Origin of the sequence: Lactiplantibacillus sp. DA1, assembly GCF_032681335.1 — a bacterium.
Classification (GTDB): domain Bacteria; phylum Bacillota; class Bacilli; order Lactobacillales; family Lactobacillaceae; genus Lactiplantibacillus.
On sequence record NZ_JAWHTQ010000008.1, the window covers coordinates 115,343 to 173,013 of the forward strand.

The window sequence follows — 57,671 nt, forward strand, 5'->3', positions numbered from 1 at the left end:
ACCTTCAATTTTGGAATCAACTCTCAAAAGATAACGATATCGATTTAATCTTAATGGGAATTGAAAATGAAGCTGACGAACAGCTAGCCGAGCAACTCCAGATTAGTATTCGTCAAGGCTATTTATTCGGCCATCCCATCAATCCCGACCAACCAACAACCAAGGAGGATCAGCATGACCAAACAACCTAATGAAGATTCCAACCGGCAGCAACTTTATTCTGATGCCTATTTTGATTCTGACCACTGGGGGCTTAAAATTTGGCAAACCATTGTCGGACTAGTAGGCTGGTTAGCTGTCATTATCCCAATCACAGTTACGATCCTTTCCATCTGGTCAAGCTATAATCCTCACATTCCTCGTTTCTGGCATTATCATGAGGGCATCTTTGAATTTAAGTTTATCGGTATCCTGCTGGTCTTTTGCTTTGCACTTGCTTCACTCTTTGCTGTAACCATGACTATTATTCAGAACCGTAAGCGCGAACGGGTCGTTGAGCAGTGGCCGACCTTTAATCCCATCAATCAGAAAAAACGGCAACAACTGTTAGCAAAATTCATGGATGACCGTTTTGGTAACGCTGAATTTCGAGAAAACACTCGTTATTACCGTGTCAAACCGGAACAGAATCTTGATACGGATCAAATTCAACAACTCTACCAAAAAAATGATTTGAATGATTTAAACGATTAGGAAGGAAGTCACCATGACCAATATTTTTATTGACCACTTATTTGAAGCAACGTTCTTAAAAACGATTGTCAATCTGGCCCTCCTAATTCTCTGTCTGTATCCCGTCATTGGCTCATTCTTTTGGTTTGCTGGCTCATTATCCTATCGCTTTATTAAGACCAACAAACGCGATGACAATTGGCAAGCCATTCCGGCTGACCAACAACCTATGATTACTATCATGATCCCCGCTCACAATGAAGAGGTCATGATTGAAGAGACCATCACTTATTTGTTCGACGAACTCAATTATACGAACTATGAAGTCTTGGTCATGAACGATGGCTCGACTGACAAGACCGCCGCTATCATTCAGCGCTTGCAGTCAAGTTATCCACGTCTGCGGACCGTTGAGATCGAGAAAAACAAGGGTAAAGCCCATGCTTTCAACATTGGAATGTATTTTGCTAAGGGTGACTATATTCTGAGCAATGATGCCGATACGATTCCTGAAAAGGACGCCTTGATGAAGTACATGAACTTCTTCATCCATGACCGTGATATGAATACTTCCGCCGTTACGGCCAACATGGATGTTCAAAATCGCACGTCCCTTCTAGGTAAATCACAAACTGTCGAGTTTTCAAGCATCGTGGGCGTTATCAAACGTAGCCAAACATCCATCAATGATTCAATGTATGCTTACAGTGGCGCTAATACGTTATATCGCAAACAATTTCTCGTTGATGTTGGCGGCTTCCGTCAAAATCGGGCTACCGAAGATATTAGTATTGCGTGGGACCATCAAATGGTTGGGGCCGTCCCCCGGTTTGCGCCCAACATCGTCTTTCACATGAATGTTCCCACTACGATTCGCGATCTTTACCATCAACGTAAACGCTGGGCTCAAGGTGGCACCGAGGTCTGGTTAACAAACATTAAAAAGTTTCTTTTACACCCGATTGCCCATCGTTATCAACTGTCGATGTTCGTTGATTCAACCTTGTCGATCATCTGGTCGTTTTTCTTCATCATTACTTCCCTAATGTTTTTAATCCTCATGGGCTGGTTCTTAATAACCGGTAACTTCGAACGCCTCTATCATGGCTTAATGTTGTCATTTGTCTTCGTCAGCTTTGAACTATTGGCAGGTTTCATGCAATTACTGGCCGCATTACTACTAGATCATCACGGTGCAAAATTAAAATATTGGTTTTTTGCACCGCTCTACATGTTGTTTTATTGGATGATTAACCCGCTTACTGTAGTAGCAACGTTCGTTCCGGCACTAAAAACCATCTTAGGCTTTGGCTCCGGGACATGGGTCAGCCCAAAACGCCAATCCTTACAGAACAAAAAGTAACGTTCGAGTAACCGAACGCGACAACAAACTAACCAAGAGCACCCAATGACGCGCCATCATGTTTGCACACACCAATTTGACCCTACTAACAAAATCGTGCGATTAGCCGAGACACACTCAGTTAACCGCACGATTTGATTTATTTTTAACTACTAACACCGCAATAATCTGTTATGAATCAATATTTTCTAAATCTTCGATATCCCAAATCCGCCAGCTTAGGCCTGCCGCAAGCAGTACCAGTTAATGAAACTTACTACGGTCAGTGCGCTTACACTGAACAACAATTGCCATGCGTCACGTGCCACTGCACACAAAGATCAGTCGGCAAATTACGGACAGCCTCTTGGCTAACTTGTGTACTAAGTTCAGCAATCGTCATGACCTGACGCCCACCAAGTGCACAACTATTCAGCTGAATCTGGCGCGCACCAACTTGGTACAAATCACTCATAATTTGATGATACGCCGCTGCCAAATCGTGCACCATTTCTGAATCTGACTGGTAGACTTGGCTGAGTGCAGTTGCATTAGCTGGCCGCTTAAGTTCCGCCAAACAAAGTGTAGGAGCTGGCAGTATTTGCTTATCGACTACCCCACCACTAATCTGGTCACGCATAAATTCAAAATGAGCGACAGCCGGATGATTGAAACCACTAATTTTACCAGTAAGTGCAAATGCTGGTGTTTGGGGCGTTGATGCTCGACCAATGCCCTGTAACCCCCAAAAGAAATTGAGATGCCACCAGTTTTGATTACGCGACTCACCACTATTAACCGGTTTTTGGATATGGTGAATAAACGCAGCATCCTCGACATTTTTAAGTCCGGCTGCGCTGACACTTAAAGTTGTTAACTTTCGTTGCAGATAACCATGTCGACTACCAGCCACATGCCAATGATGTATGCGCCGCTTAACTACCATCATCAAAGCGCCCATTTCCATACTAACTTAGCCTCCAAATTGCTTTCAACATATCAAAATAAAAATCGTCCCTTTATTTTCGCTTAAAAAGGACGATTTTAACGTTGGTGCTGGTCATTTCCAACACGCAACCTCAAATTTTATAACGAATTTAAGTAATGCACTTAGCATAGAATGGGATAATCTGATTGTCAAGCATTAATCAGCGCAACTGCTCAATTCCTTTGGCCCCAATATCGGTTCGATAAATCAGACTGCCAATCTCCAGTTGGTCAATTCGCTGATAAACTGCCTGTTGTGCTGCTATCAAGTTGGAGGCACTAGCCGTTACCATCATCACTCGACCGCCCGCACTGACTAATTGATCCGGTGTACCGGCTACGCTCGCATAATCAACTCCTGCCACGGTTGGGATGGGCACCCCCGCTTCGGCTGCCCCCGGATAACCGGGGGCGGCTAGCACAACTCCGAGGTAGCTAGCAGTCGTCTGCCACTGAACGTGCGGTTGCCGGTGCCGAAGCAAATCGACAACAACTTGATAGAAATCACTCTGTAGTTGCGGTAATAAGATTTGAGTTTCAGGATCACCTAATCGCAAATTATATTCAATAACTTGAACGCCAGCTGCAGTGAGCATGCCACCAACATAGATGACACCTTCAAAACTCAACCCATCCGCTTTCATTCCAGCAATTGTGGGTTCAATAATCGTGGTAACCGTCTGCTCAATGACTGCCGGCGTAATTTGTGGCACTGGTGAATAAGCCCCCATCCCGCCCGTGTTTGGTCCCAGATCATGATCTTGTAACCGTTTGTGATCCTGCGCCGTTGGTAACAATACATAGTGCTCGCCACCAACTAAGACCATTTGTGAGAACTCAAAACCGGTCACATAATCTTCAATCAACACAGTCGCACTGGCCGCAAACGCCGTTATAATTGCCGTTGCCGCCTGTTCATAACTCATTGCGACCGTTACACCTTTGCCAGCCGCCAGTCCATCAACCTTGATAACTTGTGGCAATGACTGTTCACGACTATAAGTCAGCGCAGGCGCTAACTCGTGAAATTGGCGATAATCGGCGGTCGGAATGTGGTGGCGACGCATAAAGGCTTTGGCGAATACTTTGGAGCTCTCCAACTGTGCAGCCGCCTGATGCGGGCCAAAAATAGCAAGACCTGCTGCCTGGAAGTAATCAACGATGCCGGCTGCTAACGGTACTTCTGGACCAACGAAGGTCAATGTGACCGTATTGGCCCGCACAAAGTTAACTAAACCCGCAAAGTCCATTTCTTTAATCGCCAACGTCTGAATCCCATCCGGTACCATTCCCGGATTACCAGGCGCACAATAAACAGTACTGACCTGCGGACTTGCCATCATCGCCTTGGCAATAGCATGTTCACGACCACCACCACCAACTACTAATACTTTTGCCATGTTCGCACCATCCCTTCACTAATTAATGCCGGAAATGCCGGACACCAGTTGTGACCATCGTAATACCATACCGATCAGCCATCGCAATGGAATCCTTATCGCGAATACTCCCACCTGGTTGCACGATGGCACGAATACCATGTTGAGCCGCGTATTCGACACAATCATCCATCGGAAAGAAAGCGTCAGAAGCTAAAATAGCCTGCTCATAACCAGCCTGTTGCATGGCCTTGCCAATTGCAATCTTGGTGGCGTCGATCCGATTCATCTGTCCAGAACCAATTCCCAACGTCCGGTCCGCCGTCGTAACGACCACCGCATTACTCTTAACGTGTTTAACAACCTGCTGGCCAAAAGCTAAAGCTTTTAACTGCTCCGGTGTTGGCTGCGTCTGAGTAACAACTGCAAAATCAGCTGGCGTTTCAAAGGTTGCATCAACCTCTTGACATAATAAGCCACCACCAACTGAAATGGTTTCAAATTTATCAGCCGTATGGGCCTGATCAAAATCAACCGTCATTAAACGCAAGTTTTTCTTCTTGGATAAGACGGTTAAGGCACCGTCATCGAAACTTGGTGCAATAATAATTTCCAAGAATAACGCGTGCATTTTTTCCGCCGTTGCTAAGTCGACAGGTCGATTGAGTGCAATAATGCCACCGAAAATGGAAATCGAATCAGCTTCATAAGCCTTATCCCAAGCATCCTCAATCGTCGTCCCCAACCCAACACCACAAGGATTCATGTGTTTCATCGCCACTACGGCCGGTTGTTGATATTCACTGACCATCCGCAACGCCGCGTCAGCATCCTTGATGTTATTGTAAGAAAGCTCTTTACCATGAATTTGGTGCGCACCCGTAATTGAAAAGTCAGTTGGTAGTGCATTTTCGTAGAAAGCCGCTTGCTGATGACTGTTCTCACCATAACGAAGGGCTTGCTGCTTGTCGTAAGTGAGCGTTAACTTATCTGGAAATTCCTCAGTCGTTAAATATTGGGCAATCAGTGCATCATAAGCCGCGGTATGTTGAAAGACCTTGGCAGCAAGGTGTTGCCGTACTATTGGTGTAATGGCGTCCGCTTGTAGGTCCGCCAAAATTTGATCATAATCAGCCGGATCTACAATTGGTAGTACGGCAGCAAAGTTTTTGGCGGCGGAACGCAACATCGATGGGCCACCAATATCGATCTGTTCAATGGCTTCGGCCTGTGTCACATCGGGTCGCTGAATCGTCGCCTTGAATGGATAAAGATTAACAACGACCATGTCGATTGGCTGAATCCCGGCTGCTTCTAATTGGGCCATATGTGCTGGTAGATCACGCCGAGCCAACAAGCCCGCATGGACCTTGGGATGCAAAGTTTTGACCCGTCCATCAAGCATTTCAGGAAAACCGGTCACTTCTTCAATCCCAATCACTGGAATGCCCGCTGCTTCGAGTGCCTTTTTCGTCCCACCAGTTGAGATCAACTCGTAATCTAGCGCAACGAGTCCCTTTGCAAAATCAGTTAATCCTTGCTTATCAGAAACACTTAACAACGCACGTTTTGTCATCTTAAATTGCTCCTTCATTAATGAGTGTCTGTAACACATCTGGATAAAATTGGTGTTCACAAATATGAATACGCGTCGCCAGCGTTGACAACGTATCATCGGGTGCAACTGGAACAACGCGTTGGGCAATTATTTGCCCAGTATCGATACCAGCATCGATATAGTGAATCGTCACCCCCGTCTCAGTAACACCAGCCGCAAAAGCATCTTCAATGCCGTGACGACCTGGAAAATCCGGTAACAGAGCCGGGTGGATATTAATAATTTTATGAGCATAAGCATTCAACAGGGTGGGACCAATAATCCGCATATATCCTGCTAATAACACGACATCAATTTGTCGCGCCTGCAGTGCCGTTAAAATAATGGCCTCCGCAGCCGCCCTGTTGGCATAATCATGAAAATCAACAATTAGTATGGGTACATTGACAGCTCGGGCCTTCGCAATCACGGGTGCATCTGGCTGGTCACACACAAGCAAGCCAAGCACTACGGGTAGTTGGCGTACCTTAATAGCCTGCTGTAAAGCGTCAAAGTTCGTCCCGTTGCCCGAAGCAAATACCGCGATTTTTTTAACCATGCTGGGCCTCCTCAAAAACAACCGGAGTCGAACCAGCTTGAACTGTTCCAACTTGATAATAAGGCTGCTGATTAGCTGTTAACTTCGCTATCACCGTCGCCACTTGATCTGGATGAACCATCAGGACCATCCCTAATCCTAGGTTAAAGGTCGACCGTAAGTCTGTTGCCGTTAAGTCCCCAAGTTCAGCCAATAACGGCATAATCGGTGGTACCGGCCATTGTCCCAACTCCAGATGGGCACTTAAACCGGCCGGTAATGCCCGCGCAACATTTTCAATTAAGCCACCACCAGTAATGTGGGCAACGCTCGCCACTAATTTTTGTTGTAATAATGGTTGAACGGCATCAACATAGATGGTCGTTGGTCGTAAAAGTTCGGTCTGTAGGTCATGACCAAGTTCTTTGAAAACCGTTGTTAATTGGTAATCATGCTGTTTGAATAAAATATCGCGCACCAGACTAAAACCATTAGCATGTAGCCCATTAGATGGTAAACCAATCAGAACATCCCCAGCAATCACATTAGCTGGCGATAATAAGTCGGCACGATTCGCAATCCCCACTGCAAAACCAGCAAGATCATAATGATCTTGACCATACATATCAGGCATCTCAGCCGTCTCGCCGCCAATTAAAGTCGTATGTGCCTGCTGACAACCGGCAATGACTCCGGTCAAAATGGCCTTGACCCGATCCTGATCTGTATGCCCTAAACCTAAGTAATCTAAGAAAAATTGTGGCATGGCCCCCTGTGCTAAAATATCGTTTACGCACATCGCCACTAAGTCGATACCAATCGTTGTATGCTGATCAGCCGCAATCGCTACCAACAATTTAGTACCAACACCATCCGTACCAGCTACTAGTACGGGATCATTGGTCGTCATGTCAGAACTCAGTGGAAAAGCACCACCAAATGCACCCAGTTGTTGATTGCCACTCATCTGCTTGACCGTCTTTAAGACATCGTAGCCGGCATTAATATCAACACCAGCCCGCTTATACGCATCACTCACTTGATCACCCCTTCATGATTGGCGTGTATTTGCGCAATTTCTGCATCGTACTCTGCTTGGTAGTCATATAGTGCCGTCGGATAGTCGCCATTAAAATAAGCCATACACAATCCGCCATACGGTTCACTAGTCTGCAAGCCAACCGCATCAATGACCCCTCGTTCACTCAAAAAGCCTAGTGAATCAGCCCCAAATGTCTGACACATCTCAGGAATCGTTTGTTGAGCTGCAATTAACTCGTTAGTCGATTGAATATCGATTCCGTAAAAACATGGATAGCGTAACGGTGGCGATGCAATCCGCAAATGAACTGATTTTGCGCCCGCATCCTTCAATAACTTAACAATACGGCGACTAGTCGTTCCACGTACGATTGAGTCATCAATTAACACGATGCGTTTTCCGGCAACAACCCCTTTGACAGCTGAGAGCTTCATCCGGACCCCTTGTTCCCGTAGTGCTTGGGTCGGTTGAATAAAAGTCCTTGATGAATACTGATTTTTGATCAATCCCATTTCGTAAGGCAGACCACTTGCTTCAGCATAGCCAGTCGCCGCCGACAGGGATGAATTCGGGACCCCGACAACAATATCGGCATCTACCGGCTGCTCAATGGCTAACTGAGCTCCCATTCGTTTACGGGCAGAATGAACATTGACACCATGAATATCCGAGTCCGGACGCGCAAAGTAAATAAATTCCATCGAACAGATGGCTAACTGTGTATCAGTTGTATAGTGATCAATCGTCAAACCATGATCATCAATTATTAACAGTTCTCCCGGCTGAACGTCTTGAACAAACGTAGCGCCGATCGTATCCAAAGCACAGGTCTCACTGCACACGACGTACCCGCCCGTGGGTAACTGACCTACGACTAATGGTCGTAACCCATTAGGGTCCAAAGCCGCGATCAAACAATCATTTGTTAATAATAAGTAGGCAAAGCCACCATGCACTTGTCGTAAGGCATCCTTAACTTGCTCCGTTAACGTGGCTGCCGGACTGCGCCGAATCAAATGCATTAAAATTTCACTATCAGAACTGGCATGAAAGATAGCCCCATGTTGTTCTAAGCGCCGCCGTAATGTCACCGCATTAGTCAAATTGCCGTTATGAGCGAGGGCAAACTGTGCGTCGCTAAAATTAAAACTCAATGGTTGAATATTTTCCAACCCATGATTGCCAGCCGTTGCGTACCGAACGTGCCCCACGGCCGCTTGTCCCGTCAAATGTGCCAAGCGCCGGGGATCACGGAAGACATCCGCTAATAGACCGAGCCCCCGTTCCGTCTGAAGCTTACCATGATTATTAGCAGTAATCCCAGCACCTTCCTGACCACGATGTTGCAATGCATGAAGTCCAAAATACGTCAATTGAGCCGCATCCGGCGAACCCCAAACACCAAACACACCACATTCTTCATTTAGACTGCTTACTTCAGTAGGCATGGTAACGCCCCTTCCCACAACTGTTTTGCAAAGCTAACTTTGATATCAAAGGCTTGATCAGCAGTCTGAACATGTAGTCGATCCCTTGCCGTCGTCTGTCCTAAATAAGTCACATATGGTTCCATCAAGCTTTCAAAAGCTGCTTGATGTTCTGGTGTCACCGAGATAACAAACCGCGACTGCGTTTCCGCAAAGAAATTGGTAGCAGGTAAATCACTAGCCAGTTCCACCCCAATATTTTGTGGGAAACAAGCTTCCGCAATCGTGGTAATTAACCCACCCTCAGAAACATCATGGGCACTGGCCACTAATCCTTTTTGGATTGCTGTTAATAATAATCGTTGATTACGATTTTCAGTCACGAGGTCAAAATCAAACAGTTCACCACTAATCGTCCCGGTCAACATCTTTTGCAGTTCACTGCCGTTGAAATCGGCTGCCGTTGTTCCTAATACGTAGACCGCATCGCCAGCATGCTTGAAATCACTGGTGGTAATATCTTTTTGATGTTTGATCAATCCTACCATGCCAATCATCGGGGTGGGATAAATCGCTTCACCATTAGATTCATTGTTCAACGAAACATTGCCAGAGATGACTGGCGTATTGAATAACTGACAAGCACGCGCAATTCCCATGGCCGACTCATCTAAATCATAAAATTGCTCTGGTTTTTCTGGATTACCATAATTTAAACAGTCAGTGATTCCTAAAGGCTGCCCACCCGAAGCCACAATATTACGCGCCGCTTCTGCGACGGCGATTTCACCACCGATCCGTGGATTTAAGTATAAGTATCGCCCATTCACATCAGTCGTAACTGCTAAGGCCTTATCCGTATGCCGAATCCGAATTACACCTGCATCTGAGCCTGGCTTGACGACCGTATTCGTCTGAACTTGCGAGTCATAAGTGCCATATAACGATGCCTTGGAGGCAATAGTTGGTTGTTGCAGCATCTTCTTCAATGTTCCGGTCGCATCAACTAGTCGCGGCATAAATTGATGATGGCTCTGGTGATTCAACCGGGACGGTCGTTTCTTTTCTCGTTCATAGACGGGGGCCTTGGTTGCCAACGCATCAACTGGAACGTCAGCGACTAGTTTACCGTGATGAAATAATTGATACTGATGACCAGCCGTTACCTTACCAATAGTGACCGCATCCAGCCCGTACTTTTCGAAGACTTGATAAATCTCAGCTTCCGCTCCCGCTTTAACACACAGTAGCATCCGTTCCTGTGATTCAGAAAGCATCAGTTCAAAAGGCGTCATGCCAGTTTCACGTTGCGGGACTAAGTCAAGATTCAAGGATAAGCCACTTCCGGCTTTAGAAGCCATTTCGGCCGAAGATGATACGAGCCCGGCCGCCCCCATATCTTGAATACCAATCAAGATATCCCGGTGATTATGAATCACTTCGAGGCACGCTTCCATCAATAGTTTTTCCATAAAGGGATCACCAACCTGGACAGCGGACCGTTGCGTTTCATTGGCATCATTAAATTCGACCGAAGCAAAGGAAGCACCGTTAATGCCATCGCGGCCTGTTTTGGCACCGACGTAAATAACGGCATTCCCAATTCCTGTCGCTTGTCCCTTTTGAATGTCAGCCTGATCCAAGATACCAACACACATGGCATTCACCAACGGATTCTTTTGATAGCTCGCATCAAATACGGTATCGCCACCAATCGTTGGAATTCCGATACAGTTGCCATAACCACCAATTCCGGCAACGACTTGTGAAATTAAGTATTTAGTATGCGCATCCGTCGGTTCACCAAAGCGCAAACTATCTAATAAGGCAATTGGACGAGCCCCCATTGAGAAAATATCGCGAATAATGCCACCTACGCCGGTCGCCGCACCTTCATAGGGTTCGACCGCCGACGGGTGATTATGACTTTCGGCCTTAAAAACAACGGCTTGACCATCACCAATATCAATAATACCCGCCCCTTCACCAGGGCCCTCAAGCACTTGTTCACCTTGTGTCCAAAATTTTTTCAGAACTGGCTTAGAATTCTTGTACGAACAATGTTCACTCCACATGCCAGAAAATAGGCCAGTCTCGGTTTCGTTAGGCAAACGTTCAAGCACTTCATCCGTTAATAATTGATATTCAGCATCGGTCAAACCCCAATCCCGATATACCTTGGAATCACGAACATCGGTCGGTGATAATGATTGCTTTCTAAGCATGTGCGGCCTCCTCTTGATTAGCAATGACGGACTGAAAAATCCCCAGACCATCCGTGGAACCAAGGATCATTTCCACAGCCCGTTCTGGATGGGGCATCATGCCTAACACGTTACCGGCTCGATTCATGATACCAGCAATGTTTGCCGTACTACCATTAGGATTATCGACATATTCAAAAATGATTTGTTGGTTGGCACGTAACTCAGCTAACGTCGCTTCATCACAATAATAATTACCTTCACCATGCGCAATTGGCAAACTGATTTGGTCCGTTGAACCATACGTGGACGTAAAAGCTGTCTCATGATTGACAATTCGTAACCGACTATCTTGACAAATAAACTTGGCTGAACGATTCGACTGCAAGGCCCCCGGCAATAACCCAGCCTCAGTCAGCACTTGAAAACCATTACAGATACCGATAACTGGTTTACCTGCATCAGCAAACGCAATTACGGCTGGCATAATCGGTGCAAAGCGAGCAATGGCACCACTTCGCAGGTAATCGCCGTACGAAAAACCACCCGGTAAAATGACCGCATCGTAACCTGCCAGTGACGTCGCCGTTGCTGGAATCAAATCTGCCGAGACGTGCAAAACATCGCGCAAAGCGTTTACCATATCATGATCACAATTAGAACCAGGAAAAACTGGTACGGCAAATCTCAGCATTATAAAGCCTCCATCTCAGTAATTTCGTAACGATAGGTTTCCATGTTGACGTTAGCTAACAACTGATCACACATTTCATCAATTTCAGCAGCTACTGGTCGATCATCTGCGTGAATCTTAACCTCAAAATACTTGCCTAACTCAACCGCATCCACATTCGTATATCCCAGCCGATGTAAGGCATCATGAATGGCCTCACCCTTGGGATCTAAAATTGATTGTTTATAAGTAACATAGATTTTAACTAAGTACATGTTAGGCCTCCTCAACGGTTGCTAGCCGTGACAATACTTCCTGATAGACACTCGTCAAATTACCAAGATTCTTGCGAAAGACATCCTTATCAAGTGACGCCCCAGTCTTTAAATCCACCAGTCGACAGCTATCCGGTGAAATTTCATCAGCTAATAAAACTTTACCTGTGGTCGTCAACCCAAATTCGACTTTAAAATCAACGAGTTGTACACCCATTGCCGCAAAAATTGACGTTAGCCGTTGATTAACTTGCAAGGCTTGCCGCTTGATTTCAGTCACAGTCGCTGGCGTTGTCACGTTCAACGCTTGGATCTGTGACTCATTAATAAAGGGATCATCTAATTGATCGCTCTTGTAGAAAAATTCCAGTACCGGTTCAGTGAATTTAGTTAAATGTGGCACTGCAAACTTACGCTCAAAACTCCCTGACGCGGCATTACGAACGACGGTTTCTAGTGGAATCATCGTAACGCGCCGCACAAGCTGCACGTAGTCTGAAGGTTGATCAATGAAATGGTTCACAATCCCATGGGCAGCTAGGTCTTTAAAAATCAGACTTGCAATCCGATTGTTTAAACGGCCTTTCTGATCAATCGGAACTTTGCGCTTTCCATTTAAGGCCGTTGCCTGGTCTAAATATTCGACCCACAAGATTTCGGGATCATTAGTGGCATACATCGCTTTGGCTTTACCAGTATATAGTAGTGTTTTTTTCTCAATTGGGGCTGTCATGATTATTGTTCTCCTTTCAAACTTGCAAGGGCTACTAATGCTGCATCAATATCGTGATTTAAAACGGTCACGTGGCCCATCTTGCGTTGTGGCTTAATGTCAGCCTTCCCGTAATCATGAAAATGCCACTCTGGATGATTGATCAACTGTTGCCGTGCCAATGTCAAGTCCGCGCCTAACAGGTTGCGCATTACCGCTGGACTTGTCTGAGTGATGGCTGGAATCGGCAAACCGCAAACACTTCGAATATGGGCTTCAAATTGTGAGATATTGCAGGCCTCAATCGTATAGTGTCCCGAATTATGGGGCCGCGGCGCTAACTCGTTGACCAATAAAGTATCGTCCGGTAGAACAAAGAATTCAATGCCTAATACACCTCGTAGTTGTAAGGCCTCTGCAATCGAAACCGCAATTTTACGCGCGGCAGCATGAACACTAGGACGAACGTTGGCCGGTGCAATCGTTGTGTGTAAGATGTGATGTTGGTGTTGGTTCTCGACTAATGGAAAGGGTGTCACCACACCAGCAGCACTGCGCGTCACCATCATTGAAACTTCTGTTCGAAATTCCTGGCGGGCTTCTAAGATACATGATTGTGCCAACAGTGCGTGGGCCGCATCCGTCACCGTGGTCGTTGCCAAATCCGTTTGTCCGTGGCCATCATAACCACCCGCCGCTGTTTTAAGAATCGCCGGGGTACCGACACGATTAAGGGCATAGTTCAATGACTGTAAATCTGTCACTGGTGCAAACGGGGTAACCGGAATGCCATGATCATGAAGAAATTGTTTCTCATTGAGTCGGTCCCCAGTAATATGAAGTAAGGCGGTTCCTTGTGGCAATTGCGCATAGGCTTGGGCGGCAACCAGTGCGGCTTCATCAACATTTTCAAATTCATAAGTTAAGACATCACTGCGCCGCGCTAAATCTAATAATGCCGCTTGATCGTCGTAAGCAGCGACAATTTGAAAATCAGCAACTTGGGCAGCCGGTGCTTTAGATATCGGGTCGAGAACCCCCACATGATAACCCATCGCTTTAGCACTAAGCGTCATCATCTGACCAAGCTGGCCACCACCAACGATGCCAATCGTTGCCGGTGGTAAGATGGCGTTCTTAAAATTGACGTTCACTTTGTTCAGCCTCCTGACGTTGCCGCATACGGAAATCACTAATAGCCTGTTGTACCTCAGGCTCACGTAAACCAATAATTTGGGCAGCCATTAGGGCAGCATTCTTAGCTCCAGCTTCCCCGATCGCCATGGTCGCGACAGGAACTCCCGCCGGCATTTGGACAATCGACAATAATGAATCGACCCCGTTCAACGTATGCGTCTTAATAGGGACACCAATTACTGGTAATAGCGTATTGGCGGCTAACATTCCTGGTAAATGGGCGGCACCACCCGCTCCCGCAATAATCACTTGAATGCCGCGCACTGCTGCTTGTTCACCATACGACTGTAAGGTCTGGGGCATTCGGTGCGCTGAAATTATGTGCCGCTCATAAGATACCCCTAGCGCTGTCAACTGCTCTGCCGCTAATTGCATGGTTGGCCAATCGGAAATTGACCCCATTATCAAACCAACTTTCGCCATCACGATCCCTCTTTCTCTGTTTTCACCATTAGTTTAGCAACCAGCCGCCTTGCTGTCAACGAATTTCTTAACTTTATTGATTAATTAACATTTTAATGTTCGTGTTTTTAAAATAAACAAGTTGACTAATATTACTTTAGATTTTGACCAAACGCTCAATATTAGCAATCGATTCACTACTATTCATCACTAATTAATATTTATGAGTGACCATCATCATAATATTATTTATATCTAAATTACCGAACAATTGACCTAACCACAAAAAAAGAAGCTTTGAGACTATCAATCCTCAAAGCTTCTTGGTTAAGAACTTGCTTGACTATTTAGCTGAAGCGCCAGAAACACTGTCAACTTCAGGTGTTGCCAGCTTTGTTGGTGGTACCGGCGCTGCTTCGGTATCAGCCGATGCACCCGATACATCGTCAACAGTTGGTTCCACATCTGTATCTGCTGATGCCCCAGAGACATCATCAGGCTTTGGTGTTTTGGCTTTTGACGATGCCCCCGAAACGGCATCCGTCTTAGCATCTGGATCAGGCGCTAACATCTGTCCAGTCTGCTTCAGGTAATACTTAACAATTGGTAATAGGTCCAGTACAAACTCGTTAATGCCTTTGTATTCGCCCTTATCATCATGTAAGGCTTGGTAATAGTGCATCACATATTTATTAGGAATACCAGGTACCGGTAACTTAAAGAGATCGGTTTCACCTGTCCGTAACATATGGACGGCCCGTTTAACACCCGGAACAGCCCGTTTTGGATGACAATCAGCTAATGGGTTGCCGGCTTGTGCTGGTGTCCGTGAAGCCAGCATCTTATCGCCATCCATTTGGTGATTATAGTATAAGAACTGATTGTTGGCGTCGGCATAAGTCAATTCCATTGGCATCGAATTTAAGAACCAATTTAATTGCTTAACCGTCAGTACGCCCCGGTCTAGCTTAACGTAATCGTCACCTTCAGCCGCATGGGTCTTAGCAGCCGCTTGTTCAACCCAATCAGCAGCATGCATATCAACACCTTTAATGGTCGTCTCAACTTCACCCTTAGCTTCAAGATCTTCATTTTTCCAATCATCAGCATGGGCTTCTGCGTCCATCGCATTGACCATCTTTACAAACTTCAGGAACTTACCTAACGTTTCTTGTAAAAATGACACAGTTCGTGGATCCTTTAAATTATTCTGATCATCAAAGGCCTGCTTAACTTCACCAAGCAAGAACTCATTTCCAGGCATTACAACCGCATCGACACCAGGTGATTCCAAAATTTGGCGTAAATTTAACTGGGCCCGCGAAGAACCTTGATCATAATAAGAAGCCCCTACGATCAATACTGGTTTGCCAGACATTGGATGAATCTTGAACGATAGCCATTCGATCACGCTCTTCAAAGCGGCCGTAATCGTGTGATTATGTTCCGGTGTGGCAATAATCACGCCGTCCGCCTGCATAATTTTCCGCTTCAGATATTGAACTGCTTCGCCTTCTGTTTGATCGTCACTCTGATTAAACATGGGCACGTCTTGAATATCCAAGATTTCAACGTCAACCATGTCACTAAAATGATTGGCAATGAACTTTAATAATAATCGGTTATAAGACTTATCTTCAATTGAACCTGCAATTCCAACTAATTTCATTCGTCGTCGCCCTCTCTATAATTTTTCCCAGTCCATATCGCGAACTTCTTGATGCGTCGTTGCGTTAGCATGCTTTAATTTCTTCGTAATTGCTACAAAAACTTGAAAATCAGCAAACAAACCATCTAGCTTAGCAACTTTTTGTTCATCGGTTAGGTTCCCCTCATCATCGAAAGCCTGTAACGAATGGCCTAACATAAATTCTGAGCTCGGCATGATCCGTGCACGCAATTCTGGTGAATCCAAGACTTGCCGAAGATGGGCCTGGGCCCGTGAAGTTCCCAACGCGCCATACGACGCACCAATAATCATCACCGGTTTATCAACAAAAGGCTGAATATGAAATGAGAGCCACTCCAAGGCGTTCATTAAAACGGCCGGGGCTGAATGGTCATACTCTGGTGTGCTGATAATCACCCCATCCGCTTGTTCGATCTTATCGGCCATCATTTGGGCCTGTTCTGGAATTTGACGATTTTCTGGCTTATTAAAGATTGGCAACCCTTTAATTTCCATTAACTCAATTTCTGCTTGATCCGCATAGTGGGCTTGCATGTATTGCAATAACTTACGGTTAGTCGATTGATCTGAATTAGTTCCAACCATCGCGATAAACTTGTGCATTAAAAACAACTCCTTCTTATAATCAAATAGTCAAATATTATATAATTTCTAAATTAATAACTATATTGTAATGGATTTCACTAGAGAAAGCAAAACAATTTTAAGCGCTTTCAACTTCATTTAATAACTAACTGAATTAGCTTAAGACAAGTCGCCACACTCCATTAAGCAAATCCAGTCCGCCCGTTCTTTTTTCATGCAACTATCGTTGTTAATAGCCTTTTTCACAATCTCACTACGCAACGATTAAATCAATTAATTCGGCTGAATTAATATGGCCGAAATAGGCCGTTAAATCAAGGGGGGCTAGTGCCGACGTAATTGCTTGACGTTCATATTTCACACCAGTCAGTCGCTCAATGACTGGTGTGATTGGTTTTGCACCAAAGAAATCACCATAAATCGTAACCGTCTTAATCCGTCCAGCATCCACGTTGAGCTGAAACTCAACCGTACCGGCATCAAAGTGCCGCCGCTGCTTGACGGTAAACGCCGGTGATTGTCCATAAATCCAATTCCAGTTCTTGAAATATCGCTGATTTAATTCCGCCACGCCTGCCAAAGCGACATCATCTAACGGATACGACTTAGCTTGACTTAAATCAGTCACACCCAAGATTTCACGGGCTAACGTATCTCGAAAGGCTTCGATCGTTAAGTGTTGGTATGCTGGCGCCATGTAAGGTTTTAAGTTCGTAACTCGACTCCGAACTGATTTGATTCCCTTAGAAGCTAGTTTGTCCGTGGGCACCGTCAGTGCTTGAGCAATCTGCGTTTGGTCAACATCATACATCAGGGTCCCATGGGAAAACATTCGGCCATTCTCAACGTGCATCGCGTTACCCGAGAATTTCTTGCCATCAATCAATAAGTCATTGCGGCCGCTCATCATCGCATTGGTGGCCCCCATGGCATGCAAGGCCTTTAAGACCGGCGCTGTGAATCGCTTAAAATTACCAAAACCGTTCCCATCATCCTTAGTGATAAAACTAAAACTAACATTACCAAGATCATCATATACAGCACCACCACCAGAAGTTCGCCGTGTCAGCGTAATGTGGTGCTGATCGACATAGTCCTGATTGATTTCCGCCTTAACATTCTGATAACGACCAACAATAATGCAAGGATCATTAATGTAAAAATACAAAATTGGCTCGGTTAAATCAGCGTGTTCCATCAAATACGTCTCAATAGCCAGGTTTGTTCGAATGTCATGACTGGAACTAGCAAGATAGCGCATTGTCACACTTCCTATTCTAAATAGATCCGTTGTAAATCATTGATTTCATTATTAGTTAATTTAAGTTCTGTGTGTAAATAATGATTCAAGTTGCCTGATTGCCGTTTGATTTCAGTCATGGCCGCATCTAAATAGGCTGCATCAACCGACCACAGTGCCCGAATACTGTCAACCGTTGCCGCTGAAGCACCCTGTGCCCGCGCGTCCATAACTGCCCCTTTGATTCGGCCAATTGAAGCTTGATTTGTTAGCAGGTAATCCTGCTTGATCGTCTTAAAGTCAACTCCTAGTGCTGTTAGTAAGTAAACTGCGCCCATTCCGGTCCGATCCTTCCCCGCTGTACAGTGAAATAACAACGTTGAATCAGGTCGATCATTGGCCAGTAAATTATCGAAGAAGCGCCGATATTCATCTTTGGCATGTTGCTCGTTGGCCACCATCCGATAAACCTTTAGCATGTGCTCAAACCCACTATCCGGATGTTTTTCCAAATTAGCCGTCATCTTGTCAGTACCATCTGAATTAAGCGTTTCGTCAACATTAAACACGGGTGCGTACACGTACTTAGCACTGCCAGGAATCCGATCAGGAGCGTCCAGAACTTCTTGTGGTGAACGAAAATCGATATCGTAGCGGACACCGTAATCACCTAACAAAGCTTGTCCAGCGGGCGTTAATTGGTCAAGTCCCCCCGTTCGAATAACTTTATGCCATTTAATTTGTCGGCCATCTTTAGTCGAGTAGCCACCGAGTTCACGGAAATTAATACCGCCTGGAACAGTTAATACACGTTGATTTGTCATTGTTGAAGCCACCTATCTGTTAACTTTTCAACTTCTATTCTAACATTATCGGTCAGTTTAAAGGTGCGTCAATTACCGAATAATTATCGACGCCTGGTGTCAGGTATTAACGATAATTAAACATTCCGTTCTCAGGATTCCTGTTCGTCAGTATTGGCACTATTCTGCCTTCCAAGACTAAGGGGCATCGCTGGAGCATCGCCGACATCGAGCTGCCTGTTTTTAAACTTAGGCACTGGCTTATTTTAATCAGGACTTATGGCTGATTAACGCGTTATTATCTTTATTGCCCTAATCGGCCAGCATACGCCCTCCTATCAATGGGTGTTATAATGTAAGTTGCATGGATAACTGTATTATACTGACGATAGCCCCGTATGTAATTTCCGTCAAATATTGTCGGAAACCCGCGGATCAGGTTGCTGTTCGTCGATAGCCGTTAGCGCTTGGCTAACGGCTATCGAACCGGTTCTGAATGACCGCTTTCAACGAGACTCAGCCGATTGTCACTGACTTGTAAGCGTCGCATGATCCAATCATTGTCCATGTTGACTTGTAACCGGCAACACTGTCACTACTATGAGCGTCAACAATTATCAGCAGGTGTCCTAACTAGTTTCAACTATTTTAAATTCAATAACGTCAATAATAAACGGAGGATCTTTCGATGACATTTGATTATGCACATCAAACTGACTGGCCAATGACTAGTGGCCAGCATCAATCACCAATTGACATTCAGACTAAAACCGCTCAAGAATCACAACTATCCGCTATCAGCTGGCGAGGACTCTACCAGGCACAAGCAATCACTGGTGAAGCCACTACATTAAAGGCTAGTGGCATTGGTGCCGCCTATTTGAATGATCGTGACTTCGCCTTTCAACAAATTCACTTTCACACACCGGCAGAACATCTTATTGATGGTCAGGCCGCCCCAATTGAATGGCACCTCGTTCATCAAAGTGTCACCGGTCAATTAGCCGTTGTCGCCGTTTTCGGCCGCATTGGCAAGCCCAATTCCAGTTTGCAAGGCTTACTCGATCAATTTACGCCCCAAGTAAGTCAAAAACTAGCTGATCCCGTTAACTTAACCGAACTCTTACCCGATACCGGCGTAGTCTATCATTACTTAGGATCATTAACAACTCCGCCACTAAGTGAAACGGTTGAATGGTATGTCTGTGCTGATACCGTGATGATTGGCGAACAACAGTTAGCAACTTATCAGCAATTATTTACAGCAAATAATCGCGCGCTTCAACCATTAAATAACCGACCAATCATCGCTGAACGCTTCTAAATAATTTCTAATGGGGTGAGTTGATGCCTAAAAAAGTAATATGGGGGTTAATTGCCAGTGGCTTATTTTTGTTATTAATCATTGGTTTGGGGCTAACAACCCAAATCCACCAAGATGAAACCAGCCACGTGTTAACCACCCAAAAACGACCATTAATTATGATTGCTGGCAGTAGTAGTCGGCGTACTGACTTCGATGATATTGTACGTTCGCTCAATGCGCAACAGCGTCACCCACTAATCACCCTGACTGTTACTGCGAATCAGCAACTACAATTCAAGGAAAAGCGGGTCGAAAATACTAATATTAACGACGCGATTATCGTGATTTTTTTCGAAAATAGTGCTGATTCAGCAGAAAACATTATGACTCAAACAGACGGCTTAGCTAACGCCATTCAGTACTTACAACGTCACCAACATCTTAAAACAGCTAACGCCCTAGGGTATTCGAATGGTGGTTTAATTTGGAGTCGTTATTTAGCTGGCTTAAGCACCTCGAAACCATTGGCAATTCACGATTTGATGTTAATTGGCACACCATTTTTAGGTATTGATGCTGAGCACCCAGATAAAACCCTCTATACACCGCTTCTCAAGCACAAAGATCAGTTCAAGAAACTACACGCTGTGATTAACGTTGCTGGTGACACCGGGAATGGTGATGATGACATTGTACCGCTTAGTAGTGTGAATGCTGGTGGCGATTTATTTATGAATAACGTGACCCGCTATACCGCCATGACCGTTAACCAAAAATCAATCAGTCACGGTGATTTGCTCCACGAGGCTTACGTGGCACGGTTGATTCGGCAAAATCTGATCAACCAATAATACAATCACATCGTAAACGATAATACTCATCCAATAAAAATAGCTTATCCCTACTTCAACTTTGAAGGGATAAGCTATTTTTATCAAAATCATTTCATTTGCTGACTTGGCGAAAGCCACCCATTCAACAGCGCATCATCTAAAGTGGCCTTTCAAGAGTAGCTTCACCAATCCATCACTGCTGATAAAGCTAATTATGAATTAGCTGTGGCAACAAAGCGCGCCAGTTCATCCGTCGACATGCCGGCACTCACGCCCACCAACAATTTAATACGGGCCTTCTGACCATTCAGACCCTGACAAAAAATGACGCCCATTTGCTTTAATTGAACACCACCGCCTTCATAGGCGTAAACATCCTGGGCAATCCCGTTAAAGCAGCGGGAAACTAGGACAACTGGAATTTGCATATCCAATAATTTCTGCACTGCTGGTAACGTCGCCGGTGGTAAATTGCCCGCTCCCAGCGCTTCAATAACCACCCCGTGGGTCGTTGGTTGAGCGATGGCGTCAAAAAGTTCTGGCCCCATCCCAGCATACGCTTTAATCAAAAAAACATTATCCGTCACGGTCTGAATCGGGCAAACTGTTGACCGTAATAATGATTCAAAAAAGACGATACCCTTGTTAGCAACCAAACCGATAGGGCCAAATGTTGGCGTCCGAAAAGTCGCTACGTTAGTCGTATGCGTCTTAGTAACATAGCGCGCCGAATGAATTTCATCATTCATTACGACCAACACCCCTTTTTCGGCAGCATCCGGCGTACTAGCCGTTTGGATGGCAGTCTCCAGATTATGCAGTCCATCTGAGCCAATCTCATTGGCTGACCGCATGGCACCCGTAATCACTACGGGCAGCTCATTTGGTAAAGTAAGATCTAAAAAATAGGCCGTTTCTTCTAAAGTATCCGTACCGTGTGTCACAACGACCCCGTCGACACCTTCATGCGCGGCTTTATCAATGCGCTGCTTTAGTTGCAGCATCCGTGCCGGAGTGATATGGGGCGATGGTACGTTAAAGACATCCTCGGTCTCTAACTCGATATCCGTGCCAAATGAACTTTGATAATTATCTAATGGATTTTCATCTCCGGGAGTCACATTACCGGATTCATCAGCTGACATTGCAATAGTACCACCAGTGTGTAATACCAAAATCTTCTTCAAGCTTGCTCCTCCTCATCTTATCGCGTGCCTACGCACTAGCTATCAGTAAAATTATTTTAGGCCTGCCACCACTTAATTGCAATCTACCCTCACGCGTTCTTCATAACAACTTCCTTAGATTCTCATACAAGTGTCCCCATAATCATGAACTTGATTATGTCCCACTTAGTGTCATTTCCGATCATAGCTTAGTTAGCGGGTTCAATATCCAGCTCAAAATCACGAGTCTATTGTGGGCTTCTCCCAAACGCTAACCACTTGACGGGCCTGCTTATAAATGCTATTAAATCAACATTGTTCAGCCCAAGTACCCTAAAATGAGAAATAATGATTGACAGTTACGCTAGTTGCCTTTATAGTTAGTTACATAAGTAATTAACCAAGTAACAAACTAACGAGCTTAAGAGGGGTATTTAAAATGACAACTACACCAATCATGACCGTCAGCGACCTACACAAAACGTATGGTAAAGCGGGTAGTAAACAATACGAAGCGTTAAAAGGAATTAACTTCAATGTTCAACCAGGGGAATTTGTCGGCATCATGGGCGCATCTGGTTCAGGGAAAACCACTTTACTCAACATGCTTGCCACGTTAGACCAGCCGACTAGTGGGGAAGTCACCATTCGTCAACAACCGATTACACATCTAAAAGGTAATCAGCTTGCTGATTTTCGGGCCAAAGAGATTGGGTTTATCTTCCAAGATTTCAACTTATTAGAAACAATGACGGCTTATGAGAATATTGCCTTGCCATTGTCACTACAAAACACACCGGTAAAAAAAATCAAACCAGCCGTTGAAAAAGTCGCGCAACAATTGGGGATTCAAGAATTCTTGGCGAACTACCCTAATGAATTATCTGGTGGTCAAAAGCAACGTGTCGCGGCGGCCAGAGCTTTGATTAACGATCCCGCTATTCTATTTGGTGATGAACCAACTGGTGCCCTTGATTCTAAGTCAGCGCGTGAATTACTTGATTTATTCACCAAAATCAATCAAGAACGAGCCGTCTCAATCTTGCTAGTGACCCACGACCCATTTTCAGCTAGCTTCTGCCAACGAATTCTCTTTATTAAGGACGGACAGATTGGTCAGGAACTCAAACGTGGGGATCTCAGTCGCAGTGACTTTTATCAACAGGTGCTTGATAACCTCGGAACGTTTGAACAGTAAGTCGAAACAGTAAAAGGAGTACTTTAAACTATGTTAACTAAACTTGCAATGACCGGTTTCAAACACCGGTGGCGCGACTATCTGGTCCTCTTCTCAGGACTGATTATGTCTAGCGCAATCTTTTATATGTTTGAAGCGCTGGCCACCAATCAAGATTTCTTAAAACAAAATACGAGCATTAGTATGGTCGGCATCATCTTCCAATTCGGTTCTGTGTTACTTACCATCATCACGTTAGTCTACATTGGCTATGCCAATTCATTCTTATTAAGTATGCGTAAGCGTGACTACGGGCTTTTCATGCTCGTTGGTGCGCGCAAGAGTAAGATTGGCCAATTGATTTGGCTTGAGACACTGCTCGTCGGCGTCACCGCAACCATTGTTGGAATTCTCGTTGGGACGGGCCTAACTGTCGGTGTGAGTCAGATTCTAATTAATAGCCTTGGTTTAACGCTCCACCGATTTGCGGCCTGGTATACACCAGCTGCCATCGCTACCCTATTACTATATGTCGGCTTGTTCCTAATTGCTGGCTTATTCAACCTACTAGCATTAACTAAGACACCGGCCCTGAAATTACTGCACAGCAACGACCAACCTAACCGGCCCCAACTAAAACCAGCTCGCCAACTGATTGAAATCGTTGTCGGCGTTATTGCGATTGCAATTGGTTACTGGTCAATGGCTAACTTAAAAACTTTACAACTCATGGGTATTGGTATCGCCCTAGTAACAATTGTTCTGGGGACTTACCTCTTATTTAATGCCATTTTTGTTTGGCTAATGGTCGCACTCAAGCGCTTCTCATTCGCCCAACGTGGTCTGAACGGCTTTACTTTGTCACAGCTTAGTTTCCGAATCCGTAATTACACTAAGATGTTGTCAATTGTGGCAATGTTATTTGCACTAGCGCTTGGCGCAATTACTGTTGGGATGGGCTTTCACAGTCAAATTCCATCAATGGTTAACATCAACAACGCCTATGATATGGGGTTAGTCAACGCAAGCAAAACCGAAAAGGCCCAAATTGCCGCGATGAAGCCTAAGACAACTGCTACCTATCGTTTCAAAGCAACTAAGAAAGTTGTCTATTTCCAAGCTGATGAATTTAACCGACAACCTTTTGCTACTATTCACACCGAAGACAAAAAGCAACTAACTTTTAGTACTGTTCGTAACGACGCTACCAAATTACAAAAGTCAGCTGAAAATTATCAATTAATGCAACTTCAAAGTGGCGTTATGGTAACCGCAACGCCAATGTTCTTATCAAAAGCGGCTTACGCTAAAATCGCCCAACCTGAGCAACGACTGACAGTATTCGCAACTAGCAGTGTCATCGAGCACCGAACTGCCCTAGACAAACTGGCCAAGCACCATTTTCATACCACAAGTCCCGAACAATTCGGCGGTCGCTATGCAATGTATCTGATGGTCAACAGTATGTATTCTGGCCTTGAATTTATGGGCATGTTCCTTGGAATTGCCTTTCTTGCCATGCTTGCTAGTTGCTTGATGTTTAAAATTCTATCCGGTGCTGATGCTGATCAACACCGGTACCAGATGCTTGATAAAGTCGGTACCACTAAACGGCAACTCACCGGTGCCATTAATAAAGAAATTGCAGTTCTCTTTATTCTTCCTGGCATCGTCGGCATCGTGCACGTCTTATTCGGACTACAAATGTTCAAGATCATGATGATCACATCACCATATACGGGCATTTGGTTGCCATTCTTGATCTTTGCTGGTCTCTACTTGCTCTATTATCTCATTACGATCACCATCTACCGGCGAATCGTTTTACAATAACCTTTCGGAGGAGGGAAAAATCATGGTATACTTTGGATTAGTCGCTTTATTAATCGTTATTACACCATTACACCGTTACGTGCTCGCAAATCGTCGTCAATTCTGGTTAGGGACACTCATGCCGCTTTTGTGGCTCGGCGTTAACCTAGGCTTAGCTACCCAGGTTGTCTTTGAACATCAAGACACCCTACTGGCCGTATTGGGTACCCTCCTCCTACTCTCTAGTTGGATTGCTGCCCGTATTGATCGTACCGAACGACAACTGCACCAGCCGCAACAAAAGGCCACAACGAAATAGGGCAATCACTGCAATGAGGTGAATAAAATGCAGTTCAACTTTAATAGCACGGAACCAATCTACTTGCAGGTTGCCGACCAAATTGAAGAAGCTATCTTTACGGAAACCTTCGCTGAAGGTGAGCAAATTCCTTCGACAACCGAGATTTCTAAAGAATTCCATATTAATCCTGCAACCGTGCTTAAGGGCATGAACATCTTAGTGGATGCCCAATTGATTGAAAAACGGCGCGGGGTCGGAATGTTTGTCATCACGGGGGCCCAACAACGGATCGTTGAAAAGCGCCGGGATCAGTTCTACACCGACTACGTTAAAAAACTAGTCGCTGAAGCACAAAAGCTCCACATTACGCAAGATGAATTAGCTAAATTAATTGAACGGGGGTTTTCCGAATCATGAGTATTCAAGTTCAGGCTGTCCAGCAAGCCTTTCGCGGTCAAACCGTCCTGGATAATCTTAACCTAACGATCAAACCAAACACGATTTACGGTTTGTTAGGCCGCAATGGTGCTGGTAAAAGTACCTTGCTGAACATTATCAGCAATCGTATCTTTGCTGACAGCGGAACGGTCACCATGGACAACGAATCCATGTGTGATAACGACCGCACGTTAGGAAAGGTTTACTTGATGAGTGAAGTCAACCTCTATTCTGAGCGTTCGCGGGTCAAACAGTTATTCAAGACCACGGCCCTATTATACGGCGATTTCAATACCGCTTACGCTGACAGGCTGGCCCATACCTTCGGACTCGACTTAAATGCACGCTTTGGCAAATTATCGACCGGTTACCGAACGATTTTCAAACTGATTATTGCGTTATGTGTGCCAGCTGAATACATCTTCTTAGATGAACCAGTCCTAGGATTGGACGCTAATCACCGCGAAATTTTCTATCAAGAATTGATTGAAACGTATAGTGACCACCCCCGTACATTTGTGATTTCGACCCATTTAATCGAAGAAATCACAAACTTGATTGAGCACGTCTTCATACTGGATAATCATCATATTATTGTTGATGGCGATGTCACTAATATTTTAAGTCAGTCTTACGCGGTGACCGGCCCACAAATCGATGTTAGCACTTATACGGACGGCTTAAACATTATTGGTAAGGATCATCTTGGCGGTATCACAGCCCACTATGTCTACGGGCCATTAAATGACGATCGACCAATTCCTGACACGGTCAAAGTCGAGCATTTAGATCTGCAAAAACTATTTGTTAACCTGACTAATACGAAGGAGGAGGCCGCCGCACATGTCAATTAAAGTTCGTAATACCACCCGTTATTTATTAACGGAACAATTGAAAATGGTTGGGTGGTCAATACTCACTTTGTTCGTCGCATTCGGGGTACTACCGCTACTATTCGCGCTTATTACAGGTAATATTCGGCAATATTCCCCGCTCGCTAACTTTGCTGACCTAAGTCTTGGAGCTCTATTCTTCATGTTTATTTTCATTGTTGGAGCGCTCACCTATGATAATTTTAAACTCTTTATTCAAAATGGGCTTTCACGACAAACCTATTTTCAGGCTCGGGTGCTCGCATTACTCACGTTGAGTGGTTTGTTTGTCATCATCAACGCTATTTATTACTATGGTGTTCATGCTCCATATTTACAGTGGAGCACCAACACCGCATTGATGAAATCAGGCTATGCACTGTATGCTTATGCCCTCGGTAGCCAAGTCTGGCTAAACATTTTAGCTAGTTTGCTCTTTAATTGGATTTTCTACATCGGGGTTGGCCTTACCGGCATGGCTTGTGGCACACTACTCGCCTTGTTCGGTAAATGGGCCAAAACAATTTTAATAATAAGTATCCCCATCATTGGCATGCTTATTATTTGGATAATGGCCCTCATTATGGCTCGTAATCAATCGACCTATAATTACACGGGGCTTGAGAACTTTTTGAAATTTATTATTGGTTATCCCGGCCACGAGGAAGCTAAAACTGGTTACTTTAACCCAACCATGCCATTCATCACGATGCTGGTAGGTTGCGGTATCATCGGTGGTCTCGCCTACTTGTTCAACCGTAAGTTAAGAATCAGAAATTAAGCCTGTCACAAACTACCCGGCAATATCAAAAATGAAGCAGGTAGCGAAGTCAACCACTTCGCTACCTGCTTCATTTTTCAATTACTAGTACAAGCATCGTATCACTTGATAACTAACTTGCTACTACCGCTACTTTTCAACTTGCGTATTTTGTAAATCCGTCTTAACTACGATCACGTCAGTCAACGCATTACGCTGCACATACGTTGTAACCGACCCTTCCAGCACTCGTTCAACGGCATTTAACCCGGTGGCCCCCATCATGATCAAATCATTATGATGATCCTTGACGAAGTCCTGTGAAATAATGGGCTTGGGACTGCCCATTCGAATGTGGAAGGCAATGTCCGTAAAGCCATCCTTTTTGACTTGATCAACTGTTTCTTTCAAATAAGCTTCAGAGTCCTGAACTAATTGATACGTAATGTCACCATCCGCCAAGCCCGCTAAGTTATACCCAAACTGACCAGGATCAATAACTGCTAACACATCGATATGCGCCTCGTTACGCTTGGCAACAGCAACCGCCTTATCAAGTGCAATCTCAGCTTGTTGTGAGCCATCTAGGGGAACTAAAATATTCGAATATTCTTGTACCATTGACGTCACGCCCTTTCCATCTATTAACTTTATTTTACCATTTATCAGCGTTGGTTGCGTTATCATTTATAGAAACTCGCTAACTCAGCCTAATACATTTAGGAATAGCTCGTCCATCATCACCATAGAATTTACATAACATTTACAACAACAACATGTGATATTTACAGTTGACCTTTACAATTGAAATCAATCTACTGGGGGGTGAGTTGTATGCTTTCTTTAGGCATTCGACCGGGGCTAATTGCCTGTCATACAATCGTCATCAACGAAGGCCTTTCATATCAAGTGCGGCTAAGCAAATTATACTTGGAGCACAATTCCTTCCGACTCATTATCATTGCAACCACGACACTGGGACGTCTGACCGTCATGCACACTTGCTATCACGATTTGGTTACGGCCCGCAATGCGTTTAGTCACCAGCTTCACCAACTTGAACCGCGCTAAAATTACCCAACACACAGCTATCTTAATATGATAGGATAGTAGCTAGTAATAATCAGCTAAAGTGAGGGTAATAATCTGTGGGACAATTTATCAAGCAACTCTGGCAACGCTATCAAAGCGTCCTATCTTATTTAATCTTTGGGGGCTTAACCACCCTGGTCAATATTATTGTTTTTGGCATTTTTAATCATTTTTGGCCATACTGGCTAGCTAATACAATTGCTTGGTTCATTTCAGTGCTATTTGCCTACATCACAAATAAACTTTGGGTTTTTGATTCCAAGACGCCGACCTTTCGCACCATTTTAATTGAAATGACTTCATTCTTTGGCTTTCGTTTATTAAGCTTCTTCATTGATGAAGGTATCATGATTATTGGGGTCTCGTTACTTCATGGCAACGACCTTATCGTCAAATTAATTGACCAGATTATTGTGGTTTTACTGAATTGGTTCTTTAGTAAATTATTTATTTTTAAAGATCGCGACCATTAAATCTCACCAAATCAAGCATCCAAATAAGCGCTTTAGGAATTCTTTGAATTTCTAAAGCGCTTATTTCAATCATAACAATCTCCCACTAGTATTTCTCCTGACACTTAAATCTACTACCTAATTTCACCCAAATTGACGTTGCACCATAGGTAGCGTTGCTAACTTCATGACCACATCATCAATATTAACACCGTCCCAATTATAGAAAATATATTGGCGACCACAGCGCATCTTAATCACCAAATGGCGTGCTGACGACGCATAGCCATTGCGGACTTCGGCCTGATCCGTCGTCAATGCATAGTATTGAATCTCATCCGTATTTAAGACTAACTCCCCAATCCAAACCACCACCTGTTGACTGACATCAGTCGGTGGTCGAACGGATAAACAAGTCCCATCATGACGCTGATATCGTAACTGTACCGCAACTAAACCGGCCGCGGTTAACTGGGGACTAAAATAAAACTCCGCGCCAATATGCAACGCACTTACCGGCAAAACTGCGGTTAGTTGAAACTTAAAGTGTCGTCCATGAAAATCAGTTAAGATTCCCTGATCGTAATCCGGTTGCATCGATGTAATATGTCCAATCATGATGATCCACTCCTTTCACTTAGTTATTGATAATGTATCACGCTTCACAAACATATTTGCGATTAAAACTCATCGCCAGCTGCTTTTAACGTTTTTTATTAAAATAGTAATTAAATTATCCTTACTCATGCTAATATTTGAGTTAACAAACTTTATTTATCGGAGGCTTATTTTTGATGACATTCACTAACCAAGAAACTGATTATCTTATGAACCTATTAACCAACCAATTAATGGCCCTATTAAGCCGTGTGAACCGGTGGCAGACTCACAGCCTGAGCCAACATCAATATGACCAACAAGTTCACGAGACGCTCCAACCCGAATTAACTATGCTAACAGCAATCAGTGCTAAGCTTCAGCCACAAGCCAGTAATACAATTCAGCTGGGGGCCTTTCAAACTGGTTTGAAGAAACTTCAAGTTGCCACCACCTATCAGCTCACGGCCGAACAACTCGCACACGCTAATGAACGGCGACTAAATCGTCGGTACCACGATTAAGCTACTCAACATGACCGTATTTGGCACAGTATTCAAAACTAGTTGGTAATCCTTAACAGAAAATTCAAATTTCAATCATGAGTTAGCTATTTTTTCTCGGTACAATGGTTTTATTAAATAACACAACCACTTGACTGGAGGAGGGCTTCCATGTTCTTAATTGTTTACTGTACGTTCGCTATTGCGGTCTTTTTCTGGATATTCGGTTACGTTAAAACCGCCGTCATCATTGGTGTACTGGCACTGGGGCTGATTGCTTACTCCTTCATTCGCCGAGAGATCGTTCGGCGACGTTCACTCAAGCAGCGCACGATCACCAATAAAAGTCGTTAAAAAATTCCAACACGTTGGTGTCGGAATTTTTTGATCTTATTTTTGAATCTGTTCTAAGCATGTGACGATACGCTTGGCTGCTTCACGGACATTTTTCGGATCAGTCGCTAAGTTTAATCGTACGAAGCCCTGAGCATCCGGACTAAACCACTCACCAAAGTCAACTGCGAGCTGGCATCGATCTTGAATAAATGCTTTCATTTCAGCTGGCTGAACGTACGCACGTAAATCTAGCCACGTCAAATACGTCCCCTGCAAATCGGCTAAAACCAACTTAGGCGCGTGGGCGGCAAAGGTGGTGCATAAATAATGATAATTATCACGGACGATTGCCAAAATCTGGTCTAACCAGGCCGCGCCCGATTCATAAGCCGTTTGGCCGGCAACTTGGCCTAAGACGCTGATCTCAGTCTGGCTGAAGCGCCCGATTTGTGCATCATAGCGTTGTCGTAATTTTGGATTAGGAATTACTAGCTGTGAGTTCAAAAGCGCCGCAAGATTAAACGTCTTAGACGGTGCATTGACGACAATCACCCGGTCACTAAACCGCCCATTGGCTACCGTTAATGCTGATTTGAACGGATGATTGGTCCGATCAATTTCTAAATCCTGATGAATTTCATCTGAAATAACGAGCACATGGTACTGTTCGCATAATGCTAATAATCGCGTTTCCTCCGCTTCGGTCCACACCCGACCAACTGGATTATGTGGCGAGCATTGAATGAATAACCTCACTTGGTTCGTCTTGATTTGTCGCTCAACATCCGCAAAGTCAATGGTGTAGTGCCCATGATCATTGCACAATTCCGACGTGACCAATTGCCGATGATTATCCCGGACCGCGTTAAAAAATGGATAATACACTGGGGTCAAGATTAGCACGCCATCGCCTGGTTGCGTTAAAATATTCACTAGTGCGTATAATGAATTAACGACCCCACTACCAAAACGGATCCAATCGCGCTTCAAGGCTAATCCGTGGCGCGTCTGCTCCCAATCAATAAAAGCACGGTAATATCGCTCTGGGGTAATCGAATAGCCGTACACACCTTGGGCGACTCGCTCCTGCAACGCTTGGGTTACTTGTTCTGGGACTTTAAATTCCATGTCGGCGACCCACATTGCCAATAAATCAGGATTACCATAGCGAGCTTGTAATGCATCCCATTTCAATGAATCCGTATGTCGGCGCGTTGTTGCGTACTTTTTAATAAATGCTGCTTGTTCCATCTTAAAGGCCCTCTTTCTCAACAAAAAAACTTCGTCCTTAACTTACTAAGGACGAAGTTTATACTCCGCGGTGCCACCTATTATTACAGCCTTGCTGTCGCTCACGCAACACGATCGTTACGTTTAACCTGCTTATCGGCGGTCAATCCGGGCTAGCAGCGTCAACCGTTAACCAACTCCGAGTTCATCTTCACAATAAGCTAATGGTCAAATTTCACCACTATTTTGACTCGCTAGACATCAACTCATCATTACTCTTCTCATCAACATTTAATTTTCACGTTGTATCTAAGTTACATCGTGACCATCAAATTGTCAACAACATCTTTAAAATGGCACTTGCTCGCGAACCTGATAACCATCAATCCGCTGTTCCGCAGTTGGAAACGCGCCAGTTTGTAGGAAACGCTTGGCTTGCATCACGCTTGGCGAACTATTCGCCCAATTCAAATGATCCAAGGGAATCCGTGCGGCACCTGCCGATACAGCTTCAGTATAGTGTGGCCGGTCACGCAATAAATGTCCGCCCACTGGTTCTAATAAATAATAAATATTAATCAACGTTGTTGGTAACTCTAATGCTGCTAAGGCTGGAATCGTGAGCTGGACGGTACCTAGTTGCTTAGAAATAACAGTCTGCAGTCCTGTTTGAAGTTGTGCGATCTGACTAACGGACTCACTCAACGTGGCCCGCGTCGTCACTGGTGTCGTCACTAAATCATAACGATTCTTAAACGGTCCTATTAAACATTTATTAAGGACCATGGCGGTTGAATCGCCAATGATACCACAAACAAATAGTGGACTACTTGTTGGTTCGTTAATCATCAATTTTTCCTTCTCTCAGTCATACGATTAAGCAGATAAATTAATTAGCCTATAAAAATATAACAATTACATTCTACCGTATAATTATGATAAGGTTCCTAAAAAAAGCATACTAATATAAATATTTAACAACTTTTAATAATTCTATGAAAAAAATCGAATCTTGGCTACTAAAACGCACAAGGTTCGATTAATTTAGTTTGTTTATGATTAGTTAGATTGAACATCCGTGGTATTAATAAACGATTGCGCTGGTACCCGGATCAGCCAGCGAGTCATCGCTTGATGACCAACATGAACACCCAAGCCATTCCAAAATGATGGCTGATAAGTAGCCGTTAGCTTAACCGCGTATGCTTTTTCATGGGCACGATCCTGCTTAACTAATTGCTTTTGTGACCATGGAATACCAGCATCCGCAACTTTAACTTGTGACAAATTCGTAACTACTGTCGCTTTGTTACTAGAAACAGTGTACTTGGCGCCATTGACCCAATAGTTATAAATATGCACTGGTTTTTGCGTCGTTCCCCGATCAACCGCAACATAGTAAGAACCATTGGTGCCAACACGTAAAACTAAGGGTTCTACTTGATAACTCACCTTAACGTCTTTAGTATCTGACAGATCAACTTGATGGTTAAAAGTCACATAACCCATGCCAACCAACAATCCGAGACTGACGATTAATTCAATGGTGGTAATAATAAGATTTCCCCACTCAAACGTATGCTTACGCTCCACGATCATCTTGATGCGTCGTACGCGAATATGATGAAATACCCACACGACTAACGCCAAAACAATGATCCACGCAATGATCCCAATCCAATTCCATGCAGAAGTCATTGATTGCCAATCCTTTCTCAATTACATTATTATGTTCTAATTGTAAATAATCCGCCCCCAAATAACAAGTAATCCAACAAATTCACCGGCATCATTCAGAGACAGATTGTGAAAATAATCACTGAAATGGTGCCAATGTAATCGAATTCATGGTAAAATAAAGTTATTAACTTGTAGAAAGAAGGAGTACACATGATCGCGTCATTGATTTATTGGGTCGTCGTTGTTGGCTTGATTGTTTGGGGTGTTTGGATGGCTATCCTTTCCGCATATTGGGCCGGCCAAAAACAAAACGGCAACATTTTCTTTATTGCAATTATGAATACATTAGGTGCCTTAGCCGGTCTCTTAGTATGGTGGGTCTTCAACAACCAAGATTGGCAATACTATTGGCTATCCAGCACCGTTAAGACAACCAATCTCTTAGGCATCGTCCTAATCTGCTACGTTGTCCTGATTGTGATTGAATTCATCCAAGGTCGGGGCACCAAGCCTGAAACAGCCAAATAATTATTATTTTAAACGCCCAGTAACTTGCTAGGCGTTTTTTCGTTGTCAAATACAACGACATTGTTACCCACCCCTAGAGATTAGAATGAGACGTGTATTACTGACTAAAAAGAATCCAATTAGCGCCACATATTTTATATCATGGCTTAAAATAACTTGTACATCGTATCAACCGCAAAAAAAATGACTCTCAAAAGCATTGAGAATCATTTTTATAAGATTTTTTCGATTACTGACATCGATAGCTGTTGAGCCACGTTAGTCTTAAGAAAATTAGGTTAGGCGACACAGTAACTAAATAACTAGAATAATCTCTGCCAGTCAACTTGTAACAATAATTTATTACTAAGCCACAGTCAATTCAAAACCACCCGGTGCCAGTTCATCAGTTGTGACGCCAGCTGTTAAAATCGGCGCTGCGACATTCACTGTTGGGACCGTCTGTGTGCCTAAGTTAAAACGGCCCTGAATCATCTGCTCAGTATCCGTTCGCGTTAGGACCAAGCAGTGACCATTAATCGTCCATGTCAATTGACTAGTCGCTAAGAAATCCGCCTGTTGCCGTCGAAACTTGATTAAACTAGTGACAAATTGTCGAATTTGTTGTTCCTGCTTGTCTGGTTGCCAATTCATGCAACGCCGGTTGTCGGGATCGGCGCCACCGGCCATTGCTACTTCCGTCCCATAATAGATACACGGACTTCCCGGCAACAGCATCAATAAAGCTAGTGCAGACTGAAATTTGGTTAGATTACCATGCAACGTTGTCAGTAACCGCGGAGTATCATGTGTATCCAAAGCATTGAACATTGCTTGTTGGTTAGGTTGCCGATACATCATTAACTCAAGATTCGTTTTACTGACATAGTCTTCAAGGCTAAGCTCACCATTAAATACCGCCATAATCGGCTGTGTCAGCGGATAATTCATGACAGCGTTAAATTGACCGTTACCGACCAACGACTGACTACTATGCCAAGCCTCACCTAACAAGTAGATGTCCGGCTTAATTGCGCGCAAGGCACCACACAGTTGTCGCCAGAAACCATGGTCAATTTCATCAGCAACGTCAAAACGCCAAGCGTCAATACCAAATTGTTCGATCCAATATTTAGTCACGTCAAGCAAGTAAGCTTGCACTGCTGGGTTTTGTGTGTTGATTTTTGGCATTGCTGCACCAGTCGCAAAGGTTTCATAGTTGAGTTGCTTCGTCTTCGGATCACGCCCCACTGGCCAGCCATGAATATGAAACCAATCAGCAAAGCGTGACTGTTGACCATGCTTAATGACATCTTGCCACTGTGGTGACTGCTCACCGAAATGATTAAAGACGGCGTCTAACATCACGCGCATACCGCGCGCATGGGCGCCATCGACTAGCGCCTGAAAATCGGCTTTCGTACCAAAGTGGGGATCGATTTCAAAGTGATCGATTGTGTCATACTTATGATTAGATGGTGACGTGAAAATGGGACACAAGTACAAGCCATTGACCCCCAGAGCAGCCAAATCATCTAAATGTGCCGTAATTCCGGGCAAATCCCCACCATAAAATGAATCGCGGTGAACGGTTCCAGCTCCCCACGGTTGAACATTGGCCGGGTCATTTTGCCGCACACCATTTGCAAACCGTTCAGGAAAGATCTGGTACCAAACCGTCTCCTTGACCCATGCCGGTGGCAGCTCCGCATCACTGAGGTGCATATATGGCATGTGAAAATAGTTGCCCACCGTTTGCCAATTAGTGGCGACGTCGTCAAAGAAGCCACCCTCACCATAGCCAACCGTCTCACCAGTCGTATCCGTGATTAGAAAGGCGTAGACCACCCGGTTAGTCGGTACGGTCAGCGTCGTTTGCCAGTACTGGTTGCCCTGCGTCGCTAATCCGGGCTGCATTACCCGCCGCCCTAGCGTTGTTGTTCCTTCTTGCCATAAGTAAGAATCGGCAAACAAAATCTCCACTTGGGCAACATCATCACGCGCAGTTTGTAGTCGCACCTGTAGTTGATGTGCGGCTAAGACGGCTGTATCTTCACTTTCAGGACGGTGCCTAATTCCAGCTAGTTGCATTGTAAGATCTCCTTTTATGTAAACGATTACATTATTAACTAGACCATTTACGTCAATTATCCTCATGATTTTGGTGAAAACGTCCCCGTTCGCCTCGATTTTAGTGTATCATTTAGTCAAAATCAGTTGAAAGGACGTTATCCATGAAAACACTTTATCGCAGTACCCGCGAAACTGCAAGTCACACCATGACGTCATCACAAGCCGTCCTTCAAGGCCTGACGCCGGATGGTGGTCTCTTTGTGCCCGTAACGCTACCGACCGCTAATTTTGACTTCGACCAGCTCGCCACGATGAGCTACCAAGAAGTTGCTTACGAGGTCCTTAAACTCTTCTTCACGGATTATACCGCTGATGAATTACACGCCTGCATTGACGCGGCTTATGGTGATCAGTTTGATGACCCCCAAATTGCGCCGGTCACTAAGCATGGTCAGCAGTATTACCTTGAACTTTTTCATGGACCGACCATTGCATTCAAAGACTTGGCCCTTCAAATCCTACCGCATTTGATGACAACGGCAGTTAAAAAGAACCATTTACAAGCCGAAGTCGTTATTTTAGCGGCCACCTCGGGCGATACTGGTAAAGCTGCCATGGCCGGATTTGCTGATGTTGATCAGACTCGCATCATCGTCTTCTATCCAAAAGATGGTGTCAGCGCAATCCAAGAACAGCAGATGGTGACCCAAACCGGAGCCAATACTAGTGTTGTTGCGATCAATGGTAACTTCGATGAGGCCCAAACAACGGTTAAAAAACTGTTAAACGACCACCAACTACACGCGGAATTAGCCGCCCACCAGTTCCAATTCTCAAGCGCTAATTCCATCAATATTGGTCGTTTATTCCCACAAGTGGCCTATTATGTCTACACCTACGCTCAACTCATCAAGCAGGGGCAAATCAAGAACGGTGATGAGATTAACTTTAGTGTTCCAACTGGGAACTTTGGGGATATTTTAGCTGGCTACTATGCCAAACAACTGGGCACGCCCATTCATAAACTGATCTGTGCTTCCAATCGCAATAACGTTCTCACCGATTTCTTTAATACCGGGACTTATGACAAAAACCGTGAATTCTTCTTGACGAGTTCACCGTCCATGGACATCTTAGTCTCAAGTAACTTGGAACGGCTCCTCTTCTACTTGACAGGATCAGATGCCACGGCGACTGCTAAACTAATGACTGATTTGCAAACGACCGGCCGTTATACGATTACACCGGCAATGCGTGCCAACTTAGCTGATTTTTGGGCCGGCTTCGTGACTGAAAGCCAAGATCAAGCTGAAATTCATCACCTGAATCATGCCCATCACTACACAATCGATCCACATACGGCCGTGGCCTCGGCGGTTGCCAAACAGTATCAAGCCGCAACCAGAGATCAGCGGCCCATGGTGGTTGTTTCAACCGCTAGTCCGTATAAATTCCCACAGGCCGTCCTAACGGCAATTACTGGTGAGATTAGTGCGGTAGATGGCCTAGCCGCAGTTGATCAGTTACATGAGTTGATTCAAACGCCCATTCCAGCAACGGTCACAGCCCTCCGTACTGCGCCCGTGCGCCATAAGCGGGTTGCGGATGTTGATGATATGGGAACGACCATTAAAACAATTTTAAATCTTAACTAGAAAGTGTGACCAAGATGATTACGACCATTGCGTTAGATCTAGATAATACGTTATTAACTTCTGAGAAGACGATTTCGCCGCGAACTGAAACAGTTCTCAAACAGCTGCATTCGGCCGGCAAACGGATCGTACTGTGTACTGGGCGACCAATTAAGGCGATTCAACCATACTTACAACAACTTGAACTCAACCAACCAACTGACTACGCGATTACCTTTAATGGTGGGCTCGTTCAGCAAAACACGACTGGTGACGTCCTTGCTCGTACTAGTGTAACCAAACAAGATTTACAACCCTTATTTGAGCAAGCCCAGCGCGATCATTTCTACTTAGACGTGATTGATTTGAAGCAAGTCTACTCCATTACGGATCTAGGCAAGTCACCGTACGAAGAATTCTTGCAAGGCTTAATGCCATTTAAGAATGTTCGTTTTGCCGACCTGCCTGCTGATGATCTATTCGGTAAAGTCGTTAGTGCTGGTCAAGATGCTAAAACGGTCCAGGCCAAATTACCAAGTCAAATTACCGATTTCTTCCACGTGGTCCCATCCCGGCGGACTTTGTTGGAATTCTTACCACCGCATACTGATAAGGCCAGTGGTTTGCAACAACTGCTCGGTCACTTTAATGAAGACTATGACAACTTGATGGCCTTCGGTGACGAAGAAAACGACCTAGGAATGCTAACCGTCGCCAAAGTTGGCGTAGCGATGGCGAATGCGATTCCTGCGGTCAAGGCTGCAACCACCCATGCCACGCTGAGTAATGACGAGGACGGGGTCGCCGTTTTCCTAGAAAATTACTTCAACTGATCCCCAACTGAAGCCTGTAACGGGCTTCTTTTTTAGCACAACCACTCAAAATCAAACTAACGAGGTGTCCCATGCAAGATCCCCGCATTATCCCAGCAGAATTAACGACTGGCGCTTTTTTCGATATTTTAGCAGATGAGGACCACAGCTTAAGTTATATTCAGGTTAGTGAAGAAGACATGAGTCACCAGCACATCGATCACCCCATGCTGGATCACGTGCACTTCGAAAATGTCCGGTTTACGGCCAGTCAATTTGAACGGCTTGACTTGACCGATGCTGTCTTTATCAATTGTGACTTTTCTAATTGCCAGTTTGAAAAAGCCAGCTGGCTACGCGTTCAATTCAAAGATTGTAAGCTCGTCGGTGTCGACTTGAACGAGGCTGCCCTCAATAACGTCGCCTTTGACCACTGTCAGCTCGACTTAGCCATGCTGTGCGACATGCGGTTCAAAACCGTGACCTTTGATCACTGTCGGCTGAATGGGGCCAGCTTTATGAACAATCGACTAACGACCGTCAAGTTTAACGAAACCAACCTTGACCAAGTCGCTTTCAACGATACCGCCCTCAAAAATATTGACCTAAGTACCTGTCAATTCGAGCGTCTCGAACTTGATACTGCCGCAGCACGCGGTATGATCGTCAATATTGATCAGGCTGCTTATTTGGCCGCTGCTTTAAACGGCATCAAAGTTAAACCTTGATACCGGTGGAACAGCCACCGTATGAGTGACCAACTCACAATGCCAAGGACGATTAAGCTGCTGGCTGGTAAATCTTCTAATAACACTGCACGTATCTGTCAGAATACTTTTATGCGCTGAACACAAAAATACCACCTTCGTCAGGTAACAACCTGTGAAGGTGGTATTTTGTCGTTCATCATGACAATTCGAATTGCGCCCCGGTGTAACCAGTGCGGTCGGCCGCCGTGATTGGTCGAATAACTTGGCAAGGGTTGCCAGCCGCAATCACGTTAGCTGGAATATCGTGGGTTACCACGCTCCCACCACCAATAATCGTGTTAGCACCAATGGTCACTCCTGGTAATACGGTGACGTTAGCGGCTAGCCAACAACCATCACCAATTGTGATTGGTCGGGCGATGCAACCGCCCCTAATTCGTTCGGTTGCATCAAACAAGTGGTTGCTCGTGTAAAGGCCGACTTTTGGCCCCAACAAGACCTGACTGCCGATCGTAATTGGCGCCCCATCTAACATTACACAATCATAGTTGGCATAAAAGTTATCACCTAGATGAATGTTCCGTCCAAATTCAACGCGAAAATTAGGATTTACAAATGGCCTGCGACCAGCTGAACCAACCAATTGTCGCAATAAAGTTTCTTTAGTCTCTGGATCAGCAGTCGCATTGACCGCGTTCGTTGTCAACGTCGCTTGGTCACGCAACGCCGTTAGTTCTGCATCCGTATCTCGATACGGCTGACCAGTCGCCATATACGCAAACTTCTCATCTAAATTCATTCTGCACCCCCACTTCTATCGAATAAAATTCAAGTACCATGTTATTGCGCAGATTCCTTGTGCTGAACGAATCTGACCATTCTTTAATAGGTCAATCACTTTACTGAGCGGGACAAGTTGCGTATTCACGTATTCGTCCGCGTCAAAATGCCGTTCGCCATGTTCTTGCGGATCAATGTGAGTCAAAATCAAGCTGACCGTTTCGTCCGTGAAACCTTCCGACGAGCTAATTTGCGTCATAATTTGTGGTTCATGGGCAATGTAGCCCGTCTCCTCTTGTAATTCACGGGCCGCGGCCGTTAACGGATCTTCCCCCGCATTAATGAGGCCAGCAGGTAAACTAATCGTCTCGGCATTGCGACCGACCCGGTACTCTGAACCTAGCACGACTTGGTCATCCGCGGTGATGGCTAAAATCGTGACGGCGTTCCCATGCTGAATCAAATCGCGTTTTACTTCTAATCCATCAGGTGTTTCAATCGTTTGTTTGACCAAATCAAAAATCGGCCCATGGTACACCGGTGTCGTTGATAGGACCTTACCGGGCCGGCCAACTTTCTCAAATAAATCTGCCATACACATTCACTACTCCTTAATCTATCTCAAATCCGGTACACCATCCGGCAGCATCTTACGAATGCCACCCGCGGGGTCTGGCACGTCACCTTGATATCGCGGTATCAGATGGAGATGACAATGCATTACGGTTTGGCCCGCAGCCGGGTCAACGTTAATGCCAATATTATAGCCATCCGGATGATTGTGCGCATCTAGGTACACTTTTGCTTGGGTCAGTAAGGCGAGCATCGCATTCCTGGTCGCCGTGGGCACATCAAAATACGTGGCATAATGTGCTTTCGGAATAATCAACAAATGCCCCGGACTCACCGGCTGTTTATCGAAGAAGGCCGCTGCTAGGTCATTCTGCAAAATATACGGCAACGGCTGACAAAAAATACAAGCCATACCAAAGTCCCCTTCCTATTTTGCTAACCAACCACCATCAATTGGAACCACCGTCCCATGAATATAATCAGCGTGCTGACTCGCTAAGAATAGCGTCAGATCTGCAACTTCCTGCGGTTGGGCCCACCGTTTTGCGGGCGTCTCACTGACAACCCATTTCGCCATCTTACCATCGCCAGCAAAATCAGCAGCATTCATCGGGGTATCGATAGCCCCCGGCGCAATGCAGTTGGCGCGAATTCCCTGAGCCGCATAGTCCAAGTCAAGTTGTTTCGTATAACCAATGATGGCGTGTTTGGCTGCGGTATACGCTGCGCCGCCTCCGCCACCCACCAGTCCAGCGATCGATGCCATATTCACGAAAACGCCGTGTTGTGCGGCTAACATTGCAGGTAGCACCGCATTAGTCACGATAAACTGGCTTGTCAGATCCGTCGCCAAAATATCTTGCCACGTTTTCAGATCCGTTGCTAAAGTTGGTTGATAGCCGTCTAACTTACCGGCCGTATTGCACACGACGGTTGGCTTGCCGAGTACGTTAACTCCTGATTTAATCGCCGCGACGAGCGCATTAGCGTCGGTCACATCAGCAATTTCATAGCACAGGGCTGACGTCGTTACTAGCGCTGATGGCTGTGGTTGCCGATCGATGGCAATCACGTCAGCCCCCTGGGCTAGGAAACTCTGGACCTGGGCTAAACCAATCCCGGAGGCAGCTCCAGTGACCAAGACAGTCTGTCCACGATATTCATCAAATTGCATTAGTCAACCAACTGCCAGTCCGTCGCTAAAATATCACAATCCGTTGGTGACCACATACTATAGGCTTCATCGGCCGTTTTGATTAAAAAGTACGGGTTCAGCGGGTCGCCGTTGAAAGTGGTTGCCGTCTGTAATTCGACGAACAATTCGGTCCCTTCCCAACCAGTCCGAACAGCGCGCTTACCAGCTTTTAATTCAGGTAAAATAGCTTCAAATGTCATCATGATACCTCCAATTATTAATACCCAAATCGTATCATAATCCCGCGGGGAGTGACAGGCAAAAATTGGTACCAACAAATTGTCCATTTTACTGGTACGGACCAATTATTTGTGCGATAATGTAAGCGAATACAGAAACTAATTATTATTTGGAGGAATTTTAAATGAGTAAACTCGGTGTTTCCGTTTATCCCGAACGATCAACCTTTGAGAAGGATGCGGCGTACCTCGATTTAGCCGCAAAATATGGCTATCAACGGGTATTCACTTCACTGCTTGAAATCAAAGGGGACCAAGCCGCAGTGGTTGCCAACTTTAAAAAAGTGATCACTTACGCGAACCAATTAGGCTTGCAAGTAATGGTCGACGTCAATCCTGACCTCTTCAAACAACTTGGCGTGTCCTATGACGACTTGTCATTCTTCCACGACCTCGGTGCCTGGGGTGTCCGCCTCGACCTAGGATTCACTGGTCAAGAAGAAGCCCGGATGACGCACAACGAATTCGGCATTAAGATTGAAGTCAACATGTCCAAAGGGACTCACTATGTTGACACGATTATGGATTATTCACCTGAAAAAGATAACTTACTAGGCTCACATAACTTCTACCCACAACAATACACTGGTCTTGGTTATGATTATTTTGTTCAGACTTCTGAACAATACCGTCAGTATGGCATCAACACCGCCGCGTTTGTTTCATCAAATGATGCGACTTATGGGCCTTGGCCCATGCAAGACGGGTTATGTACCCTTGAAGATCATCGGGGGTTACCGATTGCGGCACAAGTTCAACATTTGAAAATGACGGGGCTAATCGACGACGTCTTAATTGGTAACGCCTACGCGAGTGAAGCCGAACTAAAAGCTGCCGCTGAAGTCTTCTTCAGCCCTTACCCACTGCTACACGTCGAAACCGTTGCTGATCTATCGGCAGTTGAAGAAAACGTACTCTTTGCGCAACCACAAACTTATCGCGGTGATTTTTCAGATTACGTTATTCGTTCCTCTCAGACCCGGGTCATCTACAAAGACGAAGCCTTTCCTGCTCATCACCTAGATGCCATTCATACCGGTGATGTCTTGATCGATAACGATGAGTTTGGGCAATACAAAGGTGAATTGCAGATTGCACGCCAAAATCTTGAAAATACTGGCCGAATCAATGTGGTTGGTCATATTACCAAGAGTGACTTACCTTGCCTTAACTTGCTACAACCATGGGCCGACTTTAAATTTGTCGCTGCCAAATAGTACTCAACGAATGGAGGGGTCGCATTAATGACAACTGATTACCGTTTAACTAGCGATGCTGACCGCGAAGCTTTCTACCAACTTTATCAATACGCGTTCAATAATCACGATACCCCCGCGCGACGTCAATTCTTCATGGACCGCTACCAACATGGTTGGATCTACGGCCGTCACGATCATGGTCAACTGGTCAGTGGGCTATACAGTTTGCCGCTAGCAGTCAACTTACATGGTGTCACTTACAAGATGAACGGGATTGGCGATGTGATGACCGCTCCGGAATACGCTGGTCAGGGCGGCGCCGGACAACTATTGACGGCAGCTCTTGAAGAGATGGCTGCTAAGCACGTGACCTTGTCGTATCTAGCCCCCTTCGCATACGGCTATTATCGACGTTTTGGCTATGAACACGTCTTCGACCATGCGCACCAAGTCATGGCCGCTCCAGACCTACCACGTGTCAAACCGACGGACTGGTCTGGTACGATCACCCGCTATGGCAATGACGTGCTGGCCCAAATCAACGATTTTTATGCACGACAACCGCAAAATCAGCGTGGTGGTCTGATTCGACCAGCCTGGTGGCAACATTACCTGACTCTCAAACATCATTGGTCGGTCGCAATTTACCGCAATGCGGCTGCCAATATCGAGGGCTATTTGATCTATGAACGGCAGGCCACTAACTTTGCAATTCAAGAATGGGTGACTAGCACGCCGACCGCTTTCGAACGATTGGCTAACTTTATCACTAAGCATGGCACCACCTTTGAAACGTTTAGTTATGATAGCCCAAGTGCGACCAACGGCTTGGACCTACTAGCCGACCCATACCGTTTAAAAGTGACTGTCCAGCCGTACATGATGGCCCGCATTGTTGATTTATATGACTTTATCAAGCGCTATCCGTTTCTCACGGACATCCAACCAATTCGCCTAGCAGTCAGTGACGCTACCCTCCCTGCTAATCAAGGAATCTGGTCATTGACGCGGCACAACGGGCAAGTAACGCTCAATCGGGTTAGCGACCAATTAACTGGACCGGCTGACATTCAGTTAACGATTCAGCAATTAACCACTGCTTGCTTTGGCACCCAGAGCTTAGCCCGGGCGTACCAACACGGATTAATCACCGGTGATGTGAATGCGATCAACCGACTTGACACTAGTCTAGTTAAAGAACGACCAGCACTTATTGACTACTTCTAAGTGCTTAATTTAGATAAGCAGCATGACTGACTCAAAGTGGGCCGCCAGAATAATCATTCTGGCGGCCCACTTTTTGTTCAGACGCTGACTGGTATTGAGATTTGCATAGATTAAGTCATTTACGAATCAGATGGCAACAGATACTAGCACCAGTCGATTAAGCTGGAGCCGTGAGCAAATCAACTTAATAATAATGAATTGCCCTCAAATCACGGACCTCATTAGTCTCCATGTTTAAGCTACCTTAGCAAATACGTTGGTTATTTACTCGACAGGAATATTCCAACGCAGTAGTCTTCAATTGCTATTAGAAAGTGAGGTCATTATTCGAATAAATCACGTTAATCATGATCATGCTGTCGCTATCACTGCAACGCCAACGACATTTCCCGCTAATACATTAAACAAATTATGCCCTATTACCACGTGACCTAAACCGAATTTGCTGAACACACTGCAATCTCTAAAAAACAACTGTCATTTACCTTGAACCGACGAGCCTTCATGATTATCCCTGTCGCCCATCAAATTAAACCAGCAACTAGTTTAAAAGCACACTGTTGAATGGCACTGGATTTGAATATCGACTTACAAACTATCAACCATAATTCGAATCCGATGTGATTAGATTCGAATGGGCGACTGCTTAAATATGACAGCAACCACTATTTTTCCAAAAAGATCTGTCTTTTTCATTTGAGCAATCATGCTTAATCTTCCAGATATATTCAGAATCTTCACCAACTATACAAATACTTACCGGCTACTTGTTTCATCATGAATAGGTGCTGTCTAGCGAAAATTGACAATTCAATTAAAAACATTAAAATTATATTAGATTAGCCATTTTTCATTTCTAATCAATTCATACTACCGAAAGGAACTCGCCATGGCCATCAAACAACCTGATTTAACCATCAACATTAGTAATCATCAATCTAGCTTGCAAATCTTCAAAGCTGCCGCAAGTAATTTCATTAGTTCACTAAGCGGTAAAATGTTCACTTTTGGCCTTGGACTCATGTTACTCGATGAAACACACTCTGCCATTAGCTTTGGTATCAACATGATTATCAGTCCAATTGTTGGCTTGCTTTGCCTTGTCCCAATTGGCAATCTGATTGATACTTATCCGCACAAAACCATTCTCACTGGTAGCCTGACTGCCCGCACGCTTGCACTAATTTTATTCGCTGCTAGTATCAACTTATTTACGGCAACAGCAAAACTCATTCCAATCGTTCTTTTTCTAATTATCGATGCAATTTCGACAAATATTAATGATACCTGTTATTCTGCCGCCACCCATGAGCTTGTTAACGCTCACAACATTCAACGTCTAAGTTCATTAACCCAAAGTGCAATTTCTCTTTCCTCGATTCTATCACCAGCGTTAGGCGTTGGGTTATACAGTTTAGTCGGCTTTTCTGGCTTCGTTATATTAGAGATTGTTGCCACACTCGCCTCATTTGGCATTATGCTCACAATGAAATTTCATTATCACGCAACTAATCAATTCGCTAATTCACAACACGCCCCAGTAACTTCGCACAGTCAGTTTGCAAAATTTCATTCTGGTCTAAATTACATGCGGTCGCGAACAATGATTAAAATTACAATTCTGTTGAGTGTTATTCTGAACTTCTTATATACTGCTGTTACGATTGGAATTCCGTACATCTTAAAAGATCAGCTTCACACAGGTAATGGTCCTATTGGCGTGCTTGAAACCGGGAGCGCAATTGGTATGCTACTTGGCAGTCTACTTTTAACTTTGCTACCGCCAACCGGTCAGAAACGTCTCTTTTTAAAATTAATTATTCCGGTACTTATTCTTGATAGCCAAATATTGCTATTAGGTGTTCTGTTCATGACGTCCCAATCACCAACTGGATATGCCCTGCTTGGTAGCTTTATCATGGGAATATTGGCTTTCGCGCTTGTTATTCTTAATATAACTTTTCAGGTCTACTTGCAGCAAACCGTGCCAACTAAATTACTAGGCCGAGTCGTTGCAACATTAACAACAGTCAATAGCTCAATCATGCCAATCGGAACACTTATGTTCACTTTAATCTTTCAAAGTACCACTCATGGCGGTCTCGTACTAATCATCAACGGAATTCTACTACTTGGGTATACGTTACTGCTGTTGCGGCCATTAAATCAGGCCATTCATAGTGAACAGCCATGAGTCACGTATCATCAGGCAATTAACAATCCCGATTGCGATGGAAAACGTTGCTTTCGACTTTCAACGGGCTCACCACCGTGCTTCTATCACTTCGAGCCCTCATAAAACCGCCAATAAACAAATTATTGATTAACGACCGACATAATACCTAGGAATTATACCAGCCAATGTTACGATCAACATCACGACCAATCGTTATGAACAACTAGCGCTTTTGCAACGGCAAATAGTTATTCTATTCAAAAAAGATGTTTGAAGATCCGACTAGATCTCCAAACATCTTTTTACTGACATTATCCTGGTTAATCACCAGCATCGTGCGTAAATAAAACTAACGAATATCAATTGATTACCAATGTAATATTAACCATGTCTTGACATTAATTTTCATACAAATAACCCGCATCCCGTAAAGCTACCTTGATGGCTGTTAATTGTTCCTGGGTCTGATAAGCAACCGTATGGCTATGGACGCCATCTGTTAATTCTGATAATAAATGGCCTTGTAATTTCTTGAGCCGGCCCATAAACAGATTAACATCACCAACTGAGCGAATCTCTAATTCACCCCGGAGCCGGCCATACAATGGGTGTTCGACTTCAACATCCTTGATTATGCCCCCTGCGTGAATGATCAAGGCCATTTCCTGCATCGCTTCGTTTGGAAAATGACGGCAAACTAGGACAGCAGTTGGCTGATCCGCTTTTTCTAATTCATACCCTTGAAGAGTAGCAACAATGGCCGTTCCGTGAGCCCTCAATAATGAAATATCCCCAACAATGGTCTGACGACTAACGTTAAACTGCTTCGCTAGCGTTGTTGCACTTACGGGGACCTGCGTTTGCGATAATTTTGATCGAATTTGTTCACGCCGTTCTGATCCTGTCATGACTCACCCTTCTTACTCTTTCAATAGAATCATTCTACCAGAAAACCAGTAGAATAGCTTTCATCAAATACTAAATTATGATAAACTAAGTTCATTTACCATAGGTGTCAAGACACCTAAATCTTAATAACGGGATTGATTAGCAATGCGCAATTTATCTTTATTAACCGACTTATACGAACTCTCAATGGCAAATGGATTTCATCACGACTTACCTCAGACCAACGCCACCTTCGACCTTTTTTATCGCCGGGTTCCTGACAATGGTAGCTTTGTCATTGCGGCCGGCCTCCAGCAAGTTGTCGAAGCTTTACAAGATTTTCATTTTACCAACAGTGACCTCGACTACTTCCGTCAACTTAACCTATGGGATGAATCCTTCTTAGCCATGCTGGCAAATTTTAAGTTAACTTGCCAAATTAAGGCACTACCAGAAGGAACCCCGGTCTTTCCTCGTGAACCACTATTGACAATCACTGGACCACTTGAGCAAGCGCAATTACTTGAAACACTCGTCTTAAATATCGTCAATCACCAATCACTGATTGCCACTAAAGCTCGTCGACTGAGTTATGCTGCGGCAGGACGTCCAATTATGGAATTCGGTGCGCGCCGTGCGCAAGGCCCGGACAGCGCGCTTTACGGCACCCGGGCAGCCATTATTGGTGGCGCCAATAGTACTTCAAACGTTCTCGCTGCGAAGCTGTTTGATATTCCCGTTGCTGGTACCATGGCCCACAGTTGGATTGAGGCCTTCCCGGATGAACTAACGGCGTTTCGCAAGTGGGCCGAACAATATCCTGACAATAGTGCGCTACTAGTCGATACTTATGACGTGCTTAACTCTGGGATTCCTAACGCGGTGACGGTCTTTAAGGAGCTACGAGCAGCTGGGCATGAACCCGTCGGTATTCGAATCGATTCGGGGGACGTCACGACTTTATCACAAGCTGCCCGGACACAATTGGACGCGGCTGGCTTTCCCAATGCCAAAATCACTATTTCTAACGCATTGGATGAACACATCATTACTTCGCTGTTGCACGAAGGCGCACCGATCGATAATTTTGGTGTCGGTGAAAAGCTCATCACTAGCGCGTCCGCACCGGTTCTAAGTGGCGTCTACAAGCTTGCGGCAACTGAGAGCAATGGTCAGAGCACCCCCAAGATCAAGGTCAGTGCCAGTCGCGAAAAACTAACGATTCCTGGTGATAAGCAAGTCTATCGTCTGTACGAACCAGGAACTCAGCGGGCCTTTGCTGACTTGATTGCACTAGCTACCGAGACGATCGTCGATGCAACCAGCCTAACCGTCGTCAACAGTGACCCACTCAGTGTCGACCGCCAACAGCGACTCACCCATTTTGAAGCCCGGCCCTTACTCGCGCCGGTAGATTTGTCCAACACCACGTCAATTCCGGTTACAACCATTCAGGCAACGACCCAGGCTAAACTTGCCGAGCTCCCACGAACAACCCAGCGGCTCGTCAACCCAGATCTTTACCCGGTCTACATGACAACCACACTCAGCCAGTTACAAACTAGTTTGTTGAATAAAATGACGATACTAGCAGATTAACAAACGAACACGCGTAGCAACGACTAAAGCCACTTCTGATCAGCGTTCAAATGACCGCTTAGTACAGAAGTGGCTTTAGTTTATAACAAGTAACAGTTAGCTCACTGACCAGTAATTTGATCATGTTCACCCGGGGTCAATATTTTGGTCATCACCGTAATCAAATACGCTTGTTCGCGCTCAATTTCAGTTCCCGGCAATTCCAGCATTAACCGCGCTAGGTAACCGAATAGCTGCGATAACAAACTTTGCAGTATCAAATCATTCGGCCAATCCACAATCAAATGATCTGCTTTTAGTTGATTTATGACACTTCCCATCTGCTTGACCATCTTAGGCGCAATCTGGCTAAGAATCTGTTCGCGTCGTTCGGCGTCAAAAGCTGCCATTTCAAAAATGACCTTTAACTCTTTCACGTTAGCTTTAGCAAATGCAACTCGGTCCGTAAAAATTGCTGTGACGAATGCCTGTAGACTGGGATAACGCTGCCGTAATTCATCCTCTGAAAAATCACTCGCTAAAATTGGCACAATGTGTGCGGCAATTGGTGCTAAGATGGCATCCCGTAAGGCAGCCTTAGTCTTATACCGCCGATAGACCGTCCCCTCCGCAACGCCGGCCCGTTGTGCAATATCACTAGTACTAGTCTGGTCAAAACCCTTTTCAGCAAACAAATCGAGACTTGCCTGGAGGATGGCCCGTTGCTTAGGTGTAATCGTTTCATTCTGACTTAGATCATGTTGAAAATAATCCCGTATCCGTGGTCGTTCCATATCCTCACACCTTCCGATAACGTTTCATTCCAACAATATTCAACATTGTTAGTACGACCATAAACCCTACTAATATTAACAAATTGACACCAATATCGCCAAGCCCAGCACCCTTTGTCACAACAGCCGTCAACGCATTAGCACCATAGTATAACGGCATGATGTGGGCAATTGCTTGCAACCAACTCGCCATGCCATCGACTGGAATCAACCCAGCAAAAAAGATTTGTGGTACAACAATCAGTGGAATAAACTGAATCATTTGAAATTCTGAGTTAGCAAAGGTGGAAATAAAGATACCCAAGGTCAAAGCCACTAACGCTAATAATAAGTTAGTCAGAAAGACCAGCCAAATACTACCAACTAAGTGAATCTTGAAGACCGTAATTGCAAAAACAACGGTCAGGACAGTCTGAATGATGGCAAAGCCCCCATAACCAATTAGATAGCCCATAATAATTTCACTCCGTCGAATTGGAGTTGCAAGTAGCCGGCTTAGGGTTCCAGTAGTGCGCTCATTCAAAAGTGAAACGCCAGAAATCAAGAACACAAAGAAGAAGACAAAGAAACCGAGAAAGATTGGCAAAAAGTTTTCAAAGAACGTTGAATCACTACTACCATAAATATAATGACTGCTAGTGGTATAGGTCGTCGTTTGTGATTGACTATTTGTTGGCGCCGCAGCACTCGCTGTAGCCTGCCTCAATTGCTTTTGAATTTTAGCCGCAGCAGCAGTATTCCCACTTGCCTGTGCTTGGGCCAAGGCAGTCTTTAGCTTGCTAACCGTTGCCTGTTTTTGCGCCGCGGTCAACTTTTGTAGTGCCACCTGTTGCGTTTGCAACACCTTTTTTTGTGCTTTAGTAGCCGTGACCAACGTTTGAATTTTTAATTTGACCAGTCCGCTTTGCAAAGAAGCTTTGATCAATGACGTATTGGTCGGATTACTATTAGAATACGTGATCGTTAAGTTGCCATCTTTTTGCGTCAAATATCCATCCAAATCATGCTGCTTAATCATCGCTTTTGCCTGGTTACTACTGTAATGGTGAATATCGACATGCTTCGTATTAATGGCTTTGACCACCTGATGATCAACATTGTGAACACCTAAAGTCGCCACTTGAGTCGTGTTATTTTGAAACAAAAAATACATCAACGCCATAATTAAGAGTGGTGCCAAAAACATCAGCGCCAAGGTACGCTTATCACGTAACATTTGCTTAAAAACTCGTCTAACGATTGCCATCGTTCGCATCTTGCATCCGCCCCGCTTTCAAAAAGACCTGTTCGATCGTATCTACTGCATACTGTTGTTTCAGTGCCGCGGGTGTCCCCTCAGCAAGCGCAATCCCGTGCCGAATCAACATGAGATAATCACACCGTTCTGCTTCGTCCATGACATGCGTTGTCACGAGCATCGACTTACCGGTATCCTTGAGTTTATTTAGTTCGGTCCAAATTTGTTGCCGTAATTCTGGATCAATCCCAACGGTCGGTTCATCTAAAATCAATAATTGGGGATCCTGAATCAGGGCGATTGCCAACGACAAGCGCCGTTTCATCCCACCCGAATAGCCACTGACCCGCTTGTCTAATTGGGACGTTAAATCAACTAATCCGGCTGCATAATCAATCATCTGTGCTAACTTTATTTTTGGAACACTCATTAATTGCCCAAAAAAGGTCAGGTTTTCACGGGCCGTTAGTGTCTCATACAAAGCGTCACTTTGGGCCATATACCCTACTTGTGCCATTACCGCCCTATTGGGCATCACCGTATCCATGACTTTAACAGTGCCACTGTCCACAGCTTCCATCCCTAAAATACTCTTGATCAAGGTGGTCTTCCCAGCTCCTGATGGCCCAATCAAGCCATAAATCATTCCAGCCGGCAGTGTCAAATCAATCTGATTGAGCACTTGCTGATGACCAAAATGCTTGCTGACCTGCTTGGCGATGACATAATCCGTTGCCATTTTAATAACCCTCTTTCTTGAAGTGAGTGTACGCTCACTCACTTAATGGCTTTAGTATAATCAGCACATCTCGGTTTGTCAACAGCAAAATGAGTTGCCACTCACTCATCTTATTTCCGGCCCATTTGTCACCGCATTGCAAACAAAAATGCGCCACCCCGTTGTTGGGATGTCGCATTTTAATTAAATATCAGCACTGATATAAGCGTTAGCAATGTTTTAACGATTGTTAATCTTGGTCAGCAATTTTTGTCCTAGCTCATAATTCAATTGCCGCTCCGATTCCGGCATCATGTCGCCGCCAGTTGCCCAGACAATGTGGGTGACGTCTTTGCCAGCGAGCATCGGAAATTGAGCCATGATGGGAGCAATCGCGGTAAAACCGGCTGCGGCCGACGGTTCGACCATCACATCTTCGGTATCGACTAGTTCAGTCAAATAACGATATAAATCATCATCTTCAAATGTCGCTGTTCCGAGTAATAACGTCCGCATCACCTTACCAGCCAGTCTTGATGGCCGACTAACGGCTAGCCCATCAGCAGCAGTTAGGCCGTCTAAGCCAATATCTTGAACGGCAATCTTTTCATTCAGCTTGGTCATCATTCCAAGGGTCACCGACGGTACGTGGGTCGGCTCGCAAAAGACGGGATAAATATTAGCGCCCATAATCATCTTGAGACCAAAAGCCACACCACTAGGGCTACCACCAACACCAGCTGGCAAATAGACAACAATCGGATGTTGTGCATCCATCTTAATGCCCTGCACTTTTAATTGATGTTGTAATCGCACCCCGGCAACGGCGTAGCCTAAAAACAAGTCACGTGATCCTTCATCATCAACAAAGTGGTTATGGTCATCCTTGGCCGCGGCGGCGCGGGCCACCGGAATCACACTTGAAAAGTCGGTATTTAGTTCCTCAACGGTGACGCCATTTGCCCGCAGTTTGTCCTTCTTCCACTGACGAGCATCGTGAGACATATAAACGGTCGTCTTAAATCCAAACTTTGCGGCCATGATGCCCACACTGAGTGCCAAATTTCCCGTCGATGCAACGATGACGCCGTATTGTGAAAATAACTCGTGATACTTGGCCGTTGCCAAGACACTGTAATCATCCATATACGTTAAATCCGTATGGGCCATGGCAACCTGTTCAGCAAACTTGAGCACTTCGTAAATCCCACCACGTGACTTGATCGAACCCGAAATCGGCAACTGACTATCAGCTTTTAAATAAAGCTGCCCCGCCAATGACTGGTGGTTGAGAGCCTCCCATGCTGGTTTCATCTGCTCAAGTGGTAACAATGGTGACTCAATAATCCCATTCATAGCTGCCGTTTCTGGAAAAGCAACGGCCAAAAATGGTGCGAAACGTTCCCAACGTGCGACCGCGTCAAAAATATCGGCCCGTGTTAACGGCAGGTCCGCCCGCTTCCCATAATCTGGGTTCTGCCAAACAATTGGTCGTTTTGCCATCAATTCCTTAATCTGCGGGTGTTCTTCAATCATTACCGTTGTATCCATACTTTCAGGTCCTTTTCATTTAATTGCATCATATTACGTATCGTGAGTTAAAATTATCAGTTTTCGATGGCCGTCTGCATGCGTTCAGCCTATTCCGACCCTCCGAGACTAGGTAATCACCACAATCAGCACAAATGCCGATAAGTCGATATAGCGCGCACTGAGCCAATAAGTCTCCCCCAACCCGCCCCTTTCAACCGAACCTAAGTTAGTGGCTTTTCTCTGAATCTAACGATCTTCAATCACAACTCATGTTAGATAATATAACATCACCTTTGTCCATCATTTAACCACATTTGATGCTTAGAAACAATCTTTAGACACTGATTAACAATAATTGTTGATTGACCAATCAAACAAGCTAATAAGGCAAACGAAAAACGACGTTCAAAGTTCACTCACTTTGAACGTCGTCTTCAATTAGTGGTTATTAATTGACTAATAATCGTCGTTCGAACTGCATAATCATTCAGTAGTCTTCTAGGTACACCGAGTTTCCTACTTCAAATTGGCCCCGTTGGTCCGAATCACCTTTTGATACCAATAGAACGAATCCTTCTTGGAACGATCTAGTGTTCCGTTGCCTTCATCGTCCTTATCGACATAAATAAAGCCGTAACGTTTCGACATCTGACCAGTTCCAGCTGAGACCAAGTCAATACAACCCCATGGCGTATAGCCAATCAAGTCGACCCCATCTTCGGTGACGGCCTTGATCATTTCACTGATATGAGCGCGTAAATAGTCAATCCGGTAAGGATCATGAATACTACCATCGGCTTCGACTTTGTCGCGGGCACCCAACCCATTCTCAACAATCATCATTGGCTTGTGATAGCGGTCTTGTAACCAATTCAAAGAATACCGCAAACCTTCTGGATCAATTGGCCAGTCCCATTCGCTCGTCTTCAAGTATGGATTATCAATGGCTTCGGTCCCGACAAAGTGGTAACTTGGATTATCATCCTGAGCGGCGACCGTGTTGGAATTATAGTAACTAAAGCCAATATAATCAACAGTGCCTTCCTTCAAGATTTGGCGGTCTTCGGCCGTGATATCAGGGCGGAAACCAGTCTGTTTGAAGTAAGCTTCCATATTATTTGGATAATAGCCCCATGATTGGACATCTGCAAACCAATAACGCCGCTGCATGGCCTTTTCAGCTTGCATGATATCTTGTGGCTTGGCGGTTGCAGGGTAAATCGGTGTCATGTTGATCATATTACCAATCTGGAAGTCGGGATTAATGGCATGGCCAATCTTAACGGCTAGTGCACTGGCAACGACTTCATAATGAGCAGCTTGATACATCAACGCTTCAGCGTCAGGATCATCGGGCTTCAACACTAAACCAGAATCCGTCGCCATCAGAAATTGATTCGTATAAGTCGTCTGATTATTAATTTCGTTGAAGGTCATCCAGTACTTAACCTTGTTCTTATAGCGTTTGAAGACCGTTTCAGCATAGTGTACGAAAAAGTCAATGACTTTCCGTGAACGCCAGCCACCATATTCCTTAACTAAATGGTATGGCATTTCAAAGTGGGCCAACGTGATCACTGGTTCGATACCATACTGCCGACAAGTATCGAACATGTCATCGTAGAACTTCAAACCCGCTTCATTGGGTTCTTCTTCATCACCATTCGGGAAAATCCGCGTCCAGGCGATCGATGTCCGAAAACACTTAAAACCCATTTCAGCAAATAGCTTAATATCTTCCTTATAGTGACCATAAAAGTCGATTCCTTCATGGTTCGGGTAATTCTTACCCGCAATCACGCCATCCGTGATTTCACGAGGAACACCGTTGGCACCGGCAGTCATGACGTCAGCCATGCTAACCCCTTTGCCACCAGCTTGCCAGCCGCCTTCTAGTTGATGGGCAGCGACCGCACCGCCCCATAAGAAATCAGATCGTAAACCGCTCGTTGTTGCCATGCATTATCATCCTTTCACTATAAATCTTCACCATCGCTCGCAATAACTTGTTGGAACCAGTCAAAAGAGTCTTTCTTAGAACGGTCAAAGCTGCCATGACCATTATCATCGGCATCAACGTAAATGAACCCATAACGTTTTGCCATTTCACCAGTACTTGCCGAAACTAAGTCAATACATCCCCATGGTGTGTAACCAATCAGATTGACCCCATCTAATGCAACGGCTTCTTCCATCGCGAGGATATGATCACGGAAATAACTAATCCGGTAGTCGTCATGCACACTCCCGTCGGCTTCCTTCTTATCATAAGCACCAAAGCCATTTTCAACGATAAATTGTGGTAAGTGCCACCGATCTTGCATCCAATTCATGGCGTACCGTAAACCAGTCGGGTCGATCTGCCAACCCCAGTCGGACTTTTCAACGTAAGGATTTTCAACAAAGTCATCCGGTTCCTTAAAGTCATATTCTTGATCACCGTCGCGACCCTTAGTGACAAATGACATATAATAACTAAACCCAACGTAGTCGACCGTACCAGCTTTCAACGTCGCTAGGTCGGCTGCGGTGATGTCCATGTCAAAACCTTTACGTTCAAAGTATTTTGGCAACCACTTTGGATACTCGCCGAGGCAGTGTACGTCGCCAAACCAGTACCGTTTTTGCATGGCCCGTTCCGCCATCATCACATCCGCTGGTTTAGCCGTCAATGGATAGATTGGGCACATTGCCACCATACAGCCAATTTGGAAATCTGGATTGATGGCGTGACCTGCTTGGACAGCTAACGCGCTCGCCACTAATTCATAGTGGGCAGCCTGGTACATCGCTTGTTCCCAGTTGTCGTCCGCGCCTAATTGTAGCCCTGAATTTTGAAGTAATGGGTGGGGATCACTCCACGCGGTCTGATTATTAATCTCATTAAAAGTCATCCAGTACTTAACTTTGTCCTTGTAACGATCAAAGACGACGGTCGCAAATCGTACGAAGAAGTCGATCATCTTGCGATTGCTAAAGCCGCCGTATACTTTGACAAGATGGTACGGAATTTCAAAGTGTGACAACGTCACTACTGGCTGAATGCCATGTGACAACAGGTCATCAAACAAGTCATCATAAAATTTCAATCCCGCTTCGTTAGGCGCTGTCTCATCACCATTTGGGAATATCCGCGTCCAAGCGATTGACGTTCGAAAACATTTAAAGCCCATTTCAGCGAATAACTTGTCATCTTCTGGATAACGATGATAAAAATCATTCCCCCAATGGTTCGGATAGATTTCGCCTTCTTTGACGCCGTCAGTTACCTTACGGGGAACCCCGTTACGACCAGCTGTCATCACATCGGCAATGCTAACACCTTTGCCATCGACATCCCAGCCACCTTCTAATTGATGAGCTGCAACCGCGCCGCCCCACAGAAATCCTTTAGGCATTTTGTATCCTTTTGTCATGAACTAATTCCCTCCATTAATGCTGCTCAGTCTATTCCTGAGTTACAGTCTTTGTTACCCTAACTAATGATTAACGTGTAACCGCCACGTAATCGTTATTGGGGTGTCTGCCATTACGATTGACTACGGCATGAATGAAAAAACAAGCCCAGACCAACACCAGCAGGTATTTGCCTAGGCTCAAATTAATTAACTACTTCGCCTCATCGGCAGCTAACCGTCGATAAACGTCAACGACTTCACCAGCTAAATCGCGGAAGGTGATGGCATTCATGATGTGATCTTGTGAATGTACTAATAGTAATGACACGTGGGTATGTTCCCCTTGTGCTTCCGCCGTTAACATTGAAGTTTGTGAATTATGTGCTTCCGTCAAGAAATTATCTGCTTCCTTCAACTTGGCATCAGCGGTTTTAAAGTCGCCTTCCTTAGCAGCTTTAATTGCTTCGAAAGCGGAACTCTTTGCGTTACCACCATTAACGATCAAACCCATGATGGTTTCGAGACTTGCTTCAACTTCTTTTGTTTGTTCTTCTGCCATTAACCCTCATCCTTTTAGCATTTATTCGTGTGCGCCATAACCAAAATGCCGCCATCCTCGATAGGTCTACCGTGGACTGGCAGCACTTACAATTAAATCATTAGTTTGCTTTTGCAATTGATGCTTCGGCTTCTTTTAAAACTTTTTCGCCATTCATCATACCGTAGTCTTGCATGTTGATGACTTCAACTGGAATATCAACGCGCTTTTGGAAATCACTTAACATGTAACGAACTTGTGGTCCAAGCATTAAAATGTCAGGATTCTTTTCAGCTAACTTAGCATCAGCGTCACTGGCAGCGGTTGCAAAAATATCTGCATCGATACCTTCTGCTTCAGCAGCCTTTTGCATCTTTGAAACTAATAATGACGTTGACATCCCAGCAGCACATACCAACATAATTGTTCTTTCAGCCATAATAAACACGCTCCTAGATCGTTTTAAATTTATATGTTACAGCGGTTGCTTTAATAAACCGCTTTCATTACAATTAGAATTATAAGTCATGGGTACAAATTTG

Annotated in this window: 60 protein-coding genes (1 of these 60 cut by a window edge); 23 read left to right on the top strand and 37 right to left on the bottom strand. The window is 44.8% G+C overall.

Annotation, left to right across the window (positions count from 1 at the left end):
• The 3 genes in view from RXV91_RS13095 to RXV91_RS13105 are tightly spaced (at most 13 nt apart) and all read left to right on the top strand, a layout consistent with a single transcriptional unit that may run on beyond the window.
• Positions 1 to 191 carry the 3' portion of an EAL domain-containing protein gene (locus RXV91_RS13095; protein WP_316440225.1) on the top strand. The gene continues 643 nt to the left of window position 1, outside the view, so 191 of the gene's 834 nt are visible here — the last part of the coding sequence; the start codon falls outside the window, past its left edge; it ends in the stop codon at positions 189 to 191.
• Positions 175 to 693 carry a hypothetical protein gene (locus tag RXV91_RS13100; protein WP_316440226.1) on the top strand — a complete coding sequence of 173 codons (519 nt, stop codon included), beginning with the start codon at positions 175 to 177 and terminating at the stop codon, positions 691 to 693. The genes RXV91_RS13095 and RXV91_RS13100 overlap by 17 nt, the downstream gene beginning before the upstream one ends.
• A 13-nt stretch (positions 694 to 706) precedes the next feature.
• On the top strand, positions 707 to 2,035 hold the full coding sequence (locus RXV91_RS13105) for a glycosyltransferase family 2 protein (RefSeq protein ID WP_316440227.1): 1,329 nt from the start codon (positions 707 to 709) through the stop codon (positions 2,033 to 2,035).
• A gap of 271 nt (positions 2,036 to 2,306) precedes the next feature.
• Here RXV91_RS13105 and RXV91_RS13110 read toward each other — a convergent pair whose 3' ends face one another.
• The 16 genes from RXV91_RS13110 to RXV91_RS13185 all read right to left on the bottom strand — a co-directional run bounded on the left by RXV91_RS13110 (position 2,307) and on the right by RXV91_RS13185 (position 18,786).
• On the bottom strand, positions 2,307 to 2,981 hold the full coding sequence (locus RXV91_RS13110) for a methionine synthase (protein WP_316440228.1): 675 nt from the start codon (positions 2,979 to 2,981) through the stop codon (positions 2,307 to 2,309).
• A gap of 181 nt (positions 2,982 to 3,162) precedes the next feature.
• On the bottom strand, positions 3,163 to 4,401 hold the full coding sequence (gene purD / locus RXV91_RS13115; protein ID WP_316440229.1) for a phosphoribosylamine--glycine ligase: 1,239 nt from the start codon (positions 4,399 to 4,401) through the stop codon (positions 3,163 to 3,165).
• Between the two features lie 22 nt (positions 4,402 to 4,423).
• A complete protein-coding gene (gene purH / locus RXV91_RS13120; protein ID WP_316440230.1) occupies positions 4,424 to 5,956 on the bottom strand; it encodes a bifunctional phosphoribosylaminoimidazolecarboxamide formyltransferase/IMP cyclohydrolase in 1,533 nt (510 codons plus the stop codon).
• A gap of 1 nt (position 5,957) precedes the next feature.
• Positions 5,958 to 6,536, bottom strand: coding sequence for a phosphoribosylglycinamide formyltransferase (gene purN / locus RXV91_RS13125; protein ID WP_316440231.1), 579 nt, complete (start codon positions 6,534 to 6,536; stop codon positions 5,958 to 5,960).
• Positions 6,529 to 7,554, bottom strand: a complete 1,026-nt coding sequence (purM, locus tag RXV91_RS13130) for a phosphoribosylformylglycinamidine cyclo-ligase (protein WP_316440232.1) — start codon at positions 7,552 to 7,554, stop codon at positions 6,529 to 6,531. Before purM ends, purN begins: the two co-directional genes overlap by 8 nt.
• Positions 7,551 to 9,005, bottom strand: coding sequence for an amidophosphoribosyltransferase (gene purF, locus RXV91_RS13135; RefSeq protein ID WP_316440233.1), 1,455 nt, complete (start codon positions 9,003 to 9,005; stop codon positions 7,551 to 7,553). The genes purM and purF overlap by 4 nt, the downstream gene beginning before the upstream one ends.
• Positions 8,990 to 11,209: a phosphoribosylformylglycinamidine synthase subunit PurL gene (gene purL, locus RXV91_RS13140; protein ID WP_316440234.1), complete on the bottom strand. Its 2,220-nt coding sequence runs from the start codon at positions 11,207 to 11,209 to the stop codon at positions 8,990 to 8,992. The genes purF and purL overlap by 16 nt, the downstream gene beginning before the upstream one ends.
• A complete protein-coding gene (gene purQ, locus RXV91_RS13145) occupies positions 11,202 to 11,882 on the bottom strand; it encodes a phosphoribosylformylglycinamidine synthase subunit PurQ (RefSeq protein ID WP_316440235.1) in 681 nt (226 codons plus the stop codon). Before purQ ends, purL begins: the two co-directional genes overlap by 8 nt.
• On the bottom strand, positions 11,882 to 12,136 hold the full coding sequence (gene purS / locus RXV91_RS13150) for a phosphoribosylformylglycinamidine synthase subunit PurS (protein WP_021730779.1): 255 nt from the start codon (positions 12,134 to 12,136) through the stop codon (positions 11,882 to 11,884). Before purS ends, purQ begins: the two co-directional genes overlap by 1 nt.
• Before the next feature lies 1 nt (position 12,137).
• Positions 12,138 to 12,869, bottom strand: coding sequence for a phosphoribosylaminoimidazolesuccinocarboxamide synthase (gene purC, locus RXV91_RS13155; protein ID WP_316440236.1), 732 nt, complete (start codon positions 12,867 to 12,869; stop codon positions 12,138 to 12,140).
• Between the two features lie 2 nt (positions 12,870 to 12,871).
• Positions 12,872 to 14,002, bottom strand: coding sequence for a 5-(carboxyamino)imidazole ribonucleotide synthase (purK, locus tag RXV91_RS13160; RefSeq protein WP_316440237.1), 1,131 nt, complete (start codon positions 14,000 to 14,002; stop codon positions 12,872 to 12,874).
• A complete protein-coding gene (purE, locus tag RXV91_RS13165) occupies positions 13,986 to 14,468 on the bottom strand; it encodes a 5-(carboxyamino)imidazole ribonucleotide mutase (RefSeq protein ID WP_316440238.1) in 483 nt (160 codons plus the stop codon). Before purE ends, purK begins: the two co-directional genes overlap by 17 nt.
• Positions 14,469 to 14,790: 322 nt before the next feature.
• A complete protein-coding gene (locus tag RXV91_RS13170) occupies positions 14,791 to 16,116 on the bottom strand; it encodes an NAD(P)H-dependent oxidoreductase (protein ID WP_316440239.1) in 1,326 nt (441 codons plus the stop codon).
• 15 nt (positions 16,117 to 16,131) lie between these two features.
• The gene (locus RXV91_RS13175; protein ID WP_021730784.1) at positions 16,132 to 16,740 is read right to left on the bottom strand and encodes an NADPH-dependent FMN reductase; all 609 of its coding nucleotides are present in this window, start codon (positions 16,738 to 16,740) and stop codon (positions 16,132 to 16,134) included.
• Between the two features lie 235 nt (positions 16,741 to 16,975).
• Complete coding sequence (locus RXV91_RS13180; protein WP_316440240.1) at positions 16,976 to 17,983, bottom strand: lipoate--protein ligase; 1,008 nt, start codon at positions 17,981 to 17,983, stop codon at positions 16,976 to 16,978.
• 11 nt (positions 17,984 to 17,994) lie between these two features.
• A complete protein-coding gene (locus tag RXV91_RS13185; protein WP_316440241.1) occupies positions 17,995 to 18,786 on the bottom strand; it encodes a tyrosine-protein phosphatase in 792 nt (263 codons plus the stop codon).
• A gap of 667 nt (positions 18,787 to 19,453) precedes the next feature.
• On the opposite strand from RXV91_RS13185, the gene RXV91_RS13190 reads away from it, so the two are divergent.
• Positions 19,454 to 20,089, top strand: a complete 636-nt coding sequence (locus tag RXV91_RS13190) for a carbonic anhydrase family protein (protein ID WP_316440242.1) — start codon at positions 19,454 to 19,456, stop codon at positions 20,087 to 20,089.
• 23 nt (positions 20,090 to 20,112) lie between these two features.
• Positions 20,113 to 20,922 carry an alpha/beta hydrolase gene (locus RXV91_RS13195; protein WP_316440243.1) on the top strand — a complete coding sequence of 270 codons (810 nt, stop codon included), beginning with the start codon at positions 20,113 to 20,115 and terminating at the stop codon, positions 20,920 to 20,922.
• Between the two features lie 194 nt (positions 20,923 to 21,116).
• On the opposite strand, the gene RXV91_RS13200 is transcribed toward RXV91_RS13195, so the two are convergent.
• Positions 21,117 to 22,091: an asparaginase gene (locus tag RXV91_RS13200; protein ID WP_003642578.1), complete on the bottom strand. Its 975-nt coding sequence runs from the start codon at positions 22,089 to 22,091 to the stop codon at positions 21,117 to 21,119.
• A gap of 418 nt (positions 22,092 to 22,509) precedes the next feature.
• Here RXV91_RS13200 and RXV91_RS13205 point away from each other — a divergent pair, with 418 nt between their 5' ends.
• Genes RXV91_RS13205 through RXV91_RS13230 form a run of 6 tightly spaced genes read left to right on the top strand, consistent with a single transcriptional unit; the run spans position 22,510 to position 27,451 of the window.
• The gene (locus RXV91_RS13205; RefSeq protein WP_316440244.1) at positions 22,510 to 23,268 is read left to right on the top strand and encodes an ABC transporter ATP-binding protein; all 759 of its coding nucleotides are present in this window, start codon (positions 22,510 to 22,512) and stop codon (positions 23,266 to 23,268) included.
• 30 nt (positions 23,269 to 23,298) lie between these two features.
• A complete protein-coding gene (locus tag RXV91_RS13210; protein WP_316440245.1) occupies positions 23,299 to 25,080 on the top strand; it encodes an ABC transporter permease in 1,782 nt (593 codons plus the stop codon).
• A 22-nt stretch (positions 25,081 to 25,102) separates the two neighbouring features.
• Positions 25,103 to 25,378, top strand: a complete 276-nt coding sequence (locus tag RXV91_RS13215; protein WP_316440246.1) for a hypothetical protein — start codon at positions 25,103 to 25,105, stop codon at positions 25,376 to 25,378.
• A 27-nt stretch (positions 25,379 to 25,405) separates the two neighbouring features.
• A complete protein-coding gene (locus RXV91_RS13220; RefSeq protein WP_316440247.1) occupies positions 25,406 to 25,777 on the top strand; it encodes a GntR family transcriptional regulator in 372 nt (123 codons plus the stop codon).
• Positions 25,774 to 26,652 carry an ABC transporter ATP-binding protein gene (locus tag RXV91_RS13225; RefSeq protein ID WP_316440249.1) on the top strand — a complete coding sequence of 293 codons (879 nt, stop codon included), beginning with the start codon at positions 25,774 to 25,776 and terminating at the stop codon, positions 26,650 to 26,652. Before RXV91_RS13220 ends, RXV91_RS13225 begins: the two co-directional genes overlap by 4 nt.
• Positions 26,642 to 27,451 (top strand): ABC transporter permease, encoded by an 810-nt coding sequence (locus RXV91_RS13230; RefSeq protein WP_316440250.1) that lies wholly within the window; start codon positions 26,642 to 26,644, stop codon positions 27,449 to 27,451. The genes RXV91_RS13225 and RXV91_RS13230 overlap by 11 nt, the downstream gene beginning before the upstream one ends.
• Positions 27,452 to 27,580: 129 nt before the next feature.
• Here the strand turns inward: RXV91_RS13230 and RXV91_RS13235 are convergent, their stop codons facing one another.
• Positions 27,581 to 28,051, bottom strand: coding sequence for a universal stress protein (locus RXV91_RS13235; RefSeq protein ID WP_003644733.1), 471 nt, complete (start codon positions 28,049 to 28,051; stop codon positions 27,581 to 27,583).
• A 213-nt stretch (positions 28,052 to 28,264) separates the two neighbouring features.
• Here RXV91_RS13235 and RXV91_RS13240 point away from each other — a divergent pair, with 213 nt between their 5' ends.
• Together RXV91_RS13240 and RXV91_RS13245 are read left to right on the top strand one after the other, a co-directional pair.
• Positions 28,265 to 28,501 (top strand): sodium:proton antiporter, encoded by a 237-nt coding sequence (locus RXV91_RS13240; RefSeq protein ID WP_316440251.1) that lies wholly within the window; start codon positions 28,265 to 28,267, stop codon positions 28,499 to 28,501.
• A 77-nt stretch (positions 28,502 to 28,578) separates the two neighbouring features.
• The gene (locus RXV91_RS13245; protein WP_316440252.1) at positions 28,579 to 28,995 is read left to right on the top strand and encodes a GtrA family protein; all 417 of its coding nucleotides are present in this window, start codon (positions 28,579 to 28,581) and stop codon (positions 28,993 to 28,995) included.
• A 123-nt stretch (positions 28,996 to 29,118) separates the two neighbouring features.
• Here the strand turns inward: RXV91_RS13245 and RXV91_RS13250 are convergent, their stop codons facing one another.
• Positions 29,119 to 29,592, bottom strand: a complete 474-nt coding sequence (locus RXV91_RS13250; protein WP_316440253.1) for a hypothetical protein — start codon at positions 29,590 to 29,592, stop codon at positions 29,119 to 29,121.
• 176 nt (positions 29,593 to 29,768) lie between these two features.
• On the opposite strand from RXV91_RS13250, the gene RXV91_RS13255 reads away from it, so the two are divergent.
• On the top strand, positions 29,769 to 30,095 hold the full coding sequence (locus RXV91_RS13255; protein ID WP_316440254.1) for a hypothetical protein: 327 nt from the start codon (positions 29,769 to 29,771) through the stop codon (positions 30,093 to 30,095).
• Between the two features lie 150 nt (positions 30,096 to 30,245).
• Positions 30,246 to 30,428 carry a hypothetical protein gene (locus tag RXV91_RS13260; protein ID WP_316440255.1) on the top strand — a complete coding sequence of 61 codons (183 nt, stop codon included), beginning with the start codon at positions 30,246 to 30,248 and terminating at the stop codon, positions 30,426 to 30,428.
• 36 nt (positions 30,429 to 30,464) lie between these two features.
• Here RXV91_RS13260 and RXV91_RS13265 read toward each other — a convergent pair whose 3' ends face one another.
• The 3 genes from RXV91_RS13265 to RXV91_RS13275 all read right to left on the bottom strand — a co-directional run bounded on the left by RXV91_RS13265 (position 30,465) and on the right by RXV91_RS13275 (position 33,338).
• Positions 30,465 to 31,661 carry a MalY/PatB family protein gene (locus RXV91_RS13265; protein WP_316440256.1) on the bottom strand — a complete coding sequence of 399 codons (1,197 nt, stop codon included), beginning with the start codon at positions 31,659 to 31,661 and terminating at the stop codon, positions 30,465 to 30,467.
• A 327-nt stretch (positions 31,662 to 31,988) separates the two neighbouring features.
• On the bottom strand, positions 31,989 to 32,489 hold the full coding sequence (locus RXV91_RS13270; RefSeq protein ID WP_316440257.1) for a phosphohydrolase: 501 nt from the start codon (positions 32,487 to 32,489) through the stop codon (positions 31,989 to 31,991).
• Between the two features lie 210 nt (positions 32,490 to 32,699).
• Positions 32,700 to 33,338, bottom strand: coding sequence for an LVIS_2131 family protein (locus tag RXV91_RS13275; RefSeq protein WP_316440258.1), 639 nt, complete (start codon positions 33,336 to 33,338; stop codon positions 32,700 to 32,702).
• A 192-nt stretch (positions 33,339 to 33,530) separates the two neighbouring features.
• On the opposite strand from RXV91_RS13275, the gene RXV91_RS13280 reads away from it, so the two are divergent.
• On the top strand, positions 33,531 to 33,848 hold the full coding sequence (locus RXV91_RS13280; protein WP_316440259.1) for a hypothetical protein: 318 nt from the start codon (positions 33,531 to 33,533) through the stop codon (positions 33,846 to 33,848).
• 345 nt (positions 33,849 to 34,193) lie between these two features.
• On the opposite strand, the gene RXV91_RS13285 is transcribed toward RXV91_RS13280, so the two are convergent.
• Positions 34,194 to 35,918, bottom strand: coding sequence for a glycoside hydrolase family 13 protein (locus RXV91_RS13285; protein WP_316440260.1), 1,725 nt, complete (start codon positions 35,916 to 35,918; stop codon positions 34,194 to 34,196).
• A 143-nt stretch (positions 35,919 to 36,061) separates the two neighbouring features.
• Between RXV91_RS13285 and thrC the strand changes: the two genes are divergently transcribed.
• From thrC to RXV91_RS13300, 3 genes are all read left to right on the top strand, one after another.
• Entirely contained in the window at positions 36,062 to 37,555 is a 1,494-nt protein-coding gene (gene thrC, locus RXV91_RS13290) for a threonine synthase (protein WP_316440261.1), read from the top strand.
• Positions 37,556 to 37,569: 14 nt separating this feature from the next.
• Positions 37,570 to 38,367 carry a Cof-type HAD-IIB family hydrolase gene (locus RXV91_RS13295; protein WP_316440289.1) on the top strand — a complete coding sequence of 266 codons (798 nt, stop codon included), beginning with the start codon at positions 37,570 to 37,572 and terminating at the stop codon, positions 38,365 to 38,367.
• A 71-nt stretch (positions 38,368 to 38,438) separates the two neighbouring features.
• A complete protein-coding gene (locus RXV91_RS13300; RefSeq protein ID WP_015825830.1) occupies positions 38,439 to 39,074 on the top strand; it encodes a pentapeptide repeat-containing protein in 636 nt (211 codons plus the stop codon).
• Between the two features lie 178 nt (positions 39,075 to 39,252).
• Here RXV91_RS13300 and RXV91_RS13305 read toward each other — a convergent pair whose 3' ends face one another.
• The 5 genes from RXV91_RS13305 to RXV91_RS13325 are packed head-to-tail and all read right to left on the bottom strand — an operon-like array spanning position 39,253 to position 41,804.
• Positions 39,253 to 39,855, bottom strand: coding sequence for a sugar O-acetyltransferase (locus RXV91_RS13305; RefSeq protein WP_316440262.1), 603 nt, complete (start codon positions 39,853 to 39,855; stop codon positions 39,253 to 39,255).
• A gap of 15 nt (positions 39,856 to 39,870) precedes the next feature.
• Positions 39,871 to 40,437, bottom strand: a complete 567-nt coding sequence (locus RXV91_RS13310; RefSeq protein ID WP_054397809.1) for an NUDIX hydrolase — start codon at positions 40,435 to 40,437, stop codon at positions 39,871 to 39,873.
• Between the two features lie 15 nt (positions 40,438 to 40,452).
• A complete protein-coding gene (locus RXV91_RS13315) occupies positions 40,453 to 40,821 on the bottom strand; it encodes an HIT family protein (protein ID WP_316440263.1) in 369 nt (122 codons plus the stop codon).
• 15 nt (positions 40,822 to 40,836) lie between these two features.
• Positions 40,837 to 41,583: a 3-oxoacyl-ACP reductase gene (locus RXV91_RS13320; RefSeq protein ID WP_316440264.1), complete on the bottom strand. Its 747-nt coding sequence runs from the start codon at positions 41,581 to 41,583 to the stop codon at positions 40,837 to 40,839.
• Complete coding sequence (locus tag RXV91_RS13325; protein WP_003642553.1) at positions 41,583 to 41,804, bottom strand: DUF2829 domain-containing protein; 222 nt, start codon at positions 41,802 to 41,804, stop codon at positions 41,583 to 41,585. Before RXV91_RS13325 ends, RXV91_RS13320 begins: the two co-directional genes overlap by 1 nt.
• Positions 41,805 to 41,968: 164 nt before the next feature.
• Between RXV91_RS13325 and RXV91_RS13330 the strand changes: the two genes are divergently transcribed.
• From RXV91_RS13330 to RXV91_RS13340, 3 genes are all read left to right on the top strand, one after another.
• A complete protein-coding gene (locus RXV91_RS13330) occupies positions 41,969 to 43,060 on the top strand; it encodes a DUF871 domain-containing protein (RefSeq protein ID WP_316440265.1) in 1,092 nt (363 codons plus the stop codon).
• A 27-nt stretch (positions 43,061 to 43,087) separates the two neighbouring features.
• Positions 43,088 to 44,269 carry a GNAT family N-acetyltransferase gene (gene eis, locus RXV91_RS13335; protein ID WP_316440266.1) on the top strand — a complete coding sequence of 394 codons (1,182 nt, stop codon included), beginning with the start codon at positions 43,088 to 43,090 and terminating at the stop codon, positions 44,267 to 44,269.
• A gap of 889 nt (positions 44,270 to 45,158) precedes the next feature.
• The gene (locus RXV91_RS13340; protein WP_053566869.1) at positions 45,159 to 46,463 is read left to right on the top strand and encodes an MFS transporter; all 1,305 of its coding nucleotides are present in this window, start codon (positions 45,159 to 45,161) and stop codon (positions 46,461 to 46,463) included.
• A 380-nt stretch (positions 46,464 to 46,843) separates the two neighbouring features.
• Here the strand turns inward: RXV91_RS13340 and RXV91_RS13345 are convergent, their stop codons facing one another.
• On the bottom strand, positions 46,844 to 47,353 hold the full coding sequence (locus RXV91_RS13345; RefSeq protein WP_316440267.1) for a transcription repressor NadR: 510 nt from the start codon (positions 47,351 to 47,353) through the stop codon (positions 46,844 to 46,846).
• A gap of 145 nt (positions 47,354 to 47,498) precedes the next feature.
• Here RXV91_RS13345 and RXV91_RS13350 point away from each other — a divergent pair, with 145 nt between their 5' ends.
• Positions 47,499 to 48,932 (top strand): nicotinate phosphoribosyltransferase, encoded by a 1,434-nt coding sequence (locus tag RXV91_RS13350; protein WP_003642549.1) that lies wholly within the window; start codon positions 47,499 to 47,501, stop codon positions 48,930 to 48,932.
• Positions 48,933 to 49,033: 101 nt separating this feature from the next.
• On the opposite strand, the gene RXV91_RS13355 is transcribed toward RXV91_RS13350, so the two are convergent.
• The 8 genes from RXV91_RS13355 to RXV91_RS13390 form a co-directional block, all read right to left on the bottom strand.
• The gene (locus RXV91_RS13355) at positions 49,034 to 49,705 is read right to left on the bottom strand and encodes a TetR/AcrR family transcriptional regulator (protein ID WP_003642548.1); all 672 of its coding nucleotides are present in this window, start codon (positions 49,703 to 49,705) and stop codon (positions 49,034 to 49,036) included.
• Between the two features lie 4 nt (positions 49,706 to 49,709).
• On the bottom strand, positions 49,710 to 50,960 hold the full coding sequence (locus RXV91_RS13360) for an ABC transporter permease (RefSeq protein ID WP_016511800.1): 1,251 nt from the start codon (positions 50,958 to 50,960) through the stop codon (positions 49,710 to 49,712).
• Complete coding sequence (locus RXV91_RS13365; RefSeq protein WP_003642546.1) at positions 50,938 to 51,681, bottom strand: ABC transporter ATP-binding protein; 744 nt, start codon at positions 51,679 to 51,681, stop codon at positions 50,938 to 50,940. The genes RXV91_RS13360 and RXV91_RS13365 overlap by 23 nt, the downstream gene beginning before the upstream one ends.
• Before the next feature lie 219 nt (positions 51,682 to 51,900).
• Entirely contained in the window at positions 51,901 to 53,211 is a 1,311-nt protein-coding gene (locus RXV91_RS13370) for a D-serine ammonia-lyase (RefSeq protein ID WP_316440268.1), read from the bottom strand.
• Positions 53,212 to 53,709: 498 nt separating this feature from the next.
• Complete coding sequence (locus tag RXV91_RS13375; protein ID WP_316440269.1) at positions 53,710 to 55,152, bottom strand: 6-phospho-beta-glucosidase; 1,443 nt, start codon at positions 55,150 to 55,152, stop codon at positions 53,710 to 53,712.
• Between the two features lie 17 nt (positions 55,153 to 55,169).
• Positions 55,170 to 56,609, bottom strand: coding sequence for a 6-phospho-beta-glucosidase (locus RXV91_RS13380; RefSeq protein ID WP_316440270.1), 1,440 nt, complete (start codon positions 56,607 to 56,609; stop codon positions 55,170 to 55,172).
• A gap of 193 nt (positions 56,610 to 56,802) precedes the next feature.
• Entirely contained in the window at positions 56,803 to 57,150 is a 348-nt protein-coding gene (locus tag RXV91_RS13385) for a PTS lactose/cellobiose transporter subunit IIA (RefSeq protein WP_316440271.1), read from the bottom strand.
• A gap of 100 nt (positions 57,151 to 57,250) precedes the next feature.
• Positions 57,251 to 57,568 (bottom strand): PTS sugar transporter subunit IIB, encoded by a 318-nt coding sequence (locus tag RXV91_RS13390; RefSeq protein WP_003639490.1) that lies wholly within the window; start codon positions 57,566 to 57,568, stop codon positions 57,251 to 57,253.
• Positions 57,569 to 57,671 lie beyond the last annotated feature (103 nt).

Coding starts and splice junctions, on each gene's coding strand:
- RXV91_RS13100 (WP_316440226.1), top strand. CDS start 175: ATGACCAAACAACCTAATGAAGATTCCAACCGGCAGCAACTTTATTCT.
- RXV91_RS13105 (WP_316440227.1), top strand. CDS start 707: ATGACCAATATTTTTATTGACCACTTATTTGAAGCAACGTTCTTAAAA.
- RXV91_RS13110 (WP_316440228.1), bottom strand. CDS start 2,981: ATGGAAATGGGCGCTTTGATGATGGTAGTTAAGCGGCGCATACATCAT.
- purD (WP_316440229.1), bottom strand. CDS start 4,401: ATGGCAAAAGTATTAGTAGTTGGTGGTGGTGGTCGTGAACATGCTATT.
- purH (WP_316440230.1), bottom strand. CDS start 5,956: ATGACAAAACGTGCGTTGTTAAGTGTTTCTGATAAGCAAGGATTAACT.
- purN (WP_316440231.1), bottom strand. CDS start 6,536: ATGGTTAAAAAAATCGCGGTATTTGCTTCGGGCAACGGGACGAACTTT.
- purF (WP_316440233.1), bottom strand. CDS start 9,005: ATGCCTACTGAAGTAAGCAGTCTAAATGAAGAATGTGGTGTGTTTGGT.
- purL (WP_316440234.1), bottom strand. CDS start 11,209: ATGCTTAGAAAGCAATCATTATCACCGACCGATGTTCGTGATTCCAAG.
- purQ (WP_316440235.1), bottom strand. CDS start 11,882: ATGCTGAGATTTGCCGTACCAGTTTTTCCTGGTTCTAATTGTGATCAT.
- purS (WP_021730779.1), bottom strand. CDS start 12,136: ATGTACTTAGTTAAAATCTATGTTACTTATAAACAATCAATTTTAGAT.
- purC (WP_316440236.1), bottom strand. CDS start 12,869: ATGACAGCCCCAATTGAGAAAAAAACACTACTATATACTGGTAAAGCC.
- purE (WP_316440238.1), bottom strand. CDS start 14,468: ATGGCGAAAGTTGGTTTGATAATGGGGTCAATTTCCGATTGGCCAACC.
- RXV91_RS13170 (WP_316440239.1), bottom strand. CDS start 16,116: ATGAAATTAGTTGGAATTGCAGGTTCAATTGAAGATAAGTCTTATAAC.
- RXV91_RS13175 (WP_021730784.1), bottom strand. CDS start 16,740: ATGCACAAGTTTATCGCGATGGTTGGAACTAATTCAGATCAATCGACT.
- RXV91_RS13180 (WP_316440240.1), bottom strand. CDS start 17,983: ATGCGCTATCTTGCTAGTTCCAGTCATGACATTCGAACAAACCTGGCT.
- RXV91_RS13185 (WP_316440241.1), bottom strand. CDS start 18,786: ATGACAAATCAACGTGTATTAACTGTTCCAGGCGGTATTAATTTCCGT.
- RXV91_RS13190 (WP_316440242.1), top strand. CDS start 19,454: ATGACATTTGATTATGCACATCAAACTGACTGGCCAATGACTAGTGGC.
- RXV91_RS13195 (WP_316440243.1), top strand. CDS start 20,113: ATGCCTAAAAAAGTAATATGGGGGTTAATTGCCAGTGGCTTATTTTTG.
- RXV91_RS13205 (WP_316440244.1), top strand. CDS start 22,510: ATGACAACTACACCAATCATGACCGTCAGCGACCTACACAAAACGTAT.
- RXV91_RS13210 (WP_316440245.1), top strand. CDS start 23,299: ATGTTAACTAAACTTGCAATGACCGGTTTCAAACACCGGTGGCGCGAC.
- RXV91_RS13215 (WP_316440246.1), top strand. CDS start 25,103: ATGGTATACTTTGGATTAGTCGCTTTATTAATCGTTATTACACCATTA.
- RXV91_RS13220 (WP_316440247.1), top strand. CDS start 25,406: ATGCAGTTCAACTTTAATAGCACGGAACCAATCTACTTGCAGGTTGCC.
- RXV91_RS13225 (WP_316440249.1), top strand. CDS start 25,774: ATGAGTATTCAAGTTCAGGCTGTCCAGCAAGCCTTTCGCGGTCAAACC.
- RXV91_RS13230 (WP_316440250.1), top strand. CDS start 26,642: ATGTCAATTAAAGTTCGTAATACCACCCGTTATTTATTAACGGAACAA.
- RXV91_RS13235 (WP_003644733.1), bottom strand. CDS start 28,051: ATGGTACAAGAATATTCGAATATTTTAGTTCCCCTAGATGGCTCACAA.
- RXV91_RS13240 (WP_316440251.1), top strand. CDS start 28,265: ATGCTTTCTTTAGGCATTCGACCGGGGCTAATTGCCTGTCATACAATC.
- RXV91_RS13250 (WP_316440253.1), bottom strand. CDS start 29,592: ATGATTGGACATATTACATCGATGCAACCGGATTACGATCAGGGAATC.
- RXV91_RS13255 (WP_316440254.1), top strand. CDS start 29,769: ATGACATTCACTAACCAAGAAACTGATTATCTTATGAACCTATTAACC.
- RXV91_RS13260 (WP_316440255.1), top strand. CDS start 30,246: ATGTTCTTAATTGTTTACTGTACGTTCGCTATTGCGGTCTTTTTCTGG.
- RXV91_RS13265 (WP_316440256.1), bottom strand. CDS start 31,661: ATGGAACAAGCAGCATTTATTAAAAAGTACGCAACAACGCGCCGACAT.
- RXV91_RS13270 (WP_316440257.1), bottom strand. CDS start 32,489: ATGATTAACGAACCAACAAGTAGTCCACTATTTGTTTGTGGTATCATT.
- RXV91_RS13275 (WP_316440258.1), bottom strand. CDS start 33,338: ATGACTTCTGCATGGAATTGGATTGGGATCATTGCGTGGATCATTGTT.
- RXV91_RS13280 (WP_316440259.1), top strand. CDS start 33,531: ATGATCGCGTCATTGATTTATTGGGTCGTCGTTGTTGGCTTGATTGTT.
- RXV91_RS13285 (WP_316440260.1), bottom strand. CDS start 35,918: ATGCAACTAGCTGGAATTAGGCACCGTCCTGAAAGTGAAGATACAGCC.
- thrC (WP_316440261.1), top strand. CDS start 36,062: ATGAAAACACTTTATCGCAGTACCCGCGAAACTGCAAGTCACACCATG.
- RXV91_RS13295 (WP_316440289.1), top strand. CDS start 37,570: ATGATTACGACCATTGCGTTAGATCTAGATAATACGTTATTAACTTCT.
- RXV91_RS13300 (WP_015825830.1), top strand. CDS start 38,439: ATGCAAGATCCCCGCATTATCCCAGCAGAATTAACGACTGGCGCTTTT.
- RXV91_RS13305 (WP_316440262.1), bottom strand. CDS start 39,855: ATGAATTTAGATGAGAAGTTTGCGTATATGGCGACTGGTCAGCCGTAT.
- RXV91_RS13310 (WP_054397809.1), bottom strand. CDS start 40,437: ATGTGTATGGCAGATTTATTTGAGAAAGTTGGCCGGCCCGGTAAGGTC.
- RXV91_RS13315 (WP_316440263.1), bottom strand. CDS start 40,821: ATGGCTTGTATTTTTTGTCAGCCGTTGCCGTATATTTTGCAGAATGAC.
- RXV91_RS13320 (WP_316440264.1), bottom strand. CDS start 41,583: ATGCAATTTGATGAATATCGTGGACAGACTGTCTTGGTCACTGGAGCT.
- RXV91_RS13325 (WP_003642553.1), bottom strand. CDS start 41,804: ATGACATTTGAAGCTATTTTACCTGAATTAAAAGCTGGTAAGCGCGCT.
- RXV91_RS13330 (WP_316440265.1), top strand. CDS start 41,969: ATGAGTAAACTCGGTGTTTCCGTTTATCCCGAACGATCAACCTTTGAG.
- eis (WP_316440266.1), top strand. CDS start 43,088: ATGACAACTGATTACCGTTTAACTAGCGATGCTGACCGCGAAGCTTTC.
- RXV91_RS13340 (WP_053566869.1), top strand. CDS start 45,159: ATGGCCATCAAACAACCTGATTTAACCATCAACATTAGTAATCATCAA.
- RXV91_RS13345 (WP_316440267.1), bottom strand. CDS start 47,353: ATGACAGGATCAGAACGGCGTGAACAAATTCGATCAAAATTATCGCAA.
- RXV91_RS13350 (WP_003642549.1), top strand. CDS start 47,499: ATGCGCAATTTATCTTTATTAACCGACTTATACGAACTCTCAATGGCA.
- RXV91_RS13355 (WP_003642548.1), bottom strand. CDS start 49,705: ATGGAACGACCACGGATACGGGATTATTTTCAACATGATCTAAGTCAG.
- RXV91_RS13360 (WP_016511800.1), bottom strand. CDS start 50,960: ATGCGAACGATGGCAATCGTTAGACGAGTTTTTAAGCAAATGTTACGT.
- RXV91_RS13365 (WP_003642546.1), bottom strand. CDS start 51,681: ATGGCAACGGATTATGTCATCGCCAAGCAGGTCAGCAAGCATTTTGGT.
- RXV91_RS13370 (WP_316440268.1), bottom strand. CDS start 53,211: ATGGATACAACGGTAATGATTGAAGAACACCCGCAGATTAAGGAATTG.
- RXV91_RS13375 (WP_316440269.1), bottom strand. CDS start 55,152: ATGGCAACAACGAGCGGTTTACGATCTGATTTCTTATGGGGCGGTGCG.
- RXV91_RS13380 (WP_316440270.1), bottom strand. CDS start 56,609: ATGACAAAAGGATACAAAATGCCTAAAGGATTTCTGTGGGGCGGCGCG.
- RXV91_RS13385 (WP_316440271.1), bottom strand. CDS start 57,150: ATGGCAGAAGAACAAACAAAAGAAGTTGAAGCAAGTCTCGAAACCATC.
- RXV91_RS13390 (WP_003639490.1), bottom strand. CDS start 57,568: ATGGCTGAAAGAACAATTATGTTGGTATGTGCTGCTGGGATGTCAACG.